This window comes from Sphingobacterium sp. UBA865 (assembly GCF_002295765.1).
GTDB classification, from domain to species: Bacteria; Bacteroidota; Bacteroidia; order Sphingobacteriales; family Sphingobacteriaceae; genus Sphingobacterium; species Sphingobacterium multivorum.
Window position 1 is genome coordinate 115,343 of the sequence record NZ_DBGB01000013.1, and the last position, 57,671, is coordinate 173,013.

Sequence of the window (57,671 nt, forward strand, 5' to 3'; positions counted from 1 at the left end):
GATTTCCCTGATGAATAAGCCCATGGACGGTCGAGATCCGAGAAACTGCTTCTGCTGAACAACTCGCGTCGACAAAAAGAAGGCTAGCATCATCTCCTACTTTCGGCCATACCGAATTCCCGTGGTCATCAAGCGGGATTTTGCCATTGGTCGCATAACAAAGGCAACGAGATAGCTCGAATTCAGTTTCATAACCATATAATTGCGCGGCTAGATTGGCTTTCTGAAGCATATTACCACTACCAAAAGTACCCCAATGATCCTGAACATTGTCGTTCCCAACAAAAACTTCCACTCCCGCCTTTTTCAGTTCCCGAAATGGCATCAACATATTGCGGAAAGGAACCGAACTGCATATACCGACTTTCGCTTCTGCCAGTCGTTCGGCTATGTGTTCTAAGTCTTTTTTCGGCAGGTAGCCTAAGGCGAAAGCATGACTGATAAATGTGCGTCCCTGTAATGCGGGGTTTTCCAATGCTTTATCAATCAAATATTCCATAGTTTTAACACCTGATTCTCCACCTTCATGCAAGTGGATATCGATTCCCTTGTTATTGTCCAATGCAAGTCGAACCGTCAAGTCCATCGGTTTCTCGATACTGCCGTCAATACTAAAGGGATCCAAACCACCGATAAAATCCACCTGTTCCCATTTTGCAACTTCCTCCATTAACTTCGCGGATTCTGTATAGAATAGACCATGTTGGGGGAATGCGACCAGTTCTGCAGCAAAGGAATACTTTAAATGTTCCAGTGCCTGTAACAGATGTTCCAATGACTTCGTCCCCGATGTTGGGTCTACATTAAAATGTGCGCGCGCAAAATTTGTTCCGTAGCCCTGCAATAGCGCAATCAATTTTTCGGCCCGTTCGACAGAGGTTTTCAACAATTCAGGGATGATGATCTGTTCCTTGGCAATCATATCTTTTACAGTCCTGTTTTTTGGAAATACCGCCTTCCAGGGCAGGCCGTATAAAGTTTTATCTAAATGAATGTGCATGTCACGGAATGGCGGTAAGGCCAATTTACCTTTCATGTCGAAGCCTTTTCCGTCAATCCCCGATTGCGCTGGCTCTATATTTTTTATTTTATTTGCCTCGATTTGAATATCAAATAATGCCGTTTTCGTAGCAACAATTTCTTCCTTCTCATAAAGAAAGCCTGTTTCTAGCAATACGTTCCTCAACAAATAAGTATCTTGATTTTGATTGATTTCATTCATGCTTAAATCATTTTCACCAAAGCTAAGTGATTTGGGACAATGATCCTTGTAAGAATTATCACAGCTTGTGTAGAAATTATGGCTGCGCTTTAAACTGACTTGGTGTCATATTTGTATGGCATTTAAAAAACTTGCTGAAGCTTGCATTATCGTAAAATCCCAGATCAAAGACAATAGCTTTGATCGTTTTATCCGAAATTTTAAGCAAGCGCTTTGCTTCCAATAACACGCGTTCCTGAATCAAAAATGAAGCTGACTTGTGTAACACCCGATTACTTAACACATTCAGATAGTTTGCGGATATATTTAGCTTCTCGGCATAAAAAGCAACGGATTTTTCACTTTTATACCATTCATCGATAAGCTGAACAAATTTTGCCACAATCGGATTATCCTGAGGTTGTTCATAATCATGATAATTATCCTGAACGATCTTGCTAATCAGAAGGGCGATTACTTTAACCCGCGCGTAAATCAATTCCCATAGGATATGGTCGTCCGCTAGATCAGCTGCAATTGCTTTAAATTCTGCCAATAGCGACTGAAAGTGGATCGCTGAAAGATCAATGACCAAATGCTTTAGATAATAAGAAATAGGAAATCGTAATGCAGGTAATAAGCTTTCGAACCAACGTCTGCTGATCATGAGCTGCAATGCATGGGTCGAGTCGTCCATCTTCCACTGATGTACCTGACCTGGAAAAACGAGATGTAATTGATTACATCCAAGCGTAAAGTGATCGAAGTCTATGGTATGCGTACCTACAGACTCTTCAAATAATAAGAGAATAAAAAAATCATGTTTATGCGGTTCATTAATTTCCCGAGGACCAATAAGTTCGTGAAAAAGCAGGTCACAATCCGCAATAATCCCTTCCTGGAATTTTTGCAGATCTAGTATTGGAAAATGGTCGTTGGGTTGATACATAAACAGTATTCCAAAGATAGTATCTAAATATTAAAACAAAAAACAAAAGCTAGTGAGAGCTGGTAACAATACTAAAAATTACTTCCAACTTATGACCAGCTTCGTACTGTAAACACAGTGAGTCCACAGTAAGTCCACGTTGAGTCCACCTTTTTTATGTGCAATTACCGTGGCTTCATCATACAGACATACTGCTTACAGTCCGAAGTTGATTCCTAATAGGCTATCATTTTTTCTAACGAAGCCCTTAAGCTTGCCCGCAATTATTGACAGAAATTGTTACGATTATCATTATTGATTAATATCAAAAAAACGTTACTTTGAAATAGTTTATAGGGTCTGATTTAGGTCGAATGCCTATGCCTCATTTCCAACTTAAGATCGAAACATGCAAATTGAAATAGGGAGTATATTTTACGAAATAGTACTTTGGAATAAAGATTACATCCAGATTCTAGGTAGTTCATCACCCTATCGTGTATACGCTCCAGCGCATTGCGATGTTGCTTTCCTCAAAGAGTACATTAAGCTAAATCCTCCAGAAAATAAATCGGAAGATTCATCCTATTCCTATCTGGAAGATCCCTACTACCTATTTGGAAAACCTTATTTGGTCAAGATTTATCCGTCCGCAATGCTACCAACTGTTGAATTGACAGCAACGAGCATATGTGTATATCAAAAGAAGGACACAAATACCTTGAACTTACTGTACAAATGGTGCCAGGAATTACTCTACCATGAAGTCGTCAAGCAAATTGCTTACTGGGAGGAGCAATTGGATATATATGATGTGGCAACAGTGACCATCCGTAAACTACCCAAAAGTGATTTTAGAATCGTTGAAGGTGGATTTCAATTTTCAAATCGACTCATTGATTTTAAAAAAGAACACATCAATCTAATTATTCTAAAGGCTTTCTGTAAATTTGCGGATAAGACCCGAAAGGAAACAGAAGCAATTTTCAATCTATATATCCCAAACTGGAGAGATCTTTATTAGCATATTATAATAAAATGGCAGAAATTAGCATCAGAATAGCGATAGAAAAAGACAGTTTAATCATACCATTCACCGATCAAGAGCTCCTACCATTCGTCGACAAACATCAGAAAGAAATCAATGATTACGTTATCGATCAATTGGAAGATAAAGATGGCGGCCCGCATTTAAGTGACTTTAGCGTCAACAGGCTGACTTTTTTTGCTGATCAGAAAGGCGGCTCTTTTAGACTTCATTTTAAAATTGACCGTCAATTTTGCTGCAGTGATCTTTTATCTTGTCAAACGGATTATATAGACTTTAAATTCAATAAATCGAACAATACAATCACATTAACAGGAGGTTATATATCTTGGACAACTCAATAAAAGAGAGGCGAATACCCGAGCGTTATCAAGTTAATACAAGTTCATTTTCTTTCTATTGGTCGAGAGGTCTTGGCGTGGAATTGCTTCGCAAATTGCCGACTAAACCTTCGATCGCTGCTGCCGATCAATTTGTACCTTTACTCGATCAATTTGACAATAGCTGCGACCAGCTTGTCGAACAGCTCCACCTAAAAATTGGTTTCCCTCAAGGTCAACAACTGCTTAAAGATGCACTTGCAGGAAAGCCTATTGATGCAGCATACGAACCCATATTGCAGAATTTTCTACAGACATTGGATCTCAGTCCCTCTTGGTTAGATTGGGATAAAATAGAGCAAGGCATTGGCGTCAGCCAACGTTCGGGCTTATCAGGACTTGTCGTATTACGGGACTATGTCCTCATGGGGGGCTATGAATCCAGTGCCATCAATAAACCCCTAATTTTTACAGGTGCGTTAAAAAAAGGTGCTGTCAAAAGGCTCACCGAAACGGTCACCTTTTGGGTTGACGTCACAGGTAACAATGCACTGAAAAAGGGTAATATCGGCATTGAGGCCATCCTACTTACCCGATGTATCCATTCGTATGCTCGGTTAAATATTCTAAAGCACGGTCAGTGGCAAACAGAAAAATGGGGCATCCCTTTAAACACTTGGGATATGCTTGCGACCAACCTCGGATTCTCTCTTGTTTATCTAACAGGGCTAAAACGCATGAAATTCAATATATTGAAAAGCGAGGTTGATGGTTTATTCCATGTTTACAAATTTATCGGGACATTGCTGGGCATTCCCACGCAATTGCTACCCGACACCGAGGAGCAAGCTATTGAAGCGTTGTATTATTGGACGATGACCCAACAATCAGGAGATCAGGATAGTTTAGCCTTAGCAAAAGCGCTCATGGAAGAGCCCATTAAAGCAGCCTACCCCACAAACAAATGGGGACGAAAGCTTATGCGTGAAATTCATCTCTACTACAATCATTATCTATTGGGAGACTATTCGTGTTCATTACTTGGTTTAAGGAAAACGGTACTCGGTAAAATCGCTTATGTGAATATCTTAAAAAATAAAAAAGCAAATCATATGATCACCGACAGCCTATGGCGACAACAACAGATTGACAAAGGAAGAAAGATACACGAGGGTGTGAAACAAATCTATCTGAAATACAATTAACCAACATTGCGCTCGTAAGGCACCCGTGTCGCAATGGACCGTCCTAAGGTCAGTTCATCCACATATTCCAATTCACCACCAAAGGCTATACCGCGGGCAATGGTTGTAATTTTAACATCAAACTCACGCAATTTGCGATATAAATAAAAAATGGTGGTATCCCCTTCCATTGTTGCTGAAAGTGCCAGAATAACTTCTTCCACCTCACCTCTTTGAATTCGATTGAGTAATCCCTCAATTTTTAGATCCGCAGGACCAATACCGTCCATTGGCGAAATTAACCCACCCAATACATGATATACACCTTGATAGGAATTTGTATTTTCAATGGCCATCACATCACGTGTATCTTCCACAACACAAATCAAGCTTTTATCACGTTTAAAGGAGGCACATATCTCACATATACTGTGATCCGAAATATTGAAACATTCCTGGCAATACTGAATATCTTCTTTCAAGCGATCAATAGCGGCTGTAAAACGGGCTACATCCGCATCGGATTGCTTCAGCAGATGCAAAACCAGTCGTAATGCTGTCTTTTGCCCTACGCCTGGTAGTTTTCCAAATTCAGCGACGGCATTCTCAAGAAGTTTAGAAGAAAAATTCATAATGCAAATGTAAGAATAATCAGAAAAAGTAGCTACTATTAAAAAAATAGCTATATTGTATTCCTTTTTGAAAAATTGGAATTTAGAATTAAATGTATAACGTTATATATGGACATTACAAAAGAAGATAAAATTATCCGCGCATTTGAAAACAAAACATGGCAGGAAATTAAAGTTAAGGACTCATGGCAGATTTTTAAAGTGATGTCAGAGTTTGTGGACGGATTTGAGAAATTGGCAAAAATTGGTCCCTGTGTATCGATATTTGGATCAGCACGTACGCCACGTGAACACAAATATTATCAAATGGCGGTCGATATTGCCAGTTTATTGACAGAACGCGGTTATGGTATTATCTCGGGCGGTGGACCTGGAATTATGGAAGCAGCCAATAAAGGTGCTTATGAATCCGGAGGAAAGTCTGTTGGTCTAAATATTGAATTACCATTTGAGCAGTTTCACAACAAATATATTGATCGCGACAAACTACTTGAATTCAAGTACTTTTTCGTCAGAAAAGTGATGTTCATGAAGTATTCTCAGGGTTATATTGTTATGCCAGGAGGCTTTGGAACCATGGATGAGCTTTTTGAAGCAATCACATTGATTCAAACCGGCAAAATTGCACGTTTTCCGATCGTGTTGGTTGGCTCTGAATATTGGAAAGGGTTGATGGACTGGGTTCAGAATACAATGATTCCTAACAAATATATCAGCGAAGAAGATTTGAAACTATACCGTATTGTCGATACTGCCGAAGAGGCTGCGGATCATATTTTCCGATTCTACGACAAATACTTGTTGAAACCAAACTTCTAAGAAGTACCCGTAAAAAAAGAGTCCCTGAATCAACAGATACTCTTTTTTTTTGCCTATTTGCCCTCCCCTTGGTCTTTGTAAAATAGGTATTTAGCTGTTCAAAACCAGCTTTTACAGATTAAAGTTGCATTATTGCCAATTTAGTCCCTACATTTATAGCACGATTCGCATTACACGTCGTTAACCGTAGAAAAACAAATTATTGTCTTGCATGAAAGATTTTGGAGGCCATTCAGATGAAGAGTTGATTGTATTGGTTCAACAAGACGATAGCTTAGCTTTCGAAGCTTTGTATGATCGCTATTGGAAAAAGCTTTATTACCAGGCTGCGCGCAAAACAAATTCGCTGGAAGACGCGCAGGAAATCGTTCAAAACATCTTTACTTCGCTTTGGCTGAGACGCCATCAACTCCAAATTGAAAGCAATCTCGCCTCCTACCTCGCTGTGGCCGTTAAATACAAAGTCTTTAAATATCTGGCGCAACAATACAAGCAGGAAGTTTTTAAACACGATACGGAATGGGCCGATTTCGATAACTCGACGGAAGATTGGCTTCAGTTTGAAGAACTTCGAGTTCGGCTGGATCAGCTTGTTTCGGAACTGCCCGAAAAATGCCAGCTTGTTTTCAAATTATCCCGCGAAGAAGGACTCACTTATAAACAGATCGCTGAGCACATGAACATCTCTGTGAAAACGGTCGAAACCCAATTAAGCCGTGCCTTAAAAAAAATACGCGCTGGTATTCAGCGCTTTCTGATTACTTTGTGATTTTTTTTCTCTACTTGTCAGGGTATCAACCCAATCTAGGGACTCTATATATAAATAACCCCTAAATATGGTTGATCATAATCAATTCCGGATAAAGCAATTGGCTTACAAATGGCTTCAAGGCACATGTACCCCTGAAGAGGATGCCGAATTGCAAGAGTGGTATGAAACAAGTAATGGCGAACCTCTCCCTGTTCCTGAGGGGCTGGCAACCGATGAACAACAACTCAAAGAGCTGTTATTTTCCAATATAAAGCAGGAAATCCAAGCGTCAAAAATCAGGCGAATCCCGCAACGGGTGAAGTTGGGTGGAATAGCTGCTGCTTTGGCACTGTTGTTTATATTACCCCTTTACCTTGTTAAAAGAACATCTGGAGATAGCCAGCGGGTAGCCGTGAAGATGCAACAACAGGTTCACCCGGGCATTAAGGCGGCCGTATTAACTTTAGCCGATGGAACTAAAATTGATCTTTCTGCCCAGCAACAGAGCGTTCTCCATCAGGATGAACAGGTGAAAGTAATTACGACTGCTTCCGGAACCGTGCAATATCAATTTACAGCCAGTAGGAAAACTGCTACAAGCCGTACCAATACCATTGAAACCCCGATTGGAACAGAGTATACGATCATTTTGGCCGATGGCAGTAAGGTGTGGCTAAATGCTGGATCCGTGCTGACGTTTCCTGAATCTTTTGCGTCGAATAGCCGGGAAGTAAAATTATCTGGGGAGGGCTATTTTGAGGTCAGCCACGATAGCAAGCGCCCCTTCTATGTGCGATCCAATGAACAGACCATTCGTGTATTCGGAACCCATTTTAATGTACGCTCTTATCCAAATGAAAACAATAAAACCACACTTATAGCCGGTTCTGTACAAGTCTCGCAATTCGGTAAGTCAAAAATGCTGAAACCTGGTCAAGCAGCATTTACCACTGGCGGGAATCTTATCGTAGCAGAAGCCAATATCGAAGAAGCAATGGCCTGGAAAAATGGTTTTTTCTATTTCGAATCGACACCCATTAAAGATGCGCTTGCCGCCATAAAACGCTGGTATAATGTGGATATCGTGTATAAAGGAACAAATGAAAAGCGTGAACTGACAGGTAAGATAAAACGCAATTCAACTGCCCAGCAACTGGTTGAGACCCTCAACTTTCTGGATATAAAATGCCGATTGGAAAACAATAAAATTGAAGTTGAACTCTAAATTATCTAATATAAAACAAACTTACCCAACTAATTATGCACAAACTTAAAACCATCCAAGGGGCTGGTAAAAAGGCAAAACTATTTGCTGCTTTACTTGCTATCCAATGCGTTTCCCATGCAAATAATTTGGCGATGGCGAATGTAAACCAATCTAAAATCAAGTTACAAGACAAGGAATACACTTTGGCAAAGTTTGCTAAAGAAATCGAGCGTCAGAGTTCTTATGTGTTTCTGTACGATAACTCACAGATTAATGATAACCAAAAAATCCGCATAAACCATAAAGATGGTTCTATTGTTGAAATTCTGGATGACAACCTGAAAGAGCTGTCGTATTCATACAAAATTGTCAACAACACCATTGTCCTAAAAAAGAAAATAAATGACATACCTTTAAGAAACACGATCAATATACAACAGCTTGTCAAAGGGCGCGTTACCGATGGCGACGGTAAAGCATTAACAGGGGTCACCATCCGCAATACAACAACAGGTAAACAAACGGAAACAGACAGTAAAGGTGAGTTTTCTATTGAAGCGACTACTACCCATCAACTCAGCTTTAGTTCAATAGGTTATGAGACTATCAGTAGTACGGTAGGTTCCAATAGTTACCTCAATATACAGCTAAAAACTGCCAACAACCAACTGGAACAGATCGTTGTGGTCGGTTTTGGAACACAGAAGAAAAAAGACATCACGGGAGCCATTGCAACCATGAGTACAAAAGATATTGAAGATCGCCCTGTGACCCAATTAGCGAGTGCTATGGAGGGCAAAATGGCGGGGGTGGAAATTGTAAAATCTTCCGGACAACCTCAAGCTGGTTTCTCTATTCGCGTTCGCGGAACTTCAACAATTACTGCAGGTAGCAATCCATTATACATTGTAGATGGTGTTCCTACTGAAAACATATCGGAGCTCAATCCATCCGATATTCAAAGCATTTCTGTATTAAAGGATGCTGCTTCAGCCGCTGTCTATGGATCTTCTGGCGCAAATGGCGTTGTATTGATTACAACCAAAAGAGGAACAAACGGTAAGACACAGGTAAATTTCGAAACCTATCAAGGATTTTCAGGCATCAGAAAAAAGCCTAGTGTTCTAAATGCGGCACAATATAGAGAATTAATGACTGAGATGGGAGAAGCCTTGGATTGGTCGAAATATACCGCTGATACAAACTGGCCAGATCAGCTATTCCGCACCGGTCACAGCCAAAAATACCAGGCTTCAGTACGCGGTGGAGATGAAAAGACAGGTTTTTACATCTCGGGATCTTATCAAAAAGATAATGGTACGGTCATCACAAATACAGTAAACAAGGTCAATTTCAAGGTTAATTTGGATCATCAGATCAATAAAATCTTTAAGGTGGGGACCAGCTTATCGTACAACCGTTGGTACGACGTGGATATTACCGAGAACTCCCGAAATGGAGTCATCATGAATGCTTATCTGGGCTCTCCAGTAATCGGAATATATGGCGACAAAGGTGCTTTCACAGTAGATCCATTCTATACAGATCTTGACAACCCCGTTGCATTGGCAACAGGCAACGAGCACAGCTATATCAACAACAGATTTACAGGAAATGCCTTTGTGGAAGCCAATATCCTACCTGGATTAAAATTCAAATCGCTGTTTGGGTATGAGAAATTTAACAACCAGTACCGCAGTTTCGTAGATCCTTTTCGTACAACGGAAGGTCGAAAATATAAGGGTATGGCAACGCTCCAGCAGCAGGACAATCAGTATTGGATGTCCGAAAATACATTAAACTATAATAGAACCTTTAGTGACAAGCACCATTTTACAGGCTTATTAGGCTATATTACAACGAAAACACAAACAACAACCTCAAATATTGCTACGCAAAATTTTGCTAATCCAGCAATCCACACGGTCAATGGTGGTTCGATGATCACAGCGATGCCTACGGCAGTAGACGCCGCTGTATCCACTGTATCTGGCATCGCAAAAATTGGTTATGATTATAACGACAAGTACCTATTTACAGCAAATCTGCGGGCTGACGCATCATCTGTATTTGGCCCAAATAACCGCTGGGGCTACTTCCCTTCTTTCTCTGCCGGTTGGCGTTTATCCAATGAAGATTTCTTCAGTTCGCTGAAAAACACCGTAAACGATTTGAAAATCCGTGCGAGTTGGGGTAAAGTTGGAAATAGCCAAATTCCGGCCTTTTCCTATCTCGGTTTAGTCGACGTGACAGGATCATATAACATCGGCGACCAAGTTGTACCCGGTTATACGCCTGCTACCCTGGACAATCCCAATTTAAAATGGGAAACAACAAATCAGACCGATATTGGTGTGGATGCCAGTTTCTTTAATTCGAGATTGATATTTGGTGCAGATTATTATGCAAAAAGGACTGTAGGCCTACTTCTCAGCTCAAGGGTTCCGTACAGTTCGGGCTATAGAACTGCGCTGAAAAACTTAGGCGACCTACAAAATAGAGGTTTTGAATTCGAATTGAGTAGCCGAAATTTCGTTCACGATTTCAAATGGAATACAACTGTGACCTTTGGGCTCAATCGCAATAAAGTCCTGAATATTGATGGCGGAACCTATTATGACGGAAATATCGATGGTCGGGGTAATAGTACGATTGCAAAAGAAGGCGTTGCATTGGGGTCCTTCTGGGGCTATATCGCAAAAGGCGTCAATCCAGAGACCGGAGATATGATCTATCAGATGGCTGATCCGGAAACAGGTCTTCAAACAAGTGATATGGCTATCATCGGGAATGCTACACCAAAATTCTCTTATGGCATGACCAATGATTTCAGCTATAAGAACTTCAACTTTTCCTTTTTCTTACAGGGGGTACAGGGAAATGATATCCTTAATGCGACGCGTATTTATACAGAAGGTATGTGGGAACCGAGAAACCAAAGTGTTGCCGTGTTAAACAGATGGACTGTTGATAACAACAACAGTACTATGCCACGTCCGGATCTAAACAATACAGATGACAACTACAATTCACAAATTTCCTCCCGTTTTGTAGAGAAAGGTTCTTACCTCAGGGTAAAATCGATGACCCTGGCCTACACGCTACCTAAACAAGTGCTTGAAAGATGGAAGCTCAATAAGGTCCGTTTTTATGTGACGGGCGAGAATCTGTTAACATTCACCAAATACTCAGGTTTGGATCCTGAGGTAAGCATGTATGGGGGAACTAATCAGCAAACCGTGAGCTCCAATATGGCGCCCGGTATCGATTTTGGTACTTCGCCGCAGGCACGCACCTTTATTGTTGGTTTAAACCTAACTTTTTAACCTTTTAGCTTACAAAAAATGAAATCAACTGGATATACTTCATTGGCCATAGCCTTATTGACATCGCTTACTCTAAATTCCTGCAAAAAGTTTTTAGATCTTCAGCCTACCTCCACGGTAACGAGCGAAAATGCCTATCTCACAGGAGACAATATTGAGAAAGCATTAAACGGAGCCTATAATTCTTTTATAGGCAATGGCACTCGTCCAGGTAGCAATGCCAATTATTATCAATGGGAAATGATTCTGCAAACAGATATTCGCTCTGATAATGCCCATGCTGCCGGTGGTGGCGAAATAGATTTTGCACAAATTGACTATAATAACATCACCAATACCAATGAAATGGTACGCAGGGACTGGGAAGAACTGTATGGAGCAATCTCAAAATGCAATATCGTTATTGACAACGTTGATAAGGTCACAGATCCTACTTTTTCGGATGAAAGACGCAAACAAATTCTTGGAGAAGCTTCATTTTTAAGGGCCTTCCATTATTATCAATTGGTCAAGCTTTATGGTGGTGTGCCCTTGGAAAAACACTCCAACAGTACAGATGCAGAAGTATTACGCATCAAGCGATCAACTGTAGCCGAGGTTTATGATTTTATCGATTCGGATCTGCAAGTTGCTGCAAACAACCTACCCGATGGATTTGGGCAACCTTCCATTGACAAGGTCAGAGCAACAAAAGGGGCTGCAAATGCCTTACTGACCAAGATATGGGCACAACGCCCTGATCGAGATTACAATAAGGTATTGCAATACGCCGATGCAGTGATCGCTGGAAAAGGTGGTTACCAGCTCCTTCAAAACTATGCGGATCTTTTTGACGGCAAACACAACTATAATAGTGAATCTATCATTGAGATTCCCTATATCGCCGGCAGTCCCAATCTAAGCTGCTGGGGTGGCGCATTCTTTTTCCCGGATCTTGATGAAAATGGCAAAATCAACGAAAACGAATGGCGCCGATATGGAACACCATCGAAAGATCTTGTCGAAGCTTATGACAATGCTGGCGACACCGAACGAAAGAACGCCAACATTTGGTTCTATTCAGTTCCTTGGGCGGATGAATTTTGGAATCCCTGCGGAGATGCTGCGACAGAAATCCCATTTAACGTAAAGCAAAAACATGCCAACAGCTTCCAAAGTGGCGATCATTTTTACCTTTTACGACTTGCGGACATCATTCTGCTCAAAGCAGAAGCTCAAAACGCACTGGGAAATACTTCAGGGGCAATAAATACCCTTAATGTCATCCGTCATCGCGCAGGGCTCGCCGATTTATCCGGTATCAGCTCCAGTGCCCTAAAGGCCATCATTCTCAACGAGCGCCGATTAGAACTAGCTTTTGAAGGGCAACGGTGGGATGATTTAAACCGTTATGGTGTCACAGTAGATGTGATGAATAAATTAAATGAAATCAAATTTACATGCGATAACGGCAAGCAGAGTAGCCCTACGTTGATTAAGTATAATTTTAACCAAAATAGCCTGCTCCTTCCAATACCATTATTGGAACTGCAGGCAAACCCGAGCCTGACTCAAAATCCAGGCTATTAATTAGACCAAACATAGGCTGTTCAAAGGAGTATCCTTGAACAGCCTTTTTTACCAATACACTTTATTATGACTCGTTTTAAATCACTGGATATTTTCCGTGGGTTTACACTCGCGGCTATGATTCTCGTCAATAATCCTGGCAACTATCATCATGTATTTCCTCCACTTGAACATTCCATTTGGCATGGATGTACGTTTACAGATCTTATATTTCCATTTTTCCTATTTGCTGTCGGAAACGCTATGGCATTTTCTTTAAAAAACAGCGACCAGTTAGCCCCCACACGATATTGGAATAAAATTCTCAAGAGAACAATCATCCTTTTTCTACTTGGTCTGTTTTTAAATATTTTCCCCTTTGCGGAATGGAATAGTCTTCACCAGCTCGAGTGGATTCCCTTTGCCAAGTACAGGTATTTTGGGGTGCTGCAACGTATTGCAATCTGCTATTTCAGCACGGCAATGATACTATACTATTTTAGGGCTAAAGGTGCTGCAGTTATTAGTATCTTCCTGCTACTCCTCTATTGGCTAATTTGCTATTACGGTAATCCAGCAGATCCTTACAGTCTGGAAGGTTGGTTTGGAACGACACTAGATATCCGAATCTTTGGTGCATCCCACCTCTATCACGGCGAAGGAACAGCATTTGATCCAGAGGATGTCTGGAGCGTATTTCCGGCCATCAGTCAAACGATATTCGGGTATATCACAGGAAAATACATTATTCAAAAACTGACCGGCAAAAGTGAACTGATGAACCTATTTGTCGTAGGCCTGGTCTTTATTTTAGTAGGCTATCTATGGTCATTTGCTTTTCCTATTAATAAGAAAATCTGGACCAGCAGTTACTGCGTATTCACAACGGGTATTGCCATCTCTTTTCTTGGTATATTAATCTATCTCATCGAATTTCAAAACATCAGAGGGATATTTTATACTGTCTTTGACGACTTCGGCAGGAATACACTATTTATCTATTGTCTTAGCGGACTAATCCCTACGATTTGTTCATTTATTCTCATTGGGGATAAACATCAAAACCTTTGGAACTTTAGCTATCATTTCCTGTTTGATGGTTGGCATAATCAACAATTATCCTCCGCCCTATTTGCATTGCTATTTGTCGCTTTGAATTGGTTGATCGCCTATTATTTACGAAAGAAAAAGATCTATATCAAAATCTAGGTCAAGGTATCTTTGGGTTAAAATAAGGGAATCTGAATTAGGAATAAAAAAAAGGGCCAAAGGCCCTTTTTATATATAAAGATATGGATAAGATATACCGCAGCTACTTTTAGAAAACGCCCCATCTTTGTTTTACTAATTCCGCTATTACAGTACGCTGACACTAAAGTAACTTAAACTAACTATAGAGAGAAAAAACTTAGGGGGACAAAAGGGGGACAAATATTAATCAATTGAAAACCAATAAATTGAAACATACACTTCAAATAAAAAAAAACACTGATTTATTTTGAATAATCAAAATAAAAGGAATACTTCACCTAAAATTCTTGTTCGGAAATATAAAAAAAAGAAAACCTGAGGTTGGGAGCCCCAGGTTTTTAACTAACCAATTATTAACCTAAATTATGAAAAGTCTTTTTTTAATATTCTACACAAAGAATATTTCAACTATTGGACCAAAATCGCGCGCGATTTGCGATTTCACATTTCTTTAACAGATTACTGAGATTGAAATGACTAAACGGAAAAAATTCCCAAAATATGACTTGAAAATATGCTGTTAATAGAAATTAAATAGACTATTCGGAGTCAATTTCTCGTAAGAGAAAGTGGGCTCTGCCGCAACGTCAGGTAAAATCTTTGATTTTGTTAAGAAATGTACTTTAGCGGGATGTCTTTCTGCTGCCATTTTGACCAATTCCATCATGTAGTGATTGCTCTGATATCTTTTAACTTGTCCTTTTATATCTTCAAACCCGCTGTACTGGCCGTATTGATCCATATATCCCATTCCATAAAAAATACCATTTTCAATGACAATGCAACTTTTTTCATCAGAATTACGTCCTTTATCGATCAATACATACGATGGCTGCTGTTTGAGCCAATCCTCAATACAACGTTCCATCCGGGTATTGTGTAGGTCTCGATCGGGCAATTCGGTCTTCTTGATGGATTTCGTAGACAAACTGGCGTGCCCAAACTGACAAAATTGCGGATTAATAGCGTCATGCTGAATAAAGCTTTGCAGCAACTGAATAGCGTCATATTCACGCTGAAACAGCTGAATACATGCTTGTCCCCTTGTCGTCTTCCCTATAGCCAGATGGAGATAGCCATTTTGGTCCTCATAAGAAAATAAACCGAATTTAGGCTCATACCGTTTAAGTGCCCTATTATATTTTGGCCAGAACTTTTTAATTTCCGCACATTCCAATAACAATGACATCAGCTCAGTTCCGCAGCACTCATAACTTATATGATGAATTTCTTTTAAGAAATGTTGCCTTTGCGCTTGAATATTATTCCCTGTAAAATGGGACAATACTCTTTTTTTTATATTTACAGCCTTGCCAACATAAATTACTTTTCCAGCTTTGTCATGAAAATAATAGACCCCGGGATCATTGGGCAATTGTTCATATTCCAAGGGATTTAAATGCGGTGGAAAACGTTGGTCTAGCGCTTTATGTTTAATCATATCCTGAAATACCTGTTCGGTATCTAGCACTTTCAAATAAGCAAAGAGAATGGCTGTTGCATCGGCGTCGCCACCCGCACGGTGTCTATTTTCAATTGGGATATCTAAATAATCACATAGACGTCCCAAACTATAGGACAATAATCCGGGCTTGATTTTTCGGGCATAGCGTACTGTACATAATTTTATTGCTGACCACTCGAAGCCCGATTCCTGAAGCTGAAACCGAATGAATGAATAATCAAAGTTTACATTATGCGCAACAAAAATACGGTCTTTGAGCATTCCATAAATGTGTTCGGCAACTTGATCAAATAATGGAGCATCTTTCACCATATCATTGTCTATTCCCGTAAGCGCAAAAATTGAATTTGGAATTTCTTTCCCTGGATTAACCAAGGTCTCCCAACGTTCCAAAACCTGGTTACCATCATGAATAATAATGGCAACTTCGGTGATCCGGCTCGATTTTGCATGGCCACCTGTAGTCTCTATGTCCACAATGGCAAATTCTTGTCTTTTGCTTTGATTTACACTCATAACGCAAAGCAAACATACTAAAAATATTAGCTATTTAAAAGAATCGCTGCAATTTTACAAAACACAAAAGCAAATTATGCCATCTAACTGGTAAAACAGCTGTTTTTCTCAACTAATGTCATGTTATATATTGCTGGATTTTGTTTAATTTGTACTTTTCATTCATTAAATCATGCTCATGGAAGTAATACAAAAAAATGACGATAAACATGGTAGCTTTGAGGTTATCGATCAAGGAAAATCAGTTGCGCAAATGACTTATACCTGGGCTGGCCCCACAAAATTCATTATAGATCATACGGAAGTAAGTTCTGAATATGCAGGAAAAGGGCTAGGTAAACAGCTATTGATGGCGGCAGTGACTTATGCACGTCAAGAAAATTTAAAAATTATGCCTTTATGTCCTTTTGCAAAATCAGTTTTTGATAAGGATCCGACATTGGCCGATGTGCTTTTTTAAGGCCTCGACCAATATGCAGAAAGATGGTTAGATTGCTGTCGCAATTTACCCATCTTTTTTTCTGTTTATCTACTGGCTAGTTGCTGATCAAATTTAATGGCAAGTTTGTTTATCAACTTGAAGATCAGATCAGCTGTTAATTTCGCCGTTCTAGAATCGATATCAAAATGGGGATTAAATTCAGCAAAATCGACAGATTTTAAGTTGGGCAGATCCAGTAGAATATCGTAGATCGTAAAGAACAAATGATCGGGCACTATACCGTTAAATGCCAATGCACTTACTCCCGGCGCATAAGCTGCAGCGAAAGCATCAAGATCAACCGTCAAATATACATAATCTACTGATTTGGCAAAACGTACAATTTTGTCGCGAATGAAATCAAGTTTCTCAACGACCAGACCCTCTCGCCCTATAATCTGTACTTTCTTCGCTTTGGCATAGTCGAGCAATCCTTTGGTATTACTAATTTCTTGAATACCAATTGCCAGGTAATGAAATGGCAAACCTGCATTAGACTGGTCCTGCTCGATTTGATAGAAGCCCGTTCCCGAATTCCCTTTGCCGTCCTGCAATGGACGGATGTCTAAATGGGCATCCAAATTAATAATGCCTAGACTTTGATCACGGCTCTTAAGAAATTCTTTAACACCCAAATAATGGCCATAGGTTACTTCATGGCCGCCACCCAAGATGACTGGAAATCCTTCTTGTTCAAGAATACAATTTAAGGCAGAACTTAAACCCTGCTGCGACAGCTCTAAATCACTGTCTTTTATCAATATATCACCACAATCTTTAAGTTGTAATTTATCTGAAAAATGTACAGGAAGGTTTGTTAAGACATTCCGAAGTGCTGTGGGTCCGTCCTTGGCTCCTACACGACCTTGATTGCGTCCGACCCCCTCATCGCTACAGAATCCCAGAAAAGCGAAGGACTGTCTTAAATCAGGCTGCTCGAGAAGATCAACACAATCCATTAATTGATGCCAACGCATCCATTCACGATCCTGGCCATCGATACGCCCTTTCCATACCGCTTGGTCACCTTTGCTGTATATTTCTGGATTATTCAACAAAAAGTTCATTCGTTCAGATCAAATAATTGTTCAATAATATCGTCATCTACAAGTTGCGCGCGCGTAACTTGCAATGCCGTATTTCCCTCCATTGCACGATCTAGCGCCTGATTAGCTTCCTTATTTCTAGCCCAAGCACGCCTAGCGATCCCATTATTGACATCAAAATACAGCATCTTTTCCAATTTAACAGCTGCTTCCCCTGAGCCATCTAGCAGTAAACCAAAGCCACCGTTGATGACCTCTCCCCAACCAACTCCGCCGCCATTGTGAATAGAGACCCAAGTGGCCCCGCGGAAACTGTCTCCGATGACGTTATGAATAGCCATATCTGCTGTATATTGACTTCCATCGTAAATATTACTGGTCTCCCGATAAGGTGAATCGGTACCGCTCACATCATGATGGTCTCTTCCCAAAACAATAGGTGCCTCAAATAAGCCACTTTTTACAGCGTCATTAAAAGCCTTTGCTATTGCAATTCGTCCATTGGAATCTGCATACAGGATACGAGCCTGAGAGCCTACCACAAGTCTATTTTTTCCAGCTTCTTTAATCCACTGTATATTATCTTGCATCTGCTGTTGAATTTCCACTGGGGCCTCTTTTCGGAGATTTTCCAAAACTGTCATGGCTATTTCGTCTGATTTTTGAAGATCCGAAGCCTTTCCTGAGGTACAAACCCACCGAAAAGGTCCAAAACCATAGTCGAAACACATTGGACCAAGAATATCCTGCACATAAGATGGGTAGCGGAATTGATCCTTGTCATTATTCCATACGGCTGCACCAGCGCGACTGCTTTCCAAGAGAAACGCATTACCGTAATCAAAAAAATAAGTTCCTTTGGATACATGCTTATTGATGGCATCAACATGTCGTACAAGGCTTTCTTGTACACATTGCTTAAATCTGTCAGGATCACTCGCCAACAAAGCATTGGATTCTGCAAAGGTCAGCCCCATTGGATAATAGCCTCCAGACCAAGGATTATGTAATGATGTCTGATCAGATCCGACAGTGATGTGAATATTTTCGTTATCAAAGGCTTCCCACACTTCGACAATATTACCGATATAGGCAAAGGATACGGTCTCCTTTTGATCCATCACCAACCGTACCTGTTCAACAAGTTCATCGATGTTTTCGATCAATCGGTCTACCCAACCTTGTTCATGCCGTTTCTTTGCCGCAGCGGGATTTATTTCAGCGCATACGGTGATACAGCCGGCAATATTACCTGCTTTAGGTTGTGCGCCACTCATTCCCCCCAAGCCAGAAGTCAAAAATACCTTGCCCTGAATTGTATCATCTGCTGCTAAGTGTTTTCGGAAAGCGTTCATGACAGTAATTGTGGTGCCATGTACTATACCCTGGGGACCAATATACATATAGGAACCTGCTGTCATCTGTCCATATTGCGTAACGCCTAAGGCGTTAAAACGCTCCCAGTCATCCGGTGTCGAATAGTTTGGAATCATCATGCCATTCGTTACAACAACGCGTGGTGCATGTTGTGACGACGGGAAAAGACCCATGGGATGACCACTGTAGAGATGTAAAGTTTGCTCATCTGTCATCTGTGCAAGATACTGCATGGTGAGGCGATATTGAGCCCAATTTTGGAAAACAGCTCCATTCCCACCATACGTAATCAGTTCATGAGGATGTTGCGCTACAGCTGGATCAAGGTTGTTCTGAATCATCAACATAATCGCTGCCGCTTGCTTGCTCTCTGCTGGATAATCAGCGATCGGTCGCGCGTGCATTGCATATTGGGGCCTAAAGCGGTACATGTATATTCGGCCGTAACTACGGAGCTCCTCTAAAAATTCAGGTGCTAAAACGGTATGCCATTGTTTGGGGAAATAGCGTAATGCGTTCCGTAAAGCCAGCTTCTCTTCCGACCGGGTGAGAATATCCTTTCGTCGGGGGGCATGACTTATGGTATGATCTCGCTCTACTTTTGGGGGCAATACGGTCGGAATACCTTCCGCCACCTCGTTCTTAAATGTATCTTCCATGTTGTTATAATGAGAATACTTCCCGACCATTTTTCCATACTGCTGTAGGTTGCAAACTTCCTTGGCAGTAAGTAATATCCTGATAATTAGCTGTTTTAAATATACTGAAATCTGCTTTCATGCCTTTGGCTAACACGCCGCGATCCGACAGGTTTAAAGCTTTGGCGGCACGATAGGTTAATGCAGCAAGCAACTCAGCGTTCGTCAACTTCTCTGCTGTTGCCAAAATACTCGCACTCGTCAATAATTGTCCCATGGGTGCAGAACCCGGATTCCAATCACTTCCTATCGCCAAACATGCACCTGCATCCAACAGCTTTCTAGCTGGCGTAAAACCACATCCAAGTCCGATGGAAGCCGCAGGTAGCGCCACCGCAACTGTATCTGAATGGGCAATAAGGTCAATTTCAATTGCTGTTGATGCCTCAAGATGATCCGCAGATTGGGCACCGAGTTCAACTGCAATCTGACTTCCCGAAGTTGTGAACTGATCGGCATGAATAGTCAGGTCAAAACCCATCGCTTTTGCTTTTTGTAAATATGCCACAATGTCTTCCCCTTGAAACGCTGTTTTTTCTATAAATGCGTCAATCCGGTTTGACAGCCCTTCTGATTTTAATAGCGGAAAAAGATCTGTTGTAATTCGATGAAGATAATCCTTTGCCGATCCGCTGAAGTCTCGCGGGAGCATATGTGCCGCCAAACAAGTTGGAACAAGGTCTGATGCCGTACGACGATCCGACTCCTGAATGACACGTAATATCTTCAGCTCTTCTTCAACATTAAGACCGTAACCGCTTTTAACTTCAATTGTTGTGATTCCTTGCCTTAACAGAAAATTTGCACGCTGGATCGTGAGATCAATCAATTCTGCTGCATCACAATCCCTTGTGTGTGATACCGTGCTCCAAATCCCTCCCCCAGCTGCCGCAATCTCCAGGTAGCTTGAGCCTGCATTTCGGAGGGCGAAATCATTTGCTCGATTACCGGCAAAAGCAATATGCGTATGGCAATCAATAAAGCCTGGCAAGGCGACTTGATCTTCCTCTACATGTACAAGTGCCACTTGCTTTCCCCATTGCAGTTGTAATCCCTCAAAGTCCGCCACTTCCATGATATCGTTACCTGCTATTAAAATACCTCCATCTTTAATAATAACTATTTGTTTATCATGGAGCGCCCCATTAACGGGCATATTTGACATGGTTAATATCTGCCTAAAAGGTCCAACTAATTTTAGCTCTTTTTCCATCCTTCTTCGTCTAAAACTCTTCAAATCTTTGTTTCAAATCCGCAGCAATTTCGCCCGTCGCATATTGACGATGCAATGTGATCAGTTCGCCCGATTTTACGAGCCTTAATGCTTCAGTCAACAGCTCTTCCATCGGTTGATCGGATTCGATATGCGGAATGGACTGACGAATTCTCGCATGAATAGCTTCCAATGCTGCAGTCGATTTTAATGGCTGATGATAATCCTTTGCCTGTGCCGCACATAACAGTTCAATGCTTAATATTTTATCAACATTGTCAATGACCTGTAGTAATTTTCGGCCGGAAATAGATCCCATACTGACATGGTCCTCTTGGCCTAAAGAGGTAGGAATACTATCTGCACTTGCAGGAAAACAAAGCCCTTTATTCTCACTTGCAATCGCGGCTGTGCTATATTGTAAGATCATAAATCCTGAATTGAGACCGGTTGATTTCATTAACAATTTTGGGACACCGTTGGTTTGACCTTCTAAAGACAAGTAAACCCTTCGATCCGAAATATTGCCGATTTCCGATGCAGCAAGTGTGGCATAATCCAAAGGCAAAGCGATTGACTGTCCGTGAAAGCTACCGCCACTAATGGTTAGTTCATCATTAATGATCACAGGATTATCGGTCACTGCATTTATTTCGATTTCTATGGTCTCCTTCAAATGAAGCCAAGCATTGCGTGATGCTCCGTGGACTTGAGGGATACAGCGCAAAGAATAGGGATCTTGTACGCGGGAACAGTCTTTGTGGCTTTCTAAAATGGCGGAGCCATGAAGCATGTTAAAAATGCTTGCAGCGACATAACGGTTTCCGGCATGCGGGCGTAATTGATGTAATTCAGTAAAAAATGGTTTTATTGAGCCGTTTAAACCTTCAATCATTAAGGTCGCAATAATATCAGCATTCTGAAGTACACGATTTAACTCAGCAACAGCCATCACAGCATGGGCTGCCATAAATTGAGTTCCATTGATCAAAGCCAGACCTTCTTTTGCGCCCAAGTGCACCGGAGCCATACCATATTTTTCCAAAACGGTAGCTGTTTCCATAATTTCCCCTTCTACGTTGACTTTTCCTAAGCCAATCAAGGGTAAAAATAAATGTGACAATGGCGCCAAATCACCCGATGCGCCGACAGAGCCTTGCTTAGGTACCACAGGAATGATATGGTTTTCGATATGCCAAATAATCCGTTCAATTGTCGCATACTGAACACCCGAAAATCCTTGAGAAAGCGCGTGAACTTTAAGAATAAGCATCAATTTGGCCAAATCATTGGCGATAGGTTCGCCCATACCGACAGCATGGCTTTTTAGAATGTTTTCTTGTAGCAACTGCGTTTGACTTGCGTCAATAAGTGTGGTACACAAGGGACCAAAACCGGTATTAATCCCATAGACAACCTCACCACGCTCGACTATTTTACGGACATAACTGGCGCTCTGCTCGATCTTATTCTTGACTCCGGGTGATATTTCCCCCGTAACCGTTCCTTTTACTATGGCTAAGGCTACGGAGCATGTTAGCTGCCCACTGCCGTATAAAAATTTTTCCATCTTCCTATCTGCTTTACTCAAATGTACTTGCTATATTTGATAATTAGAAATACCATTTTTATCATCAATTGATAACCATGAATTATCAAATAGAACTAAGACACTTACTGTATTTTAAAGTATTGGCAGAAGAGCTGCATTTTAGAAGGGCTGCCGAAAAATTGTTTATTGCGCAGCCGGGCTTGAGCAGACAAATTAAGCAGCTGGAGGAATCCTATGGCGTAGCACTTTTTGAGCGTAATAAACGAAATGTTCAAATGACGGAAGCTGGGATCTATCTCTTTGCGGAGGTGAAAGAACTCTTTAGGCACTTGGATCAGATTGAAACTCAACTTCAAAGCTTTGCCAATGGTAAAATAAGTACCTTAAAGCTGGGGTTTATTGGGTCGGCTGTTCAGACCATCCTGCCGGAACTACTACTCAATTTAAAACAGCAGCAACCTGATATCGAGTTATCACTTCACGAACTAGCGAATGAAACCCAGCTGGATCTGCTGGAGAAAAAAGAATTGGACTTAGGCTTTGTTCGTCTTTCGGAAACGCCACCTGGCCTATGTAGCCTGCCTATACATACCGAGCATTTTAGTCTCGTTTTACCCAACGATCATCCCCTATTGAATTCGCCGAAAGCAAGTCTTGACGCCTTAAAAGATGAATCATTTATCTTATTTTCCAAAAACTATAGCCACTCTTATTATGATCTCGTCATGAGTATCTTTAGTGATCATAAGTTTATCCCCAAAGTTACTTTGCGCACTGTGAATGCTTTGACCATTTTCAATATGGTTGCTCAGGGATTGGGTGTTGCCATTGTTCCTTCGTCTTTAAAGAACGGATACCATGTTGATGTCACCTTCCTTGAATTGAACGGTTTACCACAACGAACAACGCTCTCTCTAGTTTGGAATGCACAAAATCGCAACCCGGGTATTCCATTGGTCACCCAGATCATTACTTCACAACTAAAATACGGATATAATACGTCAAAGCGGGATAATTAAGGTCTAAGTCCATATTAAAACAATAAAGAATAAATTGTTCGGTAAGCTTGTTCGTGTATTGCATATCAGAAACAAATTTTCTAAGTTTGAGTTATTTACTAAACTTGATAAAAAAACAAATTATGATTTTAGAAGTAGCTGTATTGCAAATTATTGAAGGACAACAATCCAATTTTGAAAGAGACTATAAAACAGCTTGCCAGTATATTAGTGCGAGTAAAGGCTATATAACGCATTCACTACGTAAATGTATTGAGAAAGACAACCAGTACATTCTATTGGTCGAATGGGAAACGTTGGAAGATCATACCATCGGTTTCAGAGAATCTGCATTATTTAAGGAATGGGAAAAACTTTTACATCATTACTACGATCCGTTTCCAACAGTCGAACATTATGAAGTGTTAAAATAGTAGTTTTATCGTCCTTTTTCTATAATAATCTAGTATCTTTGTAGAAATTTTTGATATTCAACTTTTAACCCCTGTAGCGTCGCAAGCGTTACAGCTTTGAACAGAACAAGATGTACACAAAAGAAAAAGCAAAAGTAAATAGTTTTACGGTAGATCATACCAAATTAAAACAAGGGATCTACGCTAAAGCTTCTACCACCAATAACAGCAATGTTGAAAGTTATACAACTTACGACATTCGCATGATCAGACCGAATTCTCCTGAGCGTATGCTATCGCCTGAAGTCATGCATACCTTAGAGCATTGTTTTGCAACAGAAATTAGAACCATCTTAGGTGATGAGGTTATTTATGTTGGACCAATGGGCTGTTGCACGGGATTTTATGTTGTATTGGCTGGAACAGCGAAAACTCCTCAGAATGTGGCTGAATTGATGAAAGAAGTATTAGAGACTATTCTTACAGAAGGATACGAAGTACCTTTCCAAAACCCGATTAGCTGCGGAAACTACACATTTATGGATTTTCCCACCTCAAAGCAGGCTTGTGTTAACTTCTTAAATCTGATAACTGCCGGAGAATTGGCTTTTGAGTATCCATATATTGAAGAAAACTAAATGATCCTGAATAAAGATATTGAAACGATTATCTTGGTAGCAAATAAAAATGAGCTATCTTTTAATCCGACCATTGAATCGACTTTTGTCTACGAAATTGGTGTAGGTAAAGTAAATGCTCTCCTAGCCGTTGCTACGCTTTATGAAGACATCAAAGCTTTAGGGATCAATCCTATTCTTCTCAATGTGGGCACTGTGGGCTGTACAAGACATCCGATAGGACATGTTCTTTATCCGGCATACTATGCGCAAGGAGACGCGTATACAGATGGTTTTTTTCTGGAAAACACCTTGTTTTTTAAAGGGCAAGGGATTTTGGAATCCATTTCACGCGATGAATTTCGTTACGAAGATGCACTCTTGACATCGGATCGTTTTATCAATGTAAATACGGCTTTTTATCAGGATATCAAACATTTTAATCCTCTGGCATTTGATATGGAATCTTATGCCCTAGCGAATTTCTGTTTTCAAAAAAATCTCACCTTTCATAGCATTAAAATTGTTTCAGACAATTGTGATGGTACCGTTAAAGATTGGGAAAGCATTTTAGGGGAAATTTCAGGGAGATTAGGAGACATCCTCGATCAATTTATGAAAAAATTGAATCACGAAAAAGCTGCTGCTGTCCCTATATCGTAAGTTAATGAGATAACAAAAAGACCTGTAGAAATAGAGGTCTTTTTTGTTGCTATTTGGGCCGTACCGCTGCCCAAATTCCCCAGCATTATTCCAATAAACTACCTTGTTCTTTCTTCAACAGCTGCCCCTACCGTCCTTCTAATTTGAATTTATCGAAACTATTCTTCGCCGAGGTTGTTCAGATAGTGGATGACAAGCCCATCGTTATAGTCAATATAACTCTTCCACACTGCAAATAAATCGATCTAATATTCTTATGAAGAAAAAGAAGAAAATAATAATTTCAAATAGACTGCCGATACAAATAGAACGAAAAAAAGAAAAATTAATCATCAAGCCGAGTGCGGGTGGACTTGCAACTGGGTTAAACTCCGCTTTTGATAGCGACGAAATACTCTGGGTTGGCTGGCCGGGAATCGTTCCGAAAGATGAAGAGGAAAAAGAAAAGATTGTTGAGCTTCTCAAACCGATGAGCTTACTTCCTGTTTTCTTATCAAAAGATGAAATCCGCAATTTCTACGAAGGTTATTCCAATGAGGTTCTCTGGCCTATCTGTCACTATCAGCCGAGCTACATTCATTTTGATCGCGAATATTGGTCTACGTATGTCACAGTGAATAAAAAATTTTGCGAAGCCGCTCTTTCCATCGATCAACTTTCGGATTTTATCTGGGTGCAGGATTATCAGCTTATGCTGCTCCCGCAACTGCTGCGTTCAGAAAACCAAACACTCAACATCGGTTATTTTCACCATATCCCCTTTCCTTCTGAAGAGCTCTTCATGAACATTCCACAACGTAAAGAATTGGTCGAAGGTTTATTGGGTGCGGATCTCATCGGATTTCATACGTTCGCTGATAGCCAGAACTTTCTAAACGCCTGCAAAAAAATACTGCATGTATCATCTGGTTATAATCAGCTGATATATAAAGATCGCCATATCTTTGTGGAATCCTTTCCGATGGGCATTGATTTTGATAAATTCGTCCAAGTCAGCCATCAACCAAAAATTCAATCCATTGCAAGCCAATTTCGAAGCCACTTTCCCGACCAGAAGATTATTATATCGGTCGACAGGCTCGATTATAGCAAAGGGATATTAGAGCGATTACGTGCTTTTCTCACCTTCCTTGAAAAATACCCCGAATGGCATACAAAAGTTGTCTTATATATGCTTATCGTGCCATCAAGGGATAAAGTGTCGCAATATAAGAAGCTGAAAGACGAGATTAACCGAAAGGTGAGTGAAATCAATTCCATTTATGGAAATTTAAGCTGGACGCCAGTATTATATTTTTACAAATCACTTCCATTCGAGGAACTGGTTGGATTATATGTTGCATCTGATATCTGCATGATTACATCGACGCGCGATGGGATGAATCTTGTCAGTAAAGAATATATCGCCAGTAAAACGTTATCAAAAGGTGTGTTGATTTTAAGTGAGTTTGCGGGCGCTTCCAAAGAACTTGTTGACGCCTTGATTATCAACCCCTATAATCGAACGGAAACTGCTGACAGTATTTACCAAGCGCTTAAAATGCCGCCCGAAGAAGTTCAGGAACGTACCGATGCCAATATTCAGATTATACAGAAGTTTAATGTACAGCATTGGGTGCAACTATTTACCAATCGCCTGGCTGAAACCAAAGCCATCCAGCGTGATGAATGGGCAAGGCGGATTTCAGATAAAGTGTTCAGTAGTATTTCGGAACGATACAGTAAAAGCAGCAATAGGCTCTTTTTCCTGGATTATGACGGCACTTTGGTCAAATTCCAGAACCACGCCCAAAAAGCAACTCCGACGACCTTATTGTACAACCTCTTGGATAATATTATTTCAGACCCACTTAATACCTTGGTCATCATAAGCGGGCGCTCGCAAGAAAGCTTATCGTCTTGGTTTGACGGTCGGTCTTACTATTTGGTTGCCGAACATGGCATTTGGTCAAATTTCCCAAATTTCAACTGGTCATATAAAAAAGGACTGGCACTTCATTGGATGCCCGAAGTAAAAAAATTGATGGAAAAATTGGCCGACCAAACTCCAGGCGCATTTATTGAAGTCAAGCCTTATTCGTTGGCCTGGCATTATAGAAAAGTAGAATTAGGCTTGGGCGAACTTAAAGCCACTGAATTAAAAGAGATTTTAAACCCGATGCTGAATGATTATGGCTTACAGTTACTTGACGGAAATGCGGTCATTGAGGTTAAAAATACGGAAGTTAACAAAGGTAAAGCAGCATTGGAAATTGCAGGTCATATAAAAGCAGATTTTATGTTGGCCATTGGCGACGACATTACCGATGAAGACCTATTCCGTTATCTTCCTCAATCGACGATAAGTATTAAAGTTGGTAGCAATAAGTCTGCGGCAAAATATTATCTGGATGAACAAGAAGATGTTCTTCAATTTTTGAATCAACTTATCATAAAATAATGAACGAAAATACAATGGAAAAAAGACATACCTATCAATCTGGAATCATTGGCAATTGTTCCTATATTGCGCATGTCGGTATGGATACCAATATATCTTGGCTGTGCTGGCCCTCTTTCGAAGATAGCTTTGTATTTGGCAGTATGCTCGACAAACAGCAAGGCGGGCGCTTTGAGATCAGCTCAGAGGAACCTATTGTCGAAACCAAGCAATACTACATCAAAAACTCCAACGTGCTCTGCACGGAAATCCATACAGCGTCCTATGCCTATCGCGTTACGGATTTTGCCCCTCGATTTGAACAATTCGGACGATATTTTAAACCTTTGATGTTGGTCCGGAAGATCGAACCTTTATATGGGGTCCCCAGTGTAAACGTTAGGTGTCATCCTACTGGCGACTATGGCCGATTGGCACTTAAACCAACCCGTGGAAGCAATCATATCCTGTACAGTAACGACCAGATAGGGGAACGAATTCGCCTTACTACGGATCTGCCCATTTCTCATTTCTTTCAAGAGGAGAGCTGGACCATCATCAGTGAGAATAAATACCTTGTATTGACCTATGATGCTGCTTTCGAATCAGCTATCGCAGGTACCTGCGAAGATTTCCTCCATAAGACAATTAGCTATTGGCAGCGATGGATTAAAAGATGTAGTATTCCCAACATCTATCAAACAGAAGTTATTCGATCCGCTTTGGTGCTAAAGCTCCATCAATATGAGGACACAGGAGCAATTATAGCAGCTTCAACAACAAGCTTGCCCGAGTACCCTGGTTCTGGCAGAAACTGGGACTACCGCTATTGCTGGGTACGGGATAGCTACTATGTGCTAACGGCACTGACGCATATCGGTCAATTTGAAGAAATGGAAAGCTTTGCAAACTATATTGCCGGCATCACACATCGTAATCCGGGAAGGCTTCAACCATTGTACGGTATTCTCGGCAATTCCGAGCTTACGGAACATATTTTACCCTATCTAAAAGGATATCAGGAAAGCGGTCCAGTGCGAATCGGGAACCAGGCGTTTGAACATATCCAAAATGACGTCTATGGTCAGGCTATGATTGCATTGTTGCCTCTTTTCACTGATCAGCGATTTAAAATCCATGAAAACAAAAATGTCTTAGGCTGGGTGAATTTTATTCTGGAAAAAATAGAAGCCACAATCGAGGAAAAAGATGCCGGCATTTGGGAGTTCCGGAACTTTGCCAACCATCACTGCTATTCGAATCTTTTCCAATGGGTTGGATGCAAAGCTGCCCTATTAATTGCACGCCAAAATGGTTATCAGGATATGGAGGATCGCGCGAATGTTCTCCTAAAAAAGGCAGAAGCTTACATTGAAGCTTGTTATGACGAGGAGCGAAAAGTCTATCAAAACGCATTAGACAGCCGAAATTTAGATGCAAGCACCTTACAGCTTATTGTTATGGATTATCTTGACCCAAAATCGGACCGTGCACGTCATCACCTCGAGATGCTGGAAAAAGAATTAAAAGGCGAAAATGGACTTTTTTATCGGTATAAGCATCAAGATGATTTTGGCCGCCCCAAATCCACGTTCTTGGTCTGTGCATTTTGGTATGTAGAAGCCTTGGCCTGCGTAGGGCGTGTGGAAGAAGCGAAAGAGATTCTCGAACGTTTGCTGACCTACAGCAATCACTTAGGTCTGTTCAGCGAAGATGTTACGGAAGATAACGGTAGCCAATGGGGTAATTTCCCTCAAGCTTATAGCCACGTTGGATTGATGAATGCTGTTTACCGCCTAGCGATAAAATTGGATAAACCAATTTTTCACTAACATAAAACAAACATGAAGGTGTTAAAAAGTCAGGTTAACACCTTCGGTTTGAGCATTCGAAAGCGCTTTCGGTGCTTATATTTACAGGCGCTTATATTAAGGTCTGTTTGTAGCGATCAAAATGCTCACAGATTTCTTCCACCCCAATTTGTTTACCCATTAAATCTATAAAACGGTTCTTATACAATGAGAAAATATATAATCCTGTTGCCAAGCTTCCCACCACAAAAATACCTTCCTGCTCGTTACTTTTGACCAGTTTATTATTTAGATGACATTCCTTAAGCAATGGTATATCATAAGAAGACCATTTCCCCATTTTATCTTTTAGTACCAACCCAATATTTTTTGTTTCAGTCATCGTAATTTGCTCCTTTCTTAAAAAGGGAACATCAGTAATTGTCTAAATGTTTGCATCATTTGCTGATTCCAGCAAAAATGCGTCTTTTATACACAGTATCAAGTATAAACACGTTATATAAAAAAAGCATGTTTTCACCATTATGGTTTGAAAACATGCTTTTATTAAGTCTGTACGAGATTAATCTATCTTTTGCCAGGCAGATAGATCTGAAAACCCAAACCTACCCCCAATCCACTCGCTCCACTACCCGTATTGATATTGGCTTTACTGTAGTTATAACCGAAGGTGGCTTCCAAAGCCACTGTCCTGGTAATAAAATGTGCATAACCCACATTCGCTCCTACGGCCAGTGCAACATCTTTCCCTTTCGAGCTACCCGAAATCCCGATGTCTCCCTGCCCAAAGAATCTCCCTGTAGTGGAACCTGCATTGGGGAAGTAATAGCGTACAAAAGGTGCAACCCCATATGTCCATTCATTATCAGCATCCTTTACCGTGGCCAAACCTAAGTTGGCTTGCGCTCCGATGGCCAAACCATCCGAAACAAAATAGCCCGCTCTCGGTTGAAGTGCAATGTTAAACGATTTTGCTTCAAAGCTGTAGCCTAGATTACCGATCGATCCACCGACCATCCAGTTTCCTTGCTTTATAGGTTCGATGCCTACCTCCGATGACATCTGTGGCGTGGTCTCAATTTTCTGCGCATAGGCCTGATACCCAATACCTGCAGTTATTAATAAAAGAAGTGTCGATTTTTTCATATATATGTATGTTCTAAATTACTTTAATTTAATAACAAGGTCAATAAATGAAAAGTTTTAAATTTATCATTAAAATATGGATACCACTTTTTAATAAAAAAAACAACCATTCAGTTTTAATTGCTGTTCTTTATAAAAAAGATGATGAATACAGCAATTCAATTTGGTGATTCTATTTCACAATCATATTGGAGAAACTCCATGTACATGAACGAAATAGACCCTCTAGACAACGATCCAAGTACCGACGATGGTACTTCTGTACGGAAGCAGCCTCAAGTCCCTTCCCAAGAAGACGTAACTCCTGACCTATACTATCCTGAAAATGCAGAGGGGCCTGATCCAAGCGAAGAAGAACAACGCGATCGTAGTAATAAAGAAAAAATTAATACAGAAGAGGATCAAAAGAAAGAGCAACCGGACCATTCAGAAGAAGATATTTATGGTGCTGATCCGGATCAAAAGAAAGAGCAAAAAAACTCCCTTAATTAAGGGAGTTTTTTTATCAGATATATTGATAGGTCGACGAGATGGTTACGGTTTTGATTTACTATTATTGATACTGTCTTTCCTAAGTGTGTCTGCTAAACTCGTATCTTTCTGCATGGTCATTTTTTGCTGTTCGCTTAAATTATACCGGGTTTCGTCGGCATCAGTAGGTGCAATGTTGTCTGACTGACCGCTTCCTTCAGTTTGATTTTTGGTCGAGTTTTGGCACGAAAAGAATAGTGTAGCGCATAATATCGCTCCTAAAGTTAATGTGAATCTTTTGCTCTTTTTCATAGTCTATTTTATTTTGCGTTAATCTTTTTCGATAAGAACCACATTCAAAGCTTATTAGTTCAATAAAAGCTGATAAAAACAAAAAATTCAAAAACTTGCTTAAAAAAATGGACACTAGTATATGGCATTAAAACAGGTAATACCCGTAATAAAGACATTTTTTTTAGGAACAAATACCCAATTAAAAAAAGCTATTCATGGCAGTAAATTTTATTGCGACACGTTTAATCCCGCTTTTTTGTAGTGTTTCTACTACAAAATCAAGGATACGCAGCGTTACGTATTTTTCCCATATACCTGTTTAAACAAGGTTTGGATGACCTCTAAATCGCAAAACTAGCACTTTAATTGTACCTCTGTTTATCGAATACACATCAGTCAATTTAACAAAAGGTACTATGAACAATTCCAATTTAAATTTGTTAGTCGAAGAAAAAAGAAGTCTTTTGAAACATTTCGCGGGAAAATTCACCAATGATCCTGATGAAAAAGAGGATTTGATTCAAGAAACACTTATCCGCGCATTAAAATCGATCGATGATTTTATCCGTCACCCCAAGTTAATGTCTTGGCTTTACGTTATTATGAAAAATGTATACATCAATCAATACCGCAAAGCGAAGCGTACGAATGATATCCACGAAACCTACATCGGTCTCGAAAGTACCAACACAATAGAAACAAATAAAAGTGACAATAAATTCATCGCGGATGATATTGAAAAAGCGATGTGCAGTTTATCGGAAGAAAATTATCAAGTGTTTCAATTATTTCTCGAAGGATACAAGTATCATGAGATAGCCTCTTATTTTGACATGCCCGAAGGCACTATAAAAACCAGGATCCACATGACAAGAAAGAAACTTCAAAAGCAACTTAAAATTTACAGGCTCAAATAAAAAACAAAAAGGTGGTTCTAGGGTTATCTATCTAGAAGCAGCTAACCGACATCACAACAATTCGTTAAATGGTAAACATATGAAATCAAGAGTTAAAATAAATAATCAGCAAGCAATGGTCATTGCGCTAATTATCTGCGGCGGTCCGATAGGAAAAGGAAATAGCAAAACCATTGTTCAACCAGAAGTTTCGGAATCAGTAGACAAGAAACAGATTAAGGTCGATACGGAAAAAGGTAAAAAAACTTCTTTTAATAAAAAATAAAGATAGCAATTACCGTCCAACGGCTGCTTTAGCAATTTAAAGCAGCCGTTTTTTTTTTGCGTTTCGCTCCAGCTATCGTGCAACAATCTACTGATGGTACGCAGTATAAAATCGCCTTCATGGATGAAATTATACCTATCCTGTTCTTTCACAAAACTGCAGGGCTACTTGAGGCGTTCTTAAGTGAAAAATAGAAATTCACAAAGCCGACATTAAATGGAAAACAATACGATAAATGATCGTACATTAATCAGCGACCTTATACAGATCAACAACGATCGGATTGCAGGCTATCAGAAAGCTGTAGAAATAGCCACACGCCTCCATCTTGAACATTTAAATAACACCTTTATTGAGTTTATGAACCAATCCGAGGTATTTATTGAAGAATTAAAACCCTACCTAGCTCCGCGGGAAGACGACTCAATCGGAGGAACGATGATCAGTGGCAAGCTATTCAGAATTTGGATGGAGATAAAATCCGCCATTTCAGGAAATGATGAAAGGAGTTTACTATGCAGCTGTGAGCAAGGTGAAGATGCCTTTACACATACCTATAAGGATGTTGTTGACCATGAAGACTGGGAAATCAGCCATGATCTGCTCCTGCTCATCGAAAAACAACTTGGTATACAGCTCGAAGCTCACGAATATATTAAAACGTTACGAGACAAGGCCACTACGTCTTAACCTATTATCAACATATTTTACAAGGGTAAATGCACTATGAAAGCAAGAACGGGGTATACAAGAAGAAAAGTAGGTAAGTCTTTTAAATATTTCGACGCTTCGGAAAAGGAAGTGTCCGATAAAAAGATTTTAGAGCGGATCGCAAAACTCGTTATTCCACCAAATTGGACAGATGTTTGGATCGCTAAAAGCTCAAAAAGCGATTTACAGGCTTTTGGCTTCGACCAAAAAGGACGCAAACAATATATCTATCATTCCAAATTTGTCGGCCAACGGCAAGCTGCAAAGTTTAGCAATATCCTCTATATGGGTAAATACTTACAAGAGTTGAGAAACATCAGTTCCAAACACCTCAAACACGAATTTTGGGACATGGATAAACTTTGTGCAGTTGCTTTTAAAATAATGGACAGTACATTGATTCGTATTGGCAATAAGCGTTATACACTGACAAATAAATCGTATGGGCTGAGTACTTTGGAAAAAAGACACGTCAGCATTGAAGGCAATCAGATATCGCTAGCCTATAAAGGTAAAAAGGGGGTTTTCCAGCAGAAATCCTGGACCAACAAACAACAAGCTAAACTTTTGGAAGAATTACTAAAAATGAAAGGCAAAAGGATATTCCAAATGGATAGTGCAAGTTGCGAAAGCACTTTCTGTGGCTCCGCTTTTAATCAGTATCTGCGGAAGAATTGTACAGGTGAGATCAGTTGCAAGAGTATTCGCATTTGGGGCGCCAGTCGTGAAGCCTTTTATCAGCTTGCGCAAATAAAACAGGCGGAATCACTCAGTGCACGGAAAAGACAATTAAATAGCGTCATCAAGAAGGTTGCAGAGCAACTTGGTAATACGAAGTCTGTTTCGCAGACTTATTATATCCATCCGGCCATACAACAGGTATTTATGGAAGCAAAGTTCCCCTTTATAAAAGATAAATTACCACTAGCGAAGCTTGAAGAGAGAGTATTCCGATTTTTACGTAAGCATGGCTAAGCAGGAAATTACCGGCCAAATCTAAACCATTCTTCCAATGGATGGTTTAGATTATGAAGCCAACTCGCAACCATCTCCATTGCTGCAACAGAAAAGGTTATACCATTTCCGCCGAAGCCACATACAAAATATGAATTTTTGAACTTTCTATGTTCTCCGATATAAGGTAATCCATCTTTGGTCGTCCCAAATGTACCTGCCCAAGTAAAATCAGTGCGGAAGGTTTTATCGACAAAAATTTTATTAAATGACTGCGCTAACTTATGAGACTTCTTTGCAATGAGCTCATCTCGCTTGATGGGATCTCTAAAGGTCTCATCTTCTCCTCCAATCAGAAACCTATCGTCGTCTGTTGTTCGCATATACAAATAGGGCGTGGCCGTATTCCAGATGAGAAGGTCGCGATATAGCTGATTATGTTCTTTATCAGCTTCCGATACAATAGCAAATGTGCTTAGCAGGTCAACAAATTTTTCGGAAATGAGATTTGTTGTTTCGTATCCTGTACAATAGATAATCTTTTCCGCTTTGATTTTAGCCCCTGTTGAAGTAATCGCTGAATTATAACCAGACTTATAAAACACTTTTTCCAACGCTGTTTTGTCAAAAATAGATAACCCTCGGTTAACATTATATGCCAATAGTTCGTGTGTGAAACAAAAGGCGTCAATGCTTGCCCCTAGATCCGAAAGTATACCCCCATAAGCACCGCACATTGCATAACGTTCCCTGATATCCCGCTCCGTCAGCCACTTGACGTCGAAGCCAGCTTCTTGCCTTGCTTCGAACTCCACCTTTAGCCAAGCTATATCCTTTTTCTTTGCCGCATAGTAGAGTGACTGTTTGCTTCTAAAACCAGCTTTCGATCGGATTTTCTTGGCAAGTCTACCTAATTTATCAATCGCTTCTCCACAGGCTCGGTAGCTCGCAATTGCCCCCTGAATGCCGATTAATTCCTTTAATCTATATAAGGGAATATCAATCTCATATTGTAACATGGAAGTTGTTGCCGCCGAACTCCCATTCACAATTTCCCGCTTATCTATAAGAACACATTTCTTTCCATCGGCCATACATTGATGCGCAATCAAGGCTCCGGTGATCCCCCCTCCTACAATAAGTACATCACAGCTTATATCTTTTTGTAAGGAAGGATAGGTATTTAAGAGACCATTCTTCACCAACCAAAATGGCTCATTTGACTTTAAATCCATGATAATAATAGCAGCTTTACAGTATATAACCGATTCCTTTAGGAATAGTTTGCCAGCTATTTTATTAAATTTCAAACCATTCCTCCATAGCGAAGGTTATCGTATTAGCAATAAATGGACAACATATGCGTGCAATTTGGACAGGGGCTATTGGTTTTGGCTTAGTTAATATTCCCATAAAATTATATAGTGCAACTGAAAATGCAAGTCTCGATTTGGACATGCTTGATCGTAAAGATTTATCCAATATTAAATTCAAACGGGTAAATGAACAGACTGGTAAAGAAGTAAAGTGGGACAATATTGTTAAAGGATACTTTATGAAAGACCACTATGTAGTTTTGGAAGACGCCGATTTTGAAGATGCAAGTCCGGAGAAATCAAAACTTATCAATCTGCATGCATTTGTAAAACTGATGGATGTCGACAGTATTTATTTTGAAACACCTTATTACCTCGAACCACAGAAGGGCGGTGAGAAAGCTTATCAGCTGCTTGTCAAAGCTTTAGAAAAAACAAAAATGGCGGGTTTAGGAGCATTTGTGATGCGAAATGTCGAACATCTAGCCCTTATAAAACCCTATCGTAATGCATTGGTATTGAATAAAATTCGCTATCAGCAGGAGATTAGGGGCTTGGACGACCTTAAATTGCCCACTACAATAAAAATTCAAAAGGTGGAAATGGACATGGCGACACAGCTGATTGAGCAGCACAGTAAGTCCTTTGATATTAGTAAATATAAAAATGAATACATGGACGAGCTCCTAAAAATTATCAAGCAAAAAGACAAGGGAAAACGCCCAACCATCCGAAAAATGAAAGTTGAGCATACAAAAGCAGACGATCTCCTTGCCAAACTAAAAGCGAGCTTGGGTTAAGACGCACCGACATAAAAACCTAGGTGGCTTAGCTACCATCAAGGAAGCTAAAAGCAGGAATAAGAAATCCAGTATTTTAAACATAAATGGAAAAACGATGAAAAATATCATACCGGAACAAAAAGAAGGGAAAAGACTTGATTGTTTTGAATCACTTGAATTTGCAAGTGAAGATATCGCTAACTTAGCATTTGAATTGGGCGTAGAGAACCTGAGAAAGGTCAACCATTGGTACACGTTAGCCCAATTACCCGCTACCACATTTCAATTAACAGGCGGTTATGGTACACCGATAGATCGCTTACTCGAATTACATGATTATATCAGACTGGATATCCCCGGACCGGGACTTCCAAGTAGCGGTGGTTATGACTGGGTGCATGTCGTTAACCTCACGCTAGACAAAACCGATGATTATAAAGTTTTTGCCCTAACCTTAAAGCCTTGTCCCGATCCAAGCCATCCCGGCGATAAAAATACAGCTCATTTTTTCGAAGGAATTTCATCGTCAACTTTCCTGATCGAACAGCGTAGAAACAGTATATTGTTTCAATATGCTGGCAGAAACGAGATCATAAACGTTGACAATGAAAATTTTAGCGATAATGTTCGGAACTATCTCGTCGGTTTGGCGGCGAAAATAGGAGCCTCCTATCCGCAGTGGAAATCATTAATTAAAGGAATGGCGAATGCTGTTGCCAAAGAATTTAATGCCCATTTATAGTATGTTACATGTGAGAAAATGGTACCATTTTTAATTCCAAAGTAAAAAGAAGCCAATAAAGCAATTTTATCTACTTTCCAACGTTCTAATATTAAAGATTCGATCTATGTTGTCGTAATTTTTTTTCGTACATTTATGTATACATTAGGAGTTTTGGGGTACTATGAATCATACAATCCAATCGAGCAATCAAACCGCTATTAAGCTTCAATCTTTTGGCAAACTGGTCATTTTAGATCGGCACTTTACGATCGTCGGAGTAACGGAGTCTGTCGTAAAAGAACATTATACCAGTGAAGCTCTATTAGGAACTCATTTTTTTCATAGCTTTGGCCATATCTTCGGCGAAGCTTTGTTAAAAGTGAGGAATGCTGTGATGGAACTTCTTGAAAACGGACAGTCGCGCCACATTTTACCCATTAAAATTAAAAACGACCGGGTTTATGTAAAATTACGTAGACATGATGAATATCTTTACATTGAATGGGAACAACAGCATAAAAAATATATTCCCGCTAAAAAAATTAACGAACTCAATTTTTTGTTGGATACCATTCAGCCAAATAATTGGAATCGCGTTTGTTCGGCCATCAACAAGATATTGAATTATGATCGTGTTTTCGTTTTGCAAATTCAAGAAACAGGGTATAGTTCGGTGATTGATGAGCATACGGCAAATGGACGGTCTTCTTTCAAAGGCAAGGAATTCTCCAAAGATTTTATGCCCGAGGAAGTCTTGTCTTATTATCGCGGTTATTCGTATCGATACGCTCCCAACATGGACGATCAGGGACAAGAATTCTATTATAAAGATGAGTCCATCGATCCCCTTTCGAGCCTATTATCTCCTCTGCCTGAACTCCATCAACTTTTTTTGAAAGAAATAAATGTTCAAAGTGCCCTTTTTTTTCGAATCTGTATTGATGATGATTTTTGGGGACTTGTGGTTGCGCAGCATAACGAAAAGCGTGTGGTCGACCTACAACAACGAAAACTATGCACGTTTGCCATCCAGGCGGCAACCAGCAAATATGAAAGTCATGTCAAACAGAATCTCTTGGAAAGAACAGAGCTTCTAAAGCTCGCAGAAGAAGAATTAAAGAAAAGTCTCTCTGAAAATAAGATGGTAAATTGTGCCTTGATACAACATATGGACATCCTAACTCAGCTTGTGGATGCAGACGGTTTGGCGATTTTCAATCAGGGCGACGTTTTTAGCTATGGGCAGTCTCCTCCTAAAGCACAGTTTTATGAACTCATTCAATTCCTGCAGAAACATACCGACAAAGCCCTCTTTAAAGACTACAACTTTCGTCTAAATCATCAAGAAAACTTTAAAGAAAAGCTTGGTTTTGCCGGTCTAATGTATTTAAAGGTAGGCTTGGAGAACGATTATTACATCGTTTGGTTTAGAAGAGAAAATAGCAGTCAGGTCATGCAAATGGAGTTAAAAGAAGAACAGGATGGTAAAAAGCAGCTCAAAATCTGGGAAGATACGCGTTATGATGTTGCCAAGCCATGGAATGATGCTGAAATTAACTTTGTGCTTCGCTTAAATCAAATCATCAAAGAATCCATCTTTGCGAAATTGAAAGAACGCCAGCTCCTCAATGACGAACTTCTCAGCTTAAACAATGAATTGGAAATGTTTACCCATACGCTTTCCCACGATTTGAAAAACCCGCTGTCCATCTTAAAAATGGGCATACAATTTCTTCAGCAACACCCCGACAATATCGATTTTAAAAAAATCAATAAATGGTATCAGAATTTCAGCCGAAGTGTCACCAACATTGAGGATATTATCAACAATATGGTACAATTAAGTCAACACCGATCCAGCATTTTAGACAAAGAGCCACTTCCAATGGCCTACACCATTCAGCGTATATTCCAAGAAAACAGTATTCTATATAACGTCAATAATTGTCGGCCCACTTTTGGTACATTATTGCCTATTTGGGGCGAGAAAAGTGCCGCTTATCAAATTTTTTCCAATTTAATTATCAACGCTATAAAATATTCAGCCCAGTCGGACAGCCCTGTGGTATCCATAGATAGTTCGCATGAAGATGATTATACCCATTATCAAATCAAGGATAATGGAATTGGCATACCCAGTGAACACCTACCGCACATATACGAAATGTTTACAAGGGCGGATAACGTGGGCTCCATACCCGGTACGGGCATTGGTCTTTCACTCGTAAAGCGCATTATGGAGCGGTTGGGAGGAAATATAAAAATTGAATCGGAAGTCGGTTTGGGTACAACAGTTCATCTTTACTTTCCAATTGTTAAGCCATTTCCCGAACAAATGTTGCTCAATTAACCTGATGCAGCATCCTGAAATCTCGCAAACTATTTCCTTGCTGATATTGTTCATTATTCGAGAGAATACAACGCGAATAAAGAGGGTTGTACCACTTAAACGAAATCGAAAACATGGAAGAGATATTGCAACATGCAGTAGTAAAACGAGGTTTGATTATTGCCTATTACTTTAGTAACATATGGTATCGTAAAGGATTATTCGGGCAACATACTATTCCGGATCCCAATGATACTGATCCAATTGAGCGTCCTGAACCGGACGTGGATGAAACCGATCCTGAAGAAGAAGAAAATGTCAATTATGCCCATAAAAAGACACAAACAAGCGACGGAACAAGTGCTAGAGCGGCCTCGTCCGCTGCTTGGGATGAAAATGTCGAAAATCCGGCAATACCCAAAAAGACAGATTGACCCGTGGGTCAATCTGTAACGATATGCAATTGGCCATTTTCATTAAAGAAAACGTCGCTGATAAACACCATGCGTTTATCACCCGTTTTTATAGTACGTCCGTGATACACACAGCGGAGCTTTCCTTCTCTATCGCTAAATAGGCTATTGTGTCCGGTACCCGAAATTACTCCCCCGCTATGGATATTTTTTTCAATGATTGGGTTAGCAGGTGACTTTTCATAGCTTCCCAATGGGGCAGTTGCCGTTCCATAGCCTACCGCATAATTGGCTCCAGCAAAATAGTTGGCGGAATACATCATATAATATTGTCCGTTTTTTTTCATTAGAAAAGAACCTTCTGTCCATCGTCTATTTATCTCACCCGAAGTGACTGACCTACTCTCCCATTCAGCCTGTGCGTCATTCATCGAAACTGGAGGTCGCATTAAAAGGACTGGGTCCCCGATCGTTTTAGTCATACTGCTGTCCAATTCAACACCATACACCCAGCTCTCTTCGATCCTGCTATAGCCATACTTCTGCTTCGCCCAATCCGCAACCTCCGACTCCACCGGATGCTCATAGCAACAACGCGAATAAAACAGATAATTCCTATTGTCGGTATCTCTAAAAACGTTCGCATCAATAATTGGATATCCCGGATCAAAAATAGGTTTTCCAGTAAGGTCTTTGAATGGCCCTAAGGGACTATCCGCCACAGCTACCCCGATGCGATAGTTTTCAATATGTTGTTTTGGATTATCTTTCCAATGGGCGCTATAATACATATAGTATTTGTTATTGACCCGGTAAACTTCAGGCGCCCAAAAATCTTTTTCTCCCCAGCCATTAGGCTGGTTGGCATCATATACTTTCCTTTCCTTCGTCCATGTTTTCAGATCTTTGGAACTATAAGCAATAAAGCCGTTTTCAGTTCCACCTGTGCCATATAAATAATATCGATCGGTAGGCGGATCAAATACAATAAAGGGATCGCCAAAGGCTACATCCGTTTGATAGGATTTTCCATTCCGGGTCAATCCCTGATCTGTAGCCAGGAAGCGAAACTTTGCGGTATCAAACCGAGGAACCGGAATACCGTCACTGGTTGATGCAAAATTAAACGGTATGATAGCGGTTCTCCGAGGTGCCACTTTTTCATCTGAAAAGTGTGTGTGACAGACATAATACCATTGCTTTCCTTTTTTGAAAACGTCGCCATGTCCAGTTCCGGCAAAACCGCTATTTTTTCGGCTTAATGCCGGCTGACCTTCTAGTTTTTTCCAAGGCCCATAGACATTATCCGCGATTGCCACGCCGACAGCATAGTCTTTATTTCGAAAATCATTTGCCGAATAAAACATATAATAATACTGGCCTTGCTGGATAACAGTAGGACCTTCGGTAACCGTCCACTCTGCATTTGCTGTATTTTCCCAGGGTAATTCCGCATGGACACATTCTTTTAGCGTCTCTCCTTTTATTCCCGAATAATCGGACTTTAATTCGGCGACAAAAATTCTATTTCCTTGCGTTAATCTGACATGAAACAGGTATTTCCTCCCATTGCGATCGCTGAATACAAAAGGATCTATCTGCTTTTGCCCGACTTCAAGTGGTGCTTTGGAAGTTTGCTTAAAAGGACCTACAGGGCTATCACTAACTGCAATTGCTATATGCTCATCTGCTGTATAAGCCATATAAAATTTACCCTTTTCAAACCATACCTGTGGCGCCCAAAATCCCGTCGATCCAAAAGCATCTCCTTTTAAAAGAGCAAAACCTGAAGTTGTGCCTGCCGGGACCTTCCAATGTTTCAAATCTGTAGATTGATACACTTTAAACCCCTGCTGTTCTTCAGAATCTCCATTCGTACCATACAGATAATAATATCCCCCGTAAAAGAATACGGTTGGATCAGCCTGAAAAATTCCGTCTATTGGAATATTCGCCTTTCCTATCGATACTGCTGTGGTATGCTGTGCGATTGTCGTCTGTACAAAAGACAGAAAAAGGGCACTAATTAAAAGGTATATTTTGTTCATTGAATTAAATAGCTATTTGGTATACAGATATCTAAAATTCAATAATTAATCGCTCAATTGCCGGTAATATTGTATCAATTGAACATCATTTTGTATCATAAAACCATTTCTCTAACCAAGTTTAGTTAAATGCAACTGTTTCATTTAATTGACAAACCATTTACTTCTGAGACCCGTTCTATTTAAAATAATCAAATACTTAATTAAGAGCGTAGGTCATGATATGTAATAACATCTTTTTCTTTTCCTTAATAACCAGTCTGCTGTTGATATCGTGTAATCATCAAACTCCTCAGGAAAAAGCTTCCCGTCATATGGAGGAGGCCGAAAATAAAGCAGCGGCAGCCAGTGAACAAGCTATAGCGAGAGCTGAAGCTGCGGCAGCAAAGAATACAGAAGCAGTCATTTATGCAAATATAGCTGCTGCTAACGAGGCTGTTGCTGGGATTCCAGCTCCAGCGTTGTCCAATAAGGAAGCTGAAAGGATATACAACAAACTCGGCAAAATCATTGTCGATCGAATCAATGCAAAGACAGCAGTAGAAGCGATGGAAAAAGAACAAGCCATCGCTCGAATTAAAAAAGATGTTTTGGAAAATTTAAGGAATGGCAAAATTACCCAAGCTGATCATGACGGTATAATGGGCTATTTAGAAGATAGCATCAAAGCTGCCAAGTCAGTTATGTAAGGCGCAATCAGCGAGACAAAACGACAAACTTATGATAAATTCAATCGAACAATCGTGTATAGAAGCCTGTTGGCAATGTGTTACTGCTTGCCATACCTGTGCGAATGCTTGCACAAAAGAAAGTGACCTTCAAGCCATGGCAAAATGTATTGCATTGGATATGGAATGCGCAGTCGTTTGTAAAGCAGTGGCCGAACTTCTTGCTATGGAAAGTTACTATAGCCGACGACTTATCAAGACTTGCGCTGAATTATGTACACTCTGTGCAGAGGAGTGCTTTATGCATCCACATGAACATTGCCAGCACTGTGCTAAGTTATGTGAACTTTGCGCAATTGCGTGTAACAAACTAACTGCATAAAATATAGTGGTGTAGATTTCAAATTTCCTGATGGGGCTATCAGGAAATTTTTAATTCAAAATGCCTCTTTCAAATGCAAATTTGACCAAATGAGCTGTATTTTTTACGCCCGCTTTATCGATTAAGTTTTGACGGTGTCCTTCAACTGTACGCTTGCTTAAAAATATCTTATCGGCAATTTCAATATTTGTGTATCCTTCTGCAATTAATTTGAGTACTTCAAACTCTCTATCGGAGATATCAAAATCTGTCTGTAGCTCGCCTGATACCTGTGCATAGCTTTGTCCAGAGCGAACTTGGTCCAATAGTATCATTGCGATTTCCTCGCTCATGTATCGTCCCCCATTTGCGATATGATTTAATCCAAAAAGCAATTCGTTATAGCCAACGTTTTTAACCAAATATCCGGCAAGACCAGATTCAAATGCTTCAACAACGTAGTTGATCTGATTCAACATGGACAGTATTACTACTTTAATGGACGGATACTGTTTTTTTAATTCATGTAATAGTTCAATACCATCCATTTCCTCCATGCTGATGTCTGTTAAGACAATATCAGGAACAGGATTAGAATTTAAGAACTGAAGAGCCTCCTTTCCATTCGACGCCTCTCCAACAACTTCAAATCCATCTTGCGATTCTAATAGTAATTTTATTCCGTTACGTACAACCATGTGGTCTTCAACCAATAGGATTTTTATCATTATTCTTTTTTTAAATAGTTAATTTAAGTAAAATACCTGTCTCCGGCGTATGATTCATAATCCGTGCATTATAGAGTTCAGCAATCTTCATCAAACGCATTGGACTATGTTCATGTTTTATTGTTGACAGCGATCTCCCCTGGCTAAAAAAAGGTGACACTTTAACTAAAATCTCAAATTCAATCACCTGTACCGAAACTGAAATAGCCTGTGAAGGAATCTCATCATTTAAATACTGGAATATAGCAGTAAGTAACTTAAACAGCTGAACTTGTGCCTCATGATGCAATTCTCTTAAATGCGGATCTAGCAAGGTGTCAATTGTAAAACCCGATCGTTTTCTATAACTCGCCACAGCCTCATCAACTGCATGAAAAATGCCAAGATCATTCAGTATCGGATTGTAGAGCAATACAGCTTTATTACGAATCTCCATAACCAACGTGCTTAATGAATCACGTAAGCAACGTAATTCTTCAAAATCACCATAGCGATTTGTAAAATTCTGAAGAGATATACGCATTCCGTAAAGTTCCTGAGCCAATTCATCGCGGAAATACCGTCCTATTTTTCCAATATCATCTTGTTGATTCCTAATAATCGATTTATAAAAATCTTCTTGACTACCATCCCATACCTGCTTTAGCTCCGAAGGCTCTTTGAGGTTCTCCAACCGTCCCACAGGCTCTTCTGATAGATCAAAATATAGTTTTTTGTTTTCGTCCCCCATATTGTTTTTCATTACATGTCATAACTAATAACCATTTAAAGGTATCAACAGTTTTAAATATTCACATCTATTTAGCCATTAAAAATGTACCAATTAAAACACTACGTATAAATACGTGCGACAAAAAGAAAAAAGGGGGAAATGAAACAGGAAAACACTTGTTATTAATGCAGAATAACGCTTAGCATCAGCCTGATAGCTGAATAGTTATTCTACATAAAACATTGACTAACTGATTGTTAAAATAAAACAAGTAATAAAACAGCTTGATCCATTCAGCGTCAACGCATTTCCTCTTAATTATTTTCTAGCACCTTAATTGTAGTGATATAGGCAAGATAGACACTTAAAACTTGATAATATGGAAAATTTAACAATCGATCAACTGTTTAAGGAAAAAAGACCTACATTAAAATATTTGGCAGCGCAATTTACAAACGATCCGGATGAACGAGAAGATCTGGTTCAGGAGACCATGGTAAGGTCATTGGGATCTATTGAAAAATTCCTGAAACATCCAAAGTTGATGTCCTGGCTCTATATAATCATGAAAAATACATATATTAACCAATATACTCGAAATAAAAGATTGGAGAATTACCGCAATGAATATGTAAGTATAGGTTATCATAATGAAATAACAACCAATCGCGGTGAAAATAATTTTATAGCCTCTGATATACAACACGCACTCAATAGTTTATCAAAAGATTACTATAACGCCTTTGCAATGTTTTTGGAAGGATTTAAATATTATGAAATTGCAGAGCATCTGCAAATCCCGGAGGGTACGGTCAAAACACGTATACATATGGCCAGGAAAGCACTGCAAAAACACCTAAAGATTTATTCAAAAAGTATCGATTAAAAAATGGTCGCTTTTCAAGATAAAAAAGCAGGTATTTAGCCTGCTTTTTTATCTTATTTCCCATTACTTAGACCTTCCTATTCTTCAACTGCATTTTACCCTAGCGGATATCCTAGTTATTCATTATATTTAGATATTTAGGGAACAACTTATTGATTTAATAGATTGAACATCAAAAAGTATGAAAACAGTTAATCACTTTATTTTTTATATGCTTGAGTGGCATTATGGTAGTATTGTCCTGTGATCGGGCAGCAAAAGAAGGTGAAAATAGAATTCGTGTCAGTGGTGAAGGAAAGATTAGGATAATGCCCGATCAAGTCACGTTGACAATCAATACGGCATTCACAAAACCGAGGATGGTAGACGCGGTTAGAGAGACTCAAGCAACTGTCGATACGGTCATTGCATTGCTCCAAAAATACGGCAATAAAAAGGAAGACATTAAAACAAGCAGCGTATCAGCAAATAAGGATTATCAATACATCGGAAATACCAATAAATTTATTGGTTATCAAGCACAACAAACAATCGATTTTGTTTTACATGATTTATCGAAATTTACAGAATTAACAGGCAAGTTGTTAGAGACCAAAATAAGCGGAATAGGCTCCATCTCATTCGATCATTCCAAAGCAGACAGTATTTTAAGAGAAGCGGATCTTATTGCTTATGATGATGCATTAAAATCTGCAAAAAAACTTGCATCTCGGGCAGATGTCGAAATTGGCAAACTGCTGTTTTTGTCGAACGACGGAAGCGCATCCAACCAATCGACGCAGTTTAGAACAGGGATGGCGTTAGAAACATTCAACAAGGGTTACGGCGGCGAAGGATTTAAAGTAGCCCCCGAAGTTTTAGAATTTAAAAGGACAATATATACGGAATTTGAAATTAGATAGCTCAAAAATTGGGATTAAGAATCTACGCCAATTAGACATTCTGGTAAGATCGTACTTACGAATAAAACTTGCTTAGAATTAGCATACGGCTAAGTTAAATACCATGATTCATCGCGGTGTTTTTTTCGTATATTTAACACATAGTTTATATACAGTTCATTTTCGTTTCGTTACTTTATCATGCAATAGTTCAATGTAATCAACGGAGTAATGTATCTATTATGAAAACGATAAACTATTTTTTCCAGCGAATTATATTTAGGATCTTTCTAGGTCGATTCAGTTCATTCTATTCACCCTTGAGATTCCACAAGACCTAATTGTTTTTAAACGGCATTGAGGTCCGATAATTTTATTTTATAAATGCTTTTAACCAAAGATGCTTTTGGCAAAGATTTTATTTGGGGAGTGTCTACAGCTGCCTATCAGATCGAGGGTGCGCATGATTTACATGGCAAAGGTCCTTCTATTTGGGATATCTTTGTACAAAAAAGGAACCGTATATTTCAAAATCAACATGGTAATCAGGCTTGCGATTTTTATAATCGCTACGTCCAGGATCTCCATCTAATGAAAGGAATGCATATTCCTAATTATAGATTCTCCTTATCATGGAGCCGTATTTTCCCGGGTGGAATCGGTGAAGTAAATCAATCAGGTTTGGATTTTTATGATCAATTGATCGACCTATCGCTCGAACTAGGGATCACCCCTTGGGTTACCTTATACCATTGGGATCTTCCCCATGCATTAGAAAAAAAAGGTGGCTGGGTGAACCGTGATGTAAAAGATTGGTTTGGCGAATTTGTTTCCAAATGTGTGCATACCTACGGTGATCGTGTTAAAAACTGGATGGTTCTCAATGAGCCTACCGTATTCACTGCCGCAGGTTATTTCTTTGGCGTGCATGCACCGGAACGAAAAGGTCTGGGTAATTTTTTGGCCGCCGCGCATCATGCGGCATTGGCACAAGCACAGGGAGGTCGAATCATCAAATCGATCCAGCCCGACAGTCAGGTTGGAACTACATTTTCATGTTCTCATGTCGAACCATTCACATCGAGAGACAAGGACATTAAAGCAGCAAAAAAAGCAGACGTATTACTCAATCGTCTGTTTATAGAACCTCTCTTAGGAATGGGCTATCCTACTCAGGAGATTAAAATACTGAATAGAATTGAGAAGTATATTAAATTTAATGATGAAAGAGACCTGAAATTTGATATGGATTTCATTGGGATACAGAATTATACGCGGGAGGTTATACGATACGCCATGTTCGTTCCTTATCTCCAAGCAAAAATAGTATCCGCAAAAGAGCGTAAAGTTGATTTAACTGAAATGAACTGGGAGGTTTACCCAGCGTCCATCTATCATATGCTCAAAAAATTCAGTACCTACCAAAACATGCCGCCTTTAATTGTTACCGAAAACGGCGCCGCGTTTCCGGATAAAGCCGAGAATGGTATAGTACATGATCCTAAAAGAGTTTCCTATTTACAGGAAGCATTGCAACAAGTTTATCGTGCGAAACAGGAAGGTATAAATGTCAAGGGCTATTTTGTATGGACTTTTCTTGACAACTTCGAATGGGCTGAAGGATATCGGCCAAGATTTGGACTGGTGTATGTTGATTTCAAAAATCAACAACGTATCATCAAATCCTCTGGGCATTGGTATGCGGACTTCTTAAAATAAAAAAATTACTTTTTCTCACCATGATGATAAATCAAATTCGTGATTTTTAATAAAATTACCGCTACAAGTATTGCCCCAATAATGATACATACGCTGATTAATGAATTTCGCCCGTTATCAGCAAAAATATAGATTGCGCATACCGCCAACAGACAGGGCAAAGCAAAAACAATCAGCTTGATCCAATAGACACGATCCTCTTCCTGGAGGATCCTTTCGGTGGTTACCGCATGAATAAGAGCGGCCTTATTTTTTCTAAAATACGTAAGAATGAGCTCTATCTCTTCCTGTCTAAGTTCGCGGGGGCGGACGATCTGTTCTTTTAATACGATAAGTAGATTTTTGCGATCGCGTTGTACAGAGCGAATATCTGCCATTTGAAATCGCTTTTTATAGCCCATGGGATTTATTGCATAGCCCTTATAATCGCTGTTTTCGGGACATAGACAAGAGAACTCAATGGCATTTAAAGAGAAGATAATATCAGTGTGATCTTGACCAATCTCTCTAAATTTTGATATGGCAAGTTTAACGGTTGCAAATAATGCACACTGAAGCACAAACAGACCAAAAGACAGATGAAAAATCCAGGACAAAAGCAATGCAACAGCAATAAATCCAAAAATAAACCAGCTCATATTAGACAAAATGTCAACCTTACGTCGTATTATTAACACAAAAATTGTACACATTACAGCTGGGATACTTGCTTTCCAATCCCAAAATATACTGACAACACCCAGCACTGAGCATAGCATATACATCAGCAGTTGAAAATAATCTGATTTCCGTTGGAAGTTGGTTCTCTTAATTTCAATGCTGTTTTCCACTACCTGCTCGAACAAAATGAAAAAATGTTTAACATAATATCTCTCTGATTGCATAAATATAAATATCTTTAATTAATATATATGTAAAAAATCAAAGCGTATCGTATGAAGACTTTTCAGTTTAAATCACACCAGGTTAAAAAGGGCTTAATCTTTGGATTAATTTATTTAGTTGTTGTATTTATACTATGTTATATGATCTTCGGTGGTATAAATGGGATGGCCGATGCGGCAAATAACTTTGGTTCGGCGAAGGGCTTAGGGATATTGGTTGCGGTTGTTATCATTGGTCCACTAGTCGTCATCTTGCAATTGATCAATCCCAAGATTGAAGTACAAGTTGACAGTGCGAACTTATCTATCAGGCAGCCGAAAAAAGAGGATAGCATTATTCCACTGAAAGAGATCTACATCATGGAAATAAACCATGCTTTGGTCAACCAGCTTCAGCTGTTCGATCAAAATAGACAGCTACTCGCTACAATACACCCCCAAAACGACACAAATGTCATTTTCTCCATCGCTAGTGCAATAGCACAACAGGGTAGATTTGTGAAGACAAAGGGGAACAAAAAGATCTTTGGAAATCCTGTTGAAACAATTTCCTATTCCAGGCAATAAATTTGGCATCGATATACGAAATGAAAAGCGCGGCAAAAATTCAGTATTTGGTCCTAATGGTGACAACTCTACTCTTGGGTTTAATCTCACGTAAAATATCTGTCATACCGCCTATATGTGGCGATGTGCTTTATGCCATGATGGTGTATTGGTTATCACGCTTAATATTTATTAAAAAATCACTGTTCTCCTACTGTATCATTACCATTCTATTCTGTTTTACCATTGAATTTTTACAACTTGTCCAATTGCCCCTATTTTTATGGATAAGGAGCAATTCACTTTTGCGCCTCGTATTTGGACAAGGATTTCTCTGGTCAGATTTAGGGGCTTATTTCCTGGGAGCGCTTGGAGCTGCATTTCTTGATTATCTTAAAGATCATTTGCTAAAAACAGACCCTGCGTTGTGAACTGAATAGACCTATTTTGTCGTTTTGGCCCCCATATCGATGCCCATCTTTTCATAAGCAACATCATTCGGCTGCCAAAGCTCTATTTTATTTCCTTCAATATCCATGATATGAACAAATTTGCCATAGTCAAAGGACTCGATCTTATCAAGTACCGTAACTCCCTCCTTCTTCAATTGATCGATTAGAATTTCAATATCGGCAACCCGATAATTGATCATAAAGTCTTTGTCCGAGGGACCAAAATAGCTTGTACTCTCTTTAAAAGGGCTCCATTGCGTAAATCCTTTTTTCGTACTATCAGCACCCTGATACCACTCAAATACAGCGCCGTAAGAATTTGTTGCCAGTCCCAGATGATCGGCATACCAGGCCCTTAATTTTTTAGGATCTTTGCACTTGAAGAAAATTCCGCCTATACCAGTTACTCTTTTTAACTCGACAGGTCGGTTCAAATTGCTCATGGTATTAAAGGCGTACCCCATTCCAAACGCCAGCGAAATACTCGCAACAAATACGACTCTTTTCATAATTTGATAAGGATAAATATTTATTTCTACCTCCTCTCCCAAATTTAATCATAAGTTTTGAAAAAACATTTACAATGCAAAACAACATATTCTTTTCTTATACGCTCAGAATGTTATATTCATAGCTTTTATCCCATTTTTTTCCTGCTCAGATTGTTAAAAAACGATATTGTATTTATACATTTGACTCGGTCAAGATTCATTTATCATCCTGGTAATGCGTTTGACGTACTTAGTAAATAGCATCTGAAGTAAAAAACAGCGTTATGTATAATTTTAAAAACGATTATTCCGAAGGGGCGCACCCCCGCATTTTAGATAAACTTATTGAAACAAATCTGATACAACAAGCCGGCTATGGCGAAGATGAATATGCTAAAGCAGCAAAAAGCATTTTGAAGAAAAAGATAGCGAACGAGCAAGCTGTTGTTTACTTTTTATCTGGCGGAACACAGACCAATCTACTTGTGCTATCCTTTCTCTTACGTATCCATGAAGCCGTAATTAGCGCAAAAACGGGGCACATATCGGCCAATGAAACTGGCGCTATCGAAGCAACTGGACACAAAGTCATTACTGTCGAAACACTTGATGGAAAACTAACGCCGAAGAATATTACAAAAACGTTAAAGGAACATGCACTGGCACCACATGTCGTAAAGCCAAGAATAGTGTATATTTCCAATTCGACTGAAATTGGCACGATCTATACGCTGACAGAATTGGAAGCACTTTATGTATGTTGTCAAGAACATCATCTTTTACTTTATCTGGATGGAGCTCGGTTGGGGCATGCTTTGATGGCTGAAAACAACGATCTAACACTGAAAGACATTGGAAATTATGCTGACGTATTCTATATTGGCGGGACGAAAAACGGTGCGCTTTTAGGTGAAGCCGTAGTGTTTAATAAACCCGAATTGGCACTGGATTTTGACTATGCAATCAAGCAGAAGGGCGCTTTGCTTGCCAAGGGCCGGGTTTTATCCATTCAGTTTCTCGAGCTCTTTAAAGATGATTTATATTTTGAACTAGCGCAAAAAGCAAATTCCTACGCTATGCGGATCGCTCAGGTGATCAAAGAAAAAGGCCATTCATTTTTGACAGACTCAACCACTAATCAAATTTTCCCGATTTTACCCAAATCTGTCATAGAGACATTGAGTCAGAAATACCAGTTTTATATTTGGAAGGAAATAGATAATGATTATGCTGCTATTCGCCTGATTACCTCCTGGGCCACCGACGAGGAGCAGGTTGCAAGTTTTATGGAGGCCATATTGAAATCTTAGTGATCCGACCTCTAGGCTTATTAATCACTCCTAAATGAAAGCGTCCAATAGGTATGTTGTACCCATTGGACGCATCCGATAAAATGAAAAAAATTAGTCTTTAGGTTCCAACGCTTTCCAAACAACTGCTGCAACTGCAGCACCCACGAGCGGCGCAACGATAAATAACCATAGCTGAGACAAAGCTTGCCCCCCGCTAAAATGGCAGGACCAAATGAACGTGCTGGGTTAACGGATGTACCCGTTACAGGGATAGCAACGAGGTGGATTAATAGCAGTGTAAAACCGATTGCAAGTCCAGCCATTGTACTGTTACCTACTTTAGAGGTTGTCGCTAATATCACAAATAGAAAAAGAAACGTTAACACTGCTTCGATCAGAAAGGCAGAAGCAGTACCATGCTCGTTTTGATAACCCTTTCCCCATCCGTTGGAGCCATAGGCCCATTCACCTGCAGTAAAGCCGGCCAGCTGTCCACTCAAAATCTGTTGAAGAACAAATGCTCCCAAAAGTGCGCCAATAAATTGATCAATGATATACACAATTGCATCCTTAGCAGACATTTTACCCGCCAATAATACACCAACCGTAACGGCAGGATTGATATGACAACCTGAGATTCCTCCGATCGCATAAGCAAAAACCACGACCGAAAGGCCGAAGGCAACTGCAATACCCAAAAGGCCAAGGCCAGAAAGTCCAGCTGTGGTATTGGCCCCTGCAATAGCGGCAGCTCCACAACCAAAAAGTACCAAACCAAATGTTCCAATTAGTTCGGCAACAAATTTTGAAGATGTTTTAATTTCCATATGAATCTGTTTATAACTTAGTTAACTCTAATTTAATCATTTTCCGTATTAAATTAAAGCACTAAAAAATTTATTGTAGAACAATATTCACACACTATTAAAATCAGTTCTATAGATACATCTTCAACATCAGTTTATCCATATTTCATCACAGGCTATAAGCGCGTTCCGTTTCGGATGATACCTCCATTCAGGTAATTTTGCTAAGGGCTCAGCATAGACTCGAATGACCTTAACACGGTCGTTTATCACAGCTCGATAGCGAACCTTCTCAACTGTATAATCTTCCTCCTGAGATTCAAGTTTCCTCAGCAGCACATCTTGAAAATCTTCGCCATTTTTGGATACCGAAATGCGGACTTCCTTTGGTGAAAATATCCAATGTCGGACATCCTTTAGAAAATTAAGCTCAATTGTATCGATGTGTTTTTCCTGTTCAAAATCAAACGTAATATCCATCGGCTCCCCATTCCATAGCAACCAGTTGTAGCTATAATCCATGTATCCTGGGACACTATCGGAGAGGGTTTCCAGACCATTGGCAGGGAAGGAAGGATCGAATGGATTTTTCAGTTTTATACTTGCTTGGGAAGCTTTGTTCATTCTGACTCCAGCATTGAATATTTCGCTCCATTCTTTTGCATAAGCATCAGGTGACGCCCCCCCTTCGGCAAGTTCTATTACCCCCAGCCTTTTGGCGTCTTTAATAAATTGAGTGACTTTACGGCTTACATTAGGTCTTACAACCCAATGGTCGCCGTCTTGCTCAAAGATACCATGCTGATGCGGACCATAGAACCGTGCTTGTTGCAAGTAGGTGTAATCCAAGCCTAAACCGACACGTCTAATACGCGATTCTAATAAAGGATTTCCTTCACTTGCAATTTCAGCTTTTTCTAACAATGTACTGTATTGATCCATAGCTTCGGGACTCAAAAAATCCTTTCTATTATCAATTGGATTTCCATAAATCGACAAAGCGGAGGAAGCTCCAGGCAAGTGATTTCTTCGCAGATCGAGATATCTCTTAATAAATGGCGCAGCCTTACCATAATAGCCCTCAATAAATTCATCTGTCAATTGCTCTTCTGAACGACCATCTGTATCCCAGGCAAGGTTAGCCAAAATATAAGCATTTAACTCCGCCATATCACTATAGGTCGCTCCGCCACCTTGTAAGAATACCCCTTCTACCCCTTGTCCTTTCAAATATTGCATGCTTTTCTGCATCGTTCCTTGAATGGGGAATGGGGCAAGATAATTGGTAAACTGAGTCAAATAATCCCATACAAACACATGCTTCGCTTTCGATTTCCAAGCGCCCAATTGTCTACGGAAAGTTGCTGCAGAATATTCACTACTGATATCATTTTTCCGAAAAGCATCGATATTACTTAATATAACCGAAACATTATCTGCGACGCGAAAATGCGCTGGAGCATTAGCCGATTCGAGATACGCCAGCGTCGTAAATTTCTTGTCTGGAAATTTTCCGGCCACCCTATTCACAAAGTGGATCAAGGAGCCCTGTGCTCCTCCTTCGCGCTTATCAATGGCTTGGCAAAGATCGCAAGTACAGCTTCCAATGTCGTCATTGGCTGCTATGGACCAATAGATAGCCGTTGGATTTTCAAGCATCCTTTTCTTAAAGTAAGCGACTGTATGAGTAAAAACTTCTTCATTGGAAAGACAGAGCTGAATCGGTTGGCGCTTCCCATCATACAGCGCGTAATATTCCGGATGATCTTTAAAGTAAATCGATGGTGGCAATATTTTACTGAAGGTATGGCCCCAGTCCCCCCATCTATCTTCCAAATTATGTAGGCCATACCAGTCCATGTACTCCTGATCCAATTCCACAGGGAAATAAACTTCTCTAAATTGAAAATTAGGCTTTGAAAAGATTTTTAAATCGGCATCCACATATAACGCAGTACACTTTGGAACATCGGTACTTTCTTTACCTGTATACCACTTTCGCCCACCAATAACATCCCTGACATAACGGTACGCCGCAAATATTACACCTCTACCACTTCCTTTGATGTAAATATTTTTTCCTACAGCTTCAATCGAATAACTGTCTTCAGGGGACGCATTTGTTATTGGGCTTCTTTCCAAAATAATGGCATGTGTATCATCAACTTTGGCTTGTATTGCAAAATCTACACCTGTGCTTTCTTTTGTAAAGGTGTTTATTACCGCAGCAGCTTTTTGTACAACAGGATCATTTGCATCCGCCTGGATGACATAATCCGTTTTCCCATTGTCCACCAATACCATTCTTTCCTTACCCTGAACTATCGTTACCAAAGACAATAGACCTAACATAAACTTCCACATCATATTAAAAATATCTCCTTAATGATAGATTTAGATCATACTGGTTCATAAATCTATTTTCAGCAACTTTGTAATAGCTCCAACCGCCCATGAGTGTAAAACCCCAAGCATCTATGCGATGTTGCCAGCCTGCATTAATTGATCGGGATAAAAAATTGAAACGGTTGTTTAGGAATTGATAACGCGATGGATCATCTGGCGAAGTCCCCACATTACCGATTAGTGTGACATAGGAATCCGGTTTTACACTGTTATAATAATGTCGGATCGCGAGGGAGTAGGCTTGGTTCCATCGCTGTTCATCACGTAACAAAAATCCCCTTAAATAGACAAAAGTTGGCCCAAAATATCGGCCTGCCGAAGCGACAAGTCCGTAATTATTTGTATTGTCATTTGCACGAACATACCTTCCTCCGAAATCGAAGAGCCACAATCCCGCTTCCCGATATAGGCTATAAGATGCGCGCCATGTTGGAAAAACACTACCATCAGCCCAAGCTATCTGGTGATAGGCATATATATTTTTACTGTAGTTAAGCCAAGCATCCAAACCGACCTGATAACCTTTCTCACCACGTCTATTCCCGTTATTAAACTGTCCGATAAGTGTATTTTTCTCCCCTAATTTTTGGCCATATTCCAGACCTGAAATAAAGAAATGTCCATTTGGCCGATCTTGCGAACTTTGCATATGATTTGCTCCAATATAAAACTTATAAGGCATATTCTCGCGGTAAACTTTGGTCAAATGCTGATATTGTACATTTTCTGGTATCTTCGCTACCAGCTGATTCATATAACCCAATGCCGTTGAATAATCTTTGTTTAGTGCGGCAATGTTTGCTAATTGTTCGGTAACAAAAATCGAACTGTCACCTCTGCTCCATAAAGTTTCGAAATCAGTCTTCGCTTTCCCGTATTCTCTATTCGTCATAAAAGCACTTGATCGCAGGTATAAGAAACGATTGTCTGCAGGATCAGCATGTTGTATACTGTCCGAATAAGCCAATGCTTGAAATACATCTCCCTTTTCGACGAAATTCCGTCCCCTTTTATACCAGATATCGATGCACGCATCACGGTCACGTGTTAACTTCCTATGTTCAAATTCGCTATACAACCTGATGATTTCAGCGTCCATCGGAAACCGTTTACTTGCGGATTGCCAGGTAATCGTTGCTTTTTCAGGCTGATTAGAAGACTCATATAGTGCAGCTAATGAAAGATACGCATCTCTGTAGCTCGGCTCGCTCGAAACCACTGCTTCAAAATAGGGAATCGCCCAGTCGGCTCGCCCCATCTTCTGATAGCTCAATCCCAAGATATACCTTAAATCCGTGTATTTAGGATATTTTGATAATACGGTTTGGCTCAATGCAATGGATTCCCCCACTCTTCCTGCTCGCAGGTAGCCAGCGGCTTTTGGAACCAAGCTGTCAACGTCGTATGTTTTATTTTGCCAGTTAACCTGCGCATGTACAACTTGCGACAAAAATAGCAAACAAAAAATTAGCGCAGATAGGATTAATTTTTTCATTTTTCTACTTTTTAATGTGATCAGAGGGCAAAGGAGTTAAGGTGCCTTTTCGCGTCATTTCCCCCCAGGCATGCTTTTTCCCAAAAAGTTCTTGGACATAGCCCTTAAGCGAGCTATAAACGATAATGGGATGATAAACAAATGGTTCTATAAATGCGGTGAGGCATAAGCTTATAATATCTTTTCGCCGTTTGTAATATTTATAGACATAATTGTCCAGTAAAATGGAAAAACTTGTCAGAAAGACCGAAAACATATAGACGAAGATCAATAAAAGAATAGCCATTGGCCAATTAATGCCATGTGTTAGGATGAGGTAGATATAAAAGAAAATACCTAAAATCTCCATAATAGGGGCAAAAAATTCGAAAATGGCATTGTATGGAAAAACGATGAGTCCAAACCTTTTGTACTTTGGATTAAAAAAGGCCTTACGATGTGTGCGCATAATTTGCATCAAACCCCGCGCCCAGCGTACACGTTGACGCGTTAACATCTTGAGGCTGTCAGGCCCCTCAGTCCAACAGAGCGTCTGCGGAATATACTTGACCTCGTATTTTTGGTTATTGTCACACATGGTCATACACATTCTGGTTACCATCTCCATATCCTCGCCCAAGGAATTAGAATCATATCCGCCCGCAGCAATGAGAATCTCTTTATCAAACAATCCCAATCCCCCCAGAAACATTGGGAATACAGTTGAGGTAATTCCAGCCCATTTTACCCAACAGGTATGATCGAATGTATTCCATTTCCTGAAAACGGGCCAATATGGGTTTGGGTAATGCAGCTTCCACCAACATACCGGAATCCACATAACTGGAGTTTGACATCCGTAGTGTTGCGCCCACAGCGATTACACGTTCCTTCGAATCCAGTACAGCTTCGATTAATTGAACCAGGGTGTCATTGGCGAGTACACAATCCACATCGGTATTTAAAATATAAGGAAAGGAAGCTACATTAATTCCAGCATTTACCGCATCGGCCTTACTACCCCCGTTTATTTTATCAACGATCGTTAGTCGTTTATGAGAGATGTCCCTGGATTTGTAGATTGCTTTAATCTCCTTACATGGCACCAAATAGTCAACCAAAAAGTCTACCTGGACCAGATCAAACTCTTTAATGAGCTTCTCCAATGTATCATCTTTACTGCCATCATTCACAATAACGACCTCGTATCTGGAGTAAAACAGTGTCATCAGCGAACGTACATTGTTCACGATTGTAACCGATTCATTATATGCTGGTGCGACAATACTTACCCCTGGAGCAATTTCAGACTCCATTAATGTCTGCACACGTCGGGAATTTCTCTTACGAAGATTCTTCCGGATCGATATGGATGACATCCGAAACAACATGACGTATACAATCAACAGCAAGAGACAATAAAATCCGAAAACAAATTCTATTGAAAATATAAAATGTTTCATATGCAATACTTTTGTGTTATGGAACCAATACCTAGCAATCTATATATA

Annotated in this window: 55 protein-coding genes (1 of these 55 cut by a window edge); 33 read left to right on the forward strand and 22 right to left on the reverse strand. The window is 39.9% G+C overall.

Annotation, left to right across the window (positions count from 1 at the left end):
* Nucleotides 1–1,222, reverse strand: the 5' portion of a protein-coding gene (locus B2O97_RS07725) for an amidohydrolase (protein ID WP_286767216.1). It extends 32 nt beyond the left edge of the window; 1,222 of the gene's 1,254 nt are visible here — the first part of the coding sequence; it begins with the start codon at nt 1,220–1,222; the stop codon falls past the left edge of the window.
* 76 nt (nt 1,223–1,298) lie between these two features.
* Entirely contained in the window at nt 1,299–2,150 is an 852-nt protein-coding gene (locus tag B2O97_RS07730; protein ID WP_286767217.1) for an AraC family transcriptional regulator, read from the reverse strand.
* A gap of 388 nt (nt 2,151–2,538) precedes the next feature.
* On the opposite strand from B2O97_RS07730, the gene B2O97_RS07735 reads away from it, so the two are divergent.
* The 3 genes from B2O97_RS07735 to B2O97_RS07745 are packed head-to-tail and all read left to right on the forward strand — an operon-like array spanning nt 2,539 to nt 4,702.
* Entirely contained in the window at nt 2,539–3,153 is a 615-nt protein-coding gene (locus B2O97_RS07735; protein WP_286767218.1) for a hypothetical protein, read from the forward strand.
* Nucleotides 3,154–3,167: 14 nt separating this feature from the next.
* The gene (locus tag B2O97_RS07740) at nt 3,168–3,521 is read left to right on the forward strand and encodes a hypothetical protein (RefSeq protein ID WP_286767219.1); all 354 of its coding nucleotides are present in this window, start codon (nt 3,168–3,170) and stop codon (nt 3,519–3,521) included.
* Nucleotides 3,506–4,702, forward strand: coding sequence for an oxygenase MpaB family protein (locus tag B2O97_RS07745; protein WP_286767220.1), 1,197 nt, complete (start codon nt 3,506–3,508; stop codon nt 4,700–4,702). Before B2O97_RS07740 ends, B2O97_RS07745 begins: the two co-directional genes overlap by 16 nt.
* Here the strand turns inward: B2O97_RS07745 and recR are convergent.
* The gene (recR, locus tag B2O97_RS07750; protein ID WP_046673482.1) at nt 4,699–5,313 is read right to left on the reverse strand and encodes a recombination mediator RecR; all 615 of its coding nucleotides are present in this window, start codon (nt 5,311–5,313) and stop codon (nt 4,699–4,701) included. The two genes, B2O97_RS07745 and recR, sit on opposite strands and share 4 nt — an antisense overlap.
* A 114-nt stretch (nt 5,314–5,427) precedes the next feature.
* Between recR and B2O97_RS07755 the strand changes: the two genes are divergently transcribed.
* The 6 genes from B2O97_RS07755 (at nt 5,428) to B2O97_RS07780 (ending at nt 14,173) form a co-directional block, all read left to right on the forward strand.
* Entirely contained in the window at nt 5,428–6,132 is a 705-nt protein-coding gene (locus B2O97_RS07755) for a TIGR00730 family Rossman fold protein (protein WP_046673602.1), read from the forward strand.
* Nucleotides 6,133–6,343: 211 nt separating this feature from the next.
* The gene (locus tag B2O97_RS07760) at nt 6,344–6,901 is read left to right on the forward strand and encodes an RNA polymerase sigma-70 factor (RefSeq protein WP_286767221.1); all 558 of its coding nucleotides are present in this window, start codon (nt 6,344–6,346) and stop codon (nt 6,899–6,901) included.
* A gap of 67 nt (nt 6,902–6,968) precedes the next feature.
* Nucleotides 6,969–8,108, forward strand: a complete 1,140-nt coding sequence (locus tag B2O97_RS07765; RefSeq protein ID WP_286767222.1) for a FecR family protein — start codon at nt 6,969–6,971, stop codon at nt 8,106–8,108.
* Nucleotides 8,109–8,143: 35 nt separating this feature from the next.
* On the forward strand, nt 8,144–11,416 hold the full coding sequence (locus tag B2O97_RS07770; protein ID WP_115048725.1) for a TonB-dependent receptor: 3,273 nt from the start codon (nt 8,144–8,146) through the stop codon (nt 11,414–11,416).
* A gap of 18 nt (nt 11,417–11,434) precedes the next feature.
* Complete coding sequence (locus tag B2O97_RS07775; protein WP_286767223.1) at nt 11,435–12,985, forward strand: RagB/SusD family nutrient uptake outer membrane protein; 1,551 nt, start codon at nt 11,435–11,437, stop codon at nt 12,983–12,985.
* A 66-nt stretch (nt 12,986–13,051) separates the two neighbouring features.
* Nucleotides 13,052–14,173 carry an acyltransferase family protein gene (locus B2O97_RS07780; RefSeq protein WP_070563969.1) on the forward strand — a complete coding sequence of 374 codons (1,122 nt, stop codon included), beginning with the start codon at nt 13,052–13,054 and terminating at the stop codon, nt 14,171–14,173.
* 562 nt (nt 14,174–14,735) lie between these two features.
* Here B2O97_RS07780 and B2O97_RS07785 read toward each other — a convergent pair.
* Nucleotides 14,736–16,196: an exonuclease domain-containing protein gene (locus B2O97_RS07785; RefSeq protein ID WP_286767224.1), complete on the reverse strand. Its 1,461-nt coding sequence runs from the start codon at nt 16,194–16,196 to the stop codon at nt 14,736–14,738.
* 178 nt (nt 16,197–16,374) lie between these two features.
* Between B2O97_RS07785 and B2O97_RS07790 the strand changes: the two genes are divergently transcribed.
* Nucleotides 16,375–16,656, forward strand: coding sequence for a GNAT family N-acetyltransferase (locus B2O97_RS07790; protein ID WP_112374089.1), 282 nt, complete (start codon nt 16,375–16,377; stop codon nt 16,654–16,656).
* A 65-nt stretch (nt 16,657–16,721) separates the two neighbouring features.
* Here B2O97_RS07790 and hutG read toward each other — a convergent pair whose 3' ends face one another.
* From hutG to hutH, 4 genes are read right to left on the reverse strand one after another with little or no spacing between them, the layout of a single operon-like run.
* Nucleotides 16,722–17,744 (reverse strand): formimidoylglutamase, encoded by a 1,023-nt coding sequence (gene hutG, locus B2O97_RS07795; RefSeq protein WP_286767225.1) that lies wholly within the window; start codon nt 17,742–17,744, stop codon nt 16,722–16,724.
* On the reverse strand, nt 17,741–19,759 hold the full coding sequence (locus B2O97_RS07800) for a urocanate hydratase (protein ID WP_070564498.1): 2,019 nt from the start codon (nt 19,757–19,759) through the stop codon (nt 17,741–17,743). Before B2O97_RS07800 ends, hutG begins: the two co-directional genes overlap by 4 nt.
* A gap of 4 nt (nt 19,760–19,763) precedes the next feature.
* Nucleotides 19,764–20,963: an imidazolonepropionase gene (gene hutI / locus B2O97_RS07805; protein WP_286767226.1), complete on the reverse strand. Its 1,200-nt coding sequence runs from the start codon at nt 20,961–20,963 to the stop codon at nt 19,764–19,766.
* A gap of 58 nt (nt 20,964–21,021) precedes the next feature.
* Nucleotides 21,022–22,581, reverse strand: coding sequence for a histidine ammonia-lyase (hutH, locus tag B2O97_RS07810; RefSeq protein ID WP_070563957.1), 1,560 nt, complete (start codon nt 22,579–22,581; stop codon nt 21,022–21,024).
* Between the two features lie 77 nt (nt 22,582–22,658).
* Here hutH and B2O97_RS07815 point away from each other — a divergent pair, with 77 nt between their 5' ends.
* The 6 genes from B2O97_RS07815 to B2O97_RS07840 all read left to right on the forward strand — a co-directional run bounded on the left by B2O97_RS07815 (nt 22,659) and on the right by B2O97_RS07840 (nt 29,505).
* Complete coding sequence (locus B2O97_RS07815; protein ID WP_070563954.1) at nt 22,659–23,582, forward strand: LysR family transcriptional regulator; 924 nt, start codon at nt 22,659–22,661, stop codon at nt 23,580–23,582.
* 122 nt (nt 23,583–23,704) lie between these two features.
* On the forward strand, nt 23,705–23,995 hold the full coding sequence (locus tag B2O97_RS07820; RefSeq protein WP_046673491.1) for an antibiotic biosynthesis monooxygenase family protein: 291 nt from the start codon (nt 23,705–23,707) through the stop codon (nt 23,993–23,995).
* 110 nt (nt 23,996–24,105) lie between these two features.
* Entirely contained in the window at nt 24,106–24,612 is a 507-nt protein-coding gene (locus tag B2O97_RS07825; RefSeq protein ID WP_046673492.1) for an S-ribosylhomocysteine lyase, read from the forward strand.
* A complete protein-coding gene (locus B2O97_RS07830; RefSeq protein WP_070563951.1) occupies nt 24,613–25,254 on the forward strand; it encodes a hypothetical protein in 642 nt (213 codons plus the stop codon).
* A gap of 256 nt (nt 25,255–25,510) precedes the next feature.
* A complete protein-coding gene (locus B2O97_RS07835; protein WP_115048735.1) occupies nt 25,511–27,694 on the forward strand; it encodes a bifunctional alpha,alpha-trehalose-phosphate synthase (UDP-forming)/trehalose-phosphatase in 2,184 nt (727 codons plus the stop codon).
* Nucleotides 27,694–29,505 carry a glycoside hydrolase family 15 protein gene (locus B2O97_RS07840; protein WP_070563945.1) on the forward strand — a complete coding sequence of 604 codons (1,812 nt, stop codon included), beginning with the start codon at nt 27,694–27,696 and terminating at the stop codon, nt 29,503–29,505. The genes B2O97_RS07835 and B2O97_RS07840 overlap by 1 nt, the downstream gene beginning before the upstream one ends.
* Nucleotides 29,506–29,596: 91 nt before the next feature.
* On the opposite strand, the gene B2O97_RS07845 is transcribed toward B2O97_RS07840, so the two are convergent.
* A complete protein-coding gene (locus tag B2O97_RS07845; RefSeq protein WP_286767227.1) occupies nt 29,597–29,866 on the reverse strand; it encodes a hypothetical protein in 270 nt (89 codons plus the stop codon).
* A 185-nt stretch (nt 29,867–30,051) separates the two neighbouring features.
* Complete coding sequence (locus B2O97_RS07850) at nt 30,052–30,630, reverse strand: hypothetical protein (RefSeq protein ID WP_070563942.1); 579 nt, start codon at nt 30,628–30,630, stop codon at nt 30,052–30,054.
* 141 nt (nt 30,631–30,771) lie between these two features.
* On the opposite strand from B2O97_RS07850, the gene B2O97_RS07855 reads away from it, so the two are divergent.
* A complete protein-coding gene (locus B2O97_RS07855; RefSeq protein WP_147282038.1) occupies nt 30,772–31,122 on the forward strand; it encodes a hypothetical protein in 351 nt (116 codons plus the stop codon).
* 42 nt (nt 31,123–31,164) lie between these two features.
* Here B2O97_RS07855 and B2O97_RS07860 read toward each other — a convergent pair whose 3' ends face one another.
* On the reverse strand, nt 31,165–31,413 hold the full coding sequence (locus B2O97_RS07860; RefSeq protein WP_070563936.1) for a hypothetical protein: 249 nt from the start codon (nt 31,411–31,413) through the stop codon (nt 31,165–31,167).
* Between the two features lie 398 nt (nt 31,414–31,811).
* Here B2O97_RS07860 and B2O97_RS07865 point away from each other — a divergent pair, with 398 nt between their 5' ends.
* The 4 genes from B2O97_RS07865 to B2O97_RS07880 all read left to right on the forward strand — a co-directional run bounded on the left by B2O97_RS07865 (nt 31,812) and on the right by B2O97_RS07880 (nt 34,263).
* On the forward strand, nt 31,812–32,312 hold the full coding sequence (locus B2O97_RS07865; RefSeq protein ID WP_070563934.1) for an RNA polymerase sigma factor: 501 nt from the start codon (nt 31,812–31,814) through the stop codon (nt 32,310–32,312).
* A 79-nt stretch (nt 32,313–32,391) separates the two neighbouring features.
* A complete protein-coding gene (locus B2O97_RS07870; RefSeq protein ID WP_070563932.1) occupies nt 32,392–32,577 on the forward strand; it encodes a hypothetical protein in 186 nt (61 codons plus the stop codon).
* Nucleotides 32,578–32,793: 216 nt separating this feature from the next.
* On the forward strand, nt 32,794–33,267 hold the full coding sequence (locus tag B2O97_RS07875; protein WP_070563930.1) for a PA2169 family four-helix-bundle protein: 474 nt from the start codon (nt 32,794–32,796) through the stop codon (nt 33,265–33,267).
* Between the two features lie 36 nt (nt 33,268–33,303).
* Complete coding sequence (locus B2O97_RS07880) at nt 33,304–34,263, forward strand: DNA topoisomerase IB (protein ID WP_070563928.1); 960 nt, start codon at nt 33,304–33,306, stop codon at nt 34,261–34,263.
* Between the two features lie 8 nt (nt 34,264–34,271).
* Here B2O97_RS07880 and B2O97_RS07885 read toward each other — a convergent pair whose 3' ends face one another.
* Nucleotides 34,272–35,477 (reverse strand): NAD(P)/FAD-dependent oxidoreductase, encoded by a 1,206-nt coding sequence (locus B2O97_RS07885; RefSeq protein ID WP_286767228.1) that lies wholly within the window; start codon nt 35,475–35,477, stop codon nt 34,272–34,274.
* Nucleotides 35,478–35,602: 125 nt separating this feature from the next.
* Here B2O97_RS07885 and B2O97_RS07890 point away from each other — a divergent pair, with 125 nt between their 5' ends.
* From B2O97_RS07890 to B2O97_RS07905, 4 genes are all read left to right on the forward strand, one after another.
* On the forward strand, nt 35,603–36,358 hold the full coding sequence (locus B2O97_RS07890) for a Ku protein (protein WP_070563924.1): 756 nt from the start codon (nt 35,603–35,605) through the stop codon (nt 36,356–36,358).
* 97 nt (nt 36,359–36,455) lie between these two features.
* Nucleotides 36,456–37,082, forward strand: a complete 627-nt coding sequence (locus B2O97_RS07895) for a hypothetical protein (RefSeq protein ID WP_070563921.1) — start codon at nt 36,456–36,458, stop codon at nt 37,080–37,082.
* Nucleotides 37,083–37,245: 163 nt separating this feature from the next.
* Nucleotides 37,246–39,414, forward strand: coding sequence for an ATP-binding protein (locus B2O97_RS07900; protein ID WP_115048743.1), 2,169 nt, complete (start codon nt 37,246–37,248; stop codon nt 39,412–39,414).
* Nucleotides 39,415–39,527: 113 nt separating this feature from the next.
* The gene (locus B2O97_RS07905; protein ID WP_046673508.1) at nt 39,528–39,827 is read left to right on the forward strand and encodes a hypothetical protein; all 300 of its coding nucleotides are present in this window, start codon (nt 39,528–39,530) and stop codon (nt 39,825–39,827) included.
* An 8-nt stretch (nt 39,828–39,835) separates the two neighbouring features.
* On the opposite strand, the gene B2O97_RS07910 is transcribed toward B2O97_RS07905, so the two are convergent.
* Nucleotides 39,836–41,854 carry a glycoside hydrolase family 43 protein gene (locus B2O97_RS07910; RefSeq protein ID WP_236560208.1) on the reverse strand — a complete coding sequence of 673 codons (2,019 nt, stop codon included), beginning with the start codon at nt 41,852–41,854 and terminating at the stop codon, nt 39,836–39,838.
* A gap of 314 nt (nt 41,855–42,168) precedes the next feature.
* On the opposite strand from B2O97_RS07910, the gene B2O97_RS07915 reads away from it, so the two are divergent.
* Together B2O97_RS07915 and B2O97_RS07920 are read left to right on the forward strand one after the other, a co-directional pair.
* Nucleotides 42,169–42,543 (forward strand): hypothetical protein, encoded by a 375-nt coding sequence (locus tag B2O97_RS07915; RefSeq protein WP_139144937.1) that lies wholly within the window; start codon nt 42,169–42,171, stop codon nt 42,541–42,543.
* A gap of 104 nt (nt 42,544–42,647) precedes the next feature.
* Nucleotides 42,648–42,896 (forward strand): hypothetical protein, encoded by a 249-nt coding sequence (locus B2O97_RS07920; protein WP_159332946.1) that lies wholly within the window; start codon nt 42,648–42,650, stop codon nt 42,894–42,896.
* 58 nt (nt 42,897–42,954) lie between these two features.
* On the opposite strand, the gene B2O97_RS07925 is transcribed toward B2O97_RS07920, so the two are convergent.
* Both B2O97_RS07925 and B2O97_RS07930 read right to left on the reverse strand, forming a co-directional pair.
* On the reverse strand, nt 42,955–43,611 hold the full coding sequence (locus tag B2O97_RS07925; RefSeq protein ID WP_115048745.1) for a response regulator transcription factor: 657 nt from the start codon (nt 43,609–43,611) through the stop codon (nt 42,955–42,957).
* A gap of 10 nt (nt 43,612–43,621) precedes the next feature.
* A complete protein-coding gene (locus tag B2O97_RS07930) occupies nt 43,622–44,353 on the reverse strand; it encodes a hypothetical protein (protein WP_070563908.1) in 732 nt (243 codons plus the stop codon).
* A gap of 349 nt (nt 44,354–44,702) precedes the next feature.
* Between B2O97_RS07930 and B2O97_RS07935 the strand changes: the two genes are divergently transcribed.
* The 3 genes from B2O97_RS07935 (at nt 44,703) to B2O97_RS07945 (ending at nt 47,809) form a co-directional block, all read left to right on the forward strand.
* Nucleotides 44,703–45,209, forward strand: coding sequence for an RNA polymerase sigma factor (locus B2O97_RS07935; RefSeq protein WP_070563905.1), 507 nt, complete (start codon nt 44,703–44,705; stop codon nt 45,207–45,209).
* A gap of 227 nt (nt 45,210–45,436) precedes the next feature.
* Nucleotides 45,437–46,111 (forward strand): SIMPL domain-containing protein, encoded by a 675-nt coding sequence (locus B2O97_RS07940; RefSeq protein ID WP_286767229.1) that lies wholly within the window; start codon nt 45,437–45,439, stop codon nt 46,109–46,111.
* 363 nt (nt 46,112–46,474) lie between these two features.
* The gene (locus B2O97_RS07945; protein WP_070563902.1) at nt 46,475–47,809 is read left to right on the forward strand and encodes a GH1 family beta-glucosidase; all 1,335 of its coding nucleotides are present in this window, start codon (nt 46,475–46,477) and stop codon (nt 47,807–47,809) included.
* 5 nt (nt 47,810–47,814) lie between these two features.
* Here B2O97_RS07945 and B2O97_RS07950 read toward each other — a convergent pair whose 3' ends face one another.
* Nucleotides 47,815–48,693, reverse strand: coding sequence for a hypothetical protein (locus B2O97_RS07950; RefSeq protein ID WP_112374073.1), 879 nt, complete (start codon nt 48,691–48,693; stop codon nt 47,815–47,817).
* A 51-nt stretch (nt 48,694–48,744) separates the two neighbouring features.
* Between B2O97_RS07950 and B2O97_RS07955 the strand changes: the two genes are divergently transcribed.
* On the forward strand, nt 48,745–49,260 hold the full coding sequence (locus tag B2O97_RS07955) for a hypothetical protein (RefSeq protein WP_070563896.1): 516 nt from the start codon (nt 48,745–48,747) through the stop codon (nt 49,258–49,260).
* A gap of 20 nt (nt 49,261–49,280) precedes the next feature.
* A complete protein-coding gene (locus B2O97_RS07960) occupies nt 49,281–49,670 on the forward strand; it encodes a DUF2809 domain-containing protein (protein ID WP_112374072.1) in 390 nt (129 codons plus the stop codon).
* An 11-nt stretch (nt 49,671–49,681) separates the two neighbouring features.
* Here the strand turns inward: B2O97_RS07960 and B2O97_RS07965 are convergent, their stop codons facing one another.
* Nucleotides 49,682–50,200: a VOC family protein gene (locus B2O97_RS07965; protein WP_201303537.1), complete on the reverse strand. Its 519-nt coding sequence runs from the start codon at nt 50,198–50,200 to the stop codon at nt 49,682–49,684.
* A gap of 266 nt (nt 50,201–50,466) precedes the next feature.
* Between B2O97_RS07965 and B2O97_RS07970 the strand changes: the two genes are divergently transcribed.
* Complete coding sequence (locus tag B2O97_RS07970; RefSeq protein WP_286767230.1) at nt 50,467–51,492, forward strand: threonine aldolase family protein; 1,026 nt, start codon at nt 50,467–50,469, stop codon at nt 51,490–51,492.
* A 20-nt stretch (nt 51,493–51,512) separates the two neighbouring features.
* On the opposite strand, the gene B2O97_RS07975 is transcribed toward B2O97_RS07970, so the two are convergent.
* The 5 genes from B2O97_RS07975 to B2O97_RS07995 all read right to left on the reverse strand — a co-directional run bounded on the left by B2O97_RS07975 (nt 51,513) and on the right by B2O97_RS07995 (nt 57,623).
* A complete protein-coding gene (locus B2O97_RS07975; protein ID WP_312440717.1) occupies nt 51,513–52,301 on the reverse strand; it encodes an aquaporin in 789 nt (262 codons plus the stop codon).
* Nucleotides 52,302–52,430: 129 nt separating this feature from the next.
* Nucleotides 52,431–54,647 (reverse strand): DUF4838 domain-containing protein, encoded by a 2,217-nt coding sequence (locus tag B2O97_RS07980; RefSeq protein WP_286767231.1) that lies wholly within the window; start codon nt 54,645–54,647, stop codon nt 52,431–52,433.
* 1 nt (nt 54,648) lies between these two features.
* Nucleotides 54,649–56,181 (reverse strand): YaiO family outer membrane beta-barrel protein, encoded by a 1,533-nt coding sequence (locus tag B2O97_RS07985; RefSeq protein ID WP_201639190.1) that lies wholly within the window; start codon nt 56,179–56,181, stop codon nt 54,649–54,651.
* Nucleotides 56,182–56,185: 4 nt separating this feature from the next.
* The gene (locus B2O97_RS07990) at nt 56,186–56,893 is read right to left on the reverse strand and encodes a glycosyltransferase family 2 protein (RefSeq protein ID WP_333621788.1); all 708 of its coding nucleotides are present in this window, start codon (nt 56,891–56,893) and stop codon (nt 56,186–56,188) included.
* Nucleotides 56,844–57,623 carry a glycosyltransferase family 2 protein gene (locus tag B2O97_RS07995; protein WP_201639188.1) on the reverse strand — a complete coding sequence of 260 codons (780 nt, stop codon included), beginning with the start codon at nt 57,621–57,623 and terminating at the stop codon, nt 56,844–56,846. The genes B2O97_RS07990 and B2O97_RS07995 overlap by 50 nt, the downstream gene beginning before the upstream one ends.
* Nucleotides 57,624–57,671 lie beyond the last annotated feature (48 nt).

Bases quoted from the DNA above. Each gene is read 5' to 3' on its own strand.
- B2O97_RS07730 (WP_286767217.1), bottom strand. From the start codon at position 2,150: ATGTATCAACCCAACGACCATTTTCCAATACTAGATCTGCAAAAATTC.
- B2O97_RS07735 (WP_286767218.1), top strand. From the start codon at position 2,539: ATGCAAATTGAAATAGGGAGTATATTTTACGAAATAGTACTTTGGAAT.
- B2O97_RS07740 (WP_286767219.1), top strand. From the start codon at position 3,168: ATGGCAGAAATTAGCATCAGAATAGCGATAGAAAAAGACAGTTTAATC.
- recR (WP_046673482.1), bottom strand. From the start codon at position 5,313: ATGAATTTTTCTTCTAAACTTCTTGAGAATGCCGTCGCTGAATTTGGA.
- B2O97_RS07760 (WP_286767221.1), top strand. From the start codon at position 6,344: ATGAAAGATTTTGGAGGCCATTCAGATGAAGAGTTGATTGTATTGGTT.
- B2O97_RS07765 (WP_286767222.1), top strand. From the start codon at position 6,969: ATGGTTGATCATAATCAATTCCGGATAAAGCAATTGGCTTACAAATGG.
- B2O97_RS07770 (WP_115048725.1), top strand. From the start codon at position 8,144: ATGCACAAACTTAAAACCATCCAAGGGGCTGGTAAAAAGGCAAAACTA.
- B2O97_RS07775 (WP_286767223.1), top strand. From the start codon at position 11,435: ATGAAATCAACTGGATATACTTCATTGGCCATAGCCTTATTGACATCG.
- B2O97_RS07780 (WP_070563969.1), top strand. From the start codon at position 13,052: ATGACTCGTTTTAAATCACTGGATATTTTCCGTGGGTTTACACTCGCG.
- B2O97_RS07785 (WP_286767224.1), bottom strand. From the start codon at position 16,196: ATGAGTGTAAATCAAAGCAAAAGACAAGAATTTGCCATTGTGGACATA.
- B2O97_RS07790 (WP_112374089.1), top strand. From the start codon at position 16,375: ATGGAAGTAATACAAAAAAATGACGATAAACATGGTAGCTTTGAGGTT.
- hutG (WP_286767225.1), bottom strand. From the start codon at position 17,744: ATGAACTTTTTGTTGAATAATCCAGAAATATACAGCAAAGGTGACCAA.
- B2O97_RS07800 (WP_070564498.1), bottom strand. From the start codon at position 19,759: ATGGAAGATACATTTAAGAACGAGGTGGCGGAAGGTATTCCGACCGTA.
- hutI (WP_286767226.1), bottom strand. From the start codon at position 20,963: ATGTCAAATATGCCCGTTAATGGGGCGCTCCATGATAAACAAATAGTT.
- hutH (WP_070563957.1), bottom strand. From the start codon at position 22,581: ATGGAAAAATTTTTATACGGCAGTGGGCAGCTAACATGCTCCGTAGCC.
- B2O97_RS07815 (WP_070563954.1), top strand. From the start codon at position 22,659: ATGAATTATCAAATAGAACTAAGACACTTACTGTATTTTAAAGTATTG.
- B2O97_RS07820 (WP_046673491.1), top strand. From the start codon at position 23,705: ATGATTTTAGAAGTAGCTGTATTGCAAATTATTGAAGGACAACAATCC.
- B2O97_RS07825 (WP_046673492.1), top strand. From the start codon at position 24,106: ATGTACACAAAAGAAAAAGCAAAAGTAAATAGTTTTACGGTAGATCAT.
- B2O97_RS07830 (WP_070563951.1), top strand. From the start codon at position 24,613: ATGATCCTGAATAAAGATATTGAAACGATTATCTTGGTAGCAAATAAA.
- B2O97_RS07835 (WP_115048735.1), top strand. From the start codon at position 25,511: ATGAAGAAAAAGAAGAAAATAATAATTTCAAATAGACTGCCGATACAA.
- B2O97_RS07840 (WP_070563945.1), top strand. From the start codon at position 27,694: ATGAACGAAAATACAATGGAAAAAAGACATACCTATCAATCTGGAATC.
- B2O97_RS07845 (WP_286767227.1), bottom strand. From the start codon at position 29,866: ATGACTGAAACAAAAAATATTGGGTTGGTACTAAAAGATAAAATGGGG.
- B2O97_RS07850 (WP_070563942.1), bottom strand. From the start codon at position 30,630: ATGAAAAAATCGACACTTCTTTTATTAATAACTGCAGGTATTGGGTAT.
- B2O97_RS07855 (WP_147282038.1), top strand. From the start codon at position 30,772: ATGATGAATACAGCAATTCAATTTGGTGATTCTATTTCACAATCATAT.
- B2O97_RS07860 (WP_070563936.1), bottom strand. From the start codon at position 31,413: ATGAAAAAGAGCAAAAGATTCACATTAACTTTAGGAGCGATATTATGC.
- B2O97_RS07865 (WP_070563934.1), top strand. From the start codon at position 31,812: ATGAACAATTCCAATTTAAATTTGTTAGTCGAAGAAAAAAGAAGTCTT.
- B2O97_RS07870 (WP_070563932.1), top strand. From the start codon at position 32,392: ATGAAATCAAGAGTTAAAATAAATAATCAGCAAGCAATGGTCATTGCG.
- B2O97_RS07875 (WP_070563930.1), top strand. From the start codon at position 32,794: ATGGAAAACAATACGATAAATGATCGTACATTAATCAGCGACCTTATA.
- B2O97_RS07880 (WP_070563928.1), top strand. From the start codon at position 33,304: ATGAAAGCAAGAACGGGGTATACAAGAAGAAAAGTAGGTAAGTCTTTT.
- B2O97_RS07885 (WP_286767228.1), bottom strand. From the start codon at position 35,477: ATGGATTTAAAGTCAAATGAGCCATTTTGGTTGGTGAAGAATGGTCTC.
- B2O97_RS07890 (WP_070563924.1), top strand. From the start codon at position 35,603: ATGCGTGCAATTTGGACAGGGGCTATTGGTTTTGGCTTAGTTAATATT.
- B2O97_RS07895 (WP_070563921.1), top strand. From the start codon at position 36,456: ATGAAAAATATCATACCGGAACAAAAAGAAGGGAAAAGACTTGATTGT.
- B2O97_RS07900 (WP_115048743.1), top strand. From the start codon at position 37,246: ATGAATCATACAATCCAATCGAGCAATCAAACCGCTATTAAGCTTCAA.
- B2O97_RS07905 (WP_046673508.1), top strand. From the start codon at position 39,528: ATGGAAGAGATATTGCAACATGCAGTAGTAAAACGAGGTTTGATTATT.
- B2O97_RS07910 (WP_236560208.1), bottom strand. From the start codon at position 41,854: ATGAACAAAATATACCTTTTAATTAGTGCCCTTTTTCTGTCTTTTGTA.
- B2O97_RS07915 (WP_139144937.1), top strand. From the start codon at position 42,169: ATGGAGGAGGCCGAAAATAAAGCAGCGGCAGCCAGTGAACAAGCTATA.
- B2O97_RS07920 (WP_159332946.1), top strand. From the start codon at position 42,648: ATGCTTGCACAAAAGAAAGTGACCTTCAAGCCATGGCAAAATGTATTG.
- B2O97_RS07925 (WP_115048745.1), bottom strand. From the start codon at position 43,611: ATGATAAAAATCCTATTGGTTGAAGACCACATGGTTGTACGTAACGGA.
- B2O97_RS07930 (WP_070563908.1), bottom strand. From the start codon at position 44,353: ATGAAAAACAATATGGGGGACGAAAACAAAAAACTATATTTTGATCTA.
- B2O97_RS07935 (WP_070563905.1), top strand. From the start codon at position 44,703: ATGGAAAATTTAACAATCGATCAACTGTTTAAGGAAAAAAGACCTACA.
- B2O97_RS07940 (WP_286767229.1), top strand. From the start codon at position 45,437: ATGGTAGTATTGTCCTGTGATCGGGCAGCAAAAGAAGGTGAAAATAGA.
- B2O97_RS07945 (WP_070563902.1), top strand. From the start codon at position 46,475: ATGCTTTTAACCAAAGATGCTTTTGGCAAAGATTTTATTTGGGGAGTG.
- B2O97_RS07950 (WP_112374073.1), bottom strand. From the start codon at position 48,693: ATGCAATCAGAGAGATATTATGTTAAACATTTTTTCATTTTGTTCGAG.
- B2O97_RS07955 (WP_070563896.1), top strand. From the start codon at position 48,745: ATGAAGACTTTTCAGTTTAAATCACACCAGGTTAAAAAGGGCTTAATC.
- B2O97_RS07960 (WP_112374072.1), top strand. From the start codon at position 49,281: ATGAAAAGCGCGGCAAAAATTCAGTATTTGGTCCTAATGGTGACAACT.
- B2O97_RS07965 (WP_201303537.1), bottom strand. From the start codon at position 50,200: ATGAAAAGAGTCGTATTTGTTGCGAGTATTTCGCTGGCGTTTGGAATG.
- B2O97_RS07970 (WP_286767230.1), top strand. From the start codon at position 50,467: ATGTATAATTTTAAAAACGATTATTCCGAAGGGGCGCACCCCCGCATT.
- B2O97_RS07975 (WP_312440717.1), bottom strand. From the start codon at position 52,301: ATGGAAATTAAAACATCTTCAAAATTTGTTGCCGAACTAATTGGAACA.
- B2O97_RS07980 (WP_286767231.1), bottom strand. From the start codon at position 54,647: ATGATGTGGAAGTTTATGTTAGGTCTATTGTCTTTGGTAACGATAGTT.
- B2O97_RS07985 (WP_201639190.1), bottom strand. From the start codon at position 56,181: ATGAAAAAATTAATCCTATCTGCGCTAATTTTTTGTTTGCTATTTTTG.
- B2O97_RS07995 (WP_201639188.1), bottom strand. From the start codon at position 57,623: ATGAAACATTTTATATTTTCAATAGAATTTGTTTTCGGATTTTATTGT.